We start from the raw sequence: 57671 nt of genomic DNA, 5'->3' as shown, positions 1-57671 counted from the left end.
TGTCCTCGTTATTCGGCGGTAAAAATAATGGTACTGATCTAGATTTAGGCTGTTTATTTGAATTGAAGAACGGGGACAAGGGTTGTGTGCAGGCACTGGGGAATTCCTTTGGCAACTATCAAAACTGGCCTTACATCGAGCTGGATGGGGATGATCGTACAGGGTCAATCAGCAACGGGGAAAACCTTCGTATCAATGGTGATTTTCTTAAGGAAATTAAACGTATCGTTATTTTCACCTTTATCTACCAAGGAGTCACAAACTGGGCCCAGGCGGATGGTGTTGTAACTCTTTCCTATGAAGGCGGTCAGGATATTATCGTACGACTTGATGAGCACCGTTCCGACCGGAGAATGTGTGCCATTGCGCTGATTGAAAATGTAAATGATGAGACATTTAAGGTAGAACGGCTTGTTGAGTATTTCAATGGACATGAGAATCTGGACCGGGCATATGGCTGGGGAATGAACTGGACACCGGGAAGGAAATAACGAAGAAAAAAGTTCGAGCAGTTAGTCGCTCGAACCTTTTACTTAGAATATAAATGGATGGAAGCCGCTGCAGAGGTAAAGTTCCTGCATGTATAGGCGGCTTTTCTTTTAGAATAAAATATGAGCAATCACGGCAACGATTGGAATAGAGATGATCGTGCGGACAAGGAAAATAATAAATAGATCCCAAAGCTTGATTGGAAGCTTTGTCCCTAAAATTAAACCGCCGACTTCTGACATATAGATTAATTGCGTCACTGAGACAGTAGCGATAAAGAAACGAGTTAAGTCTGACTCGATGCCAGACCCTAAAATAGAAGGCAGAAGCATATCGGCAAATCCGACAATCATTGTTTGAGCTGCTTCTCCAGCCTCTGGGATTTGCAGAAGCGCTAAAATCGGCTCGAATGGCATGCCTAAAATTTCGAAGAAGCTTGTGAATTCAGCAAGCACTAATGCAATCGTACCGAACGCCATAATAACAGGTGTTACAGCAAACCACATTTCCAATACGTTTTTAAAACCACCGCTAATGATTTTTGCCAGATTTTTATTGGATTCCGCTTTTGATAAAGCGTTATGCAAACCAAAAGTGAAGCTATTGAAATGATCTGGTACATCCTCAAAGTTTTCCGGAAGTTTTGATCCGTCAATCAGCGTATCAGCCTTTCCTCGTAATGGGAAAATACGAGGCATGATGAATGCCAAAAGAAGGCCTACTAAAATAACCGAACCGTAAAATTCCAAGAAATAATCATTTAAATTAACTGTTTCTAATACAACAAGACAGAAGGTAATAGATACGACCGAGAAGGTAGTGGCAATGACTGCTGCTTCACGTCCTGTATAGTTTTTGTCTTCGTATTGCTTAGCTGTTAATAATACACCAATTGTTCCGTCTCCTACCCAAGATGCTAAACAGTCAATTGCTGCACGGCCAGGGATTTTAAAGATCGGGCGCATAATTTTTACCATCATGGATCCGAAGAATTCAAGCAGACCGAAGTCCGTCAATAATGGCAGCAAGAGTCCGGCAAATAAGAAGAGCGTGAACATTAATGTGACTAAACCGCCGTCCGGTGCTATTAATACCCCGGCCGTATCGTCGGAAATAAAGCTTTCAGGTCCCACCTGAAATAAATACATCCCTGCAAAAATAACGGCCAAAACACGCATACTTGTCCAAAACCAATGAACGCGGAATAGAGCATCTAGCAATGTACGGGGGCCTTTCTGTGGAATCATATGCATCACAATCGAACCAAGTGCTGCGATAATGAATACGCCAAAGGCAAACCAATGAATAACAGGGGTAACTTTTCCTCCAAGCCAGTTTGCTAATATAGCAATCGGCACTTTTAATCCATTATCCGTTGTAATCGGCGTAATGAATAGGAATATGCCAATCACTGATAACACAAGAAAAAGAAACCACGTATAAGCGGAGAATTTCTTCATGTATAGTAACCTCTTTATCTTTAAAGTTGAATATTTATACACTATATATTCTTTATATACAATTGTCTACTGTTTTTCGCAAAGACGAACTATTCAGATAATAATAATGAATACGATTTGTATACACTGTTAGAAAATACTGGATAGACATAGGGAAGATACTAATGAGAAAGCAATAATAAGCCTGTTCATATCATCTAAAGAGTAGATCTGAAAAGTGAATAAAATGTATAAAAAAACGTATAATCGTATAGAGAAAAAGCGGACATATAAATGCCCGCTCATAAAAACAATTATAAAGATGCACTATTAATGGATTGGTCTATTTCATCTTCGTGCTGTATAAGATAGAACTTTTCAACATTCAGCCAGCTTTCGCTCATTGGTTGTCCTTCTTCTACACGTTTTGTCGTCTCTGCCATCATCCAGGCAGTCTGCGATGCGTGAGCCTGCAGTGCTTTTAGCTTATCCAGCTTCACGGTGCTGACATCGACATTAATAGTTGCTTCACCCATTTTCTCCACTGTGTCGTTTGCAAAAGCTACTCCCCAGATTTTCGGGCGTTGCTCTTTTGGCATGCGGCGAACAGCTTCCACTACTGCCCGCGCTGTAGCTTCATGGTCAGGGTGTACAGCGAAGCCCGGGAAAAACGTGAAAATTAGTGATGGGTTTAGCTCCTCGATCAAATCACTTACCATCTTTACCATCTTTTCATCATCTTCGAATTCAACCGTCTTGTCGCGTAGCCCCATCATACGCAAGTCTTTTATGCCCATTGCTTCTACAGCAGCCTTCAGCTCCGCACGTCGGATTTCAGGCAGGGATTCTCGTGTTGCAAACGGAGGGTTCCCTAGATTACGGCCCATTTCACCGAGTGTAAGGCAAGCGTATGTAACGGGCACGCCCATATTTGCATATAAGCGAACTGATCCTGCACATGAGAATGCTTCATCATCCGGATGAGGGAATACGAGTAAAATTTGACGTTCTTGTTCTAATATCATCATCCTTCACTCCTTTTAATATGAAAACGGCGTTTCACTAATTTCCAGTGCAATTGCCAGCTTTCCTGTATAGTCTAATCCGGCCATCAGCAGCCGGCCACGCTCATCAAGCTCAAAATGCGTGATCCCCTGGGCATATACCCAGCCGTGTTCCATTTTCAGGCCTACTCGGTGAGGGGCATCCCCTACAACTTTCCCTAGCTCATATCGTATACGTGCGTTGCGTATAAAGGCGCCCGCGTTAAATACATTTTCATTAAAATGAGTGGCATAGGCGCCATTTGTTGTTTCCAGATGAATATATACATCCTTGTTCGCAAAAGAATTAAGCAACTCCTGGAGTTCTTTTACCTCTACTTCCTTCACTCTTAACTCTCCTTTCGAATCTGTTTAACTATAAGTATAGTCAAAAGCCTTGAAAGGTGGGTAGTGAAAAGGCGTGAGAGATGTAAAATTTCTACTGAATGGCCGGTTTTGCAGGTGGAAGTTGGGGGAATAGACTTCTTTTAGAGTCTTCAAAAAATAGGCACAGAAAAGGCTATCCGATAAATTTGTGCTTTATCAGATAGCCTTGAGTCTTCCTTATATTAAACGTTCGTTACTGTTACTTTAGGAGCGCCAAAGCGTGGTTTCGCACCGTGCATAACAGGTCCTACATATTCGTTTAATGCCCAGCCGTGCTGGATAGCAGCGGCAACGAATTCCTTCGCTTCGATTACTGCTTCCTCCACCGATAGACCATTGGCAAGGTTTGCGCAAACGCTTGCAGCAAATGTACAGCCGGCTCCATGGTTATACGTAGAAGCTATTTTTTCAGTTTCAAGCAGCTTGAATTCTGATCCATTATAGAAAAGGTCAACCGCTTTTTCTGTCGGAAGCGCTTTTCCTCCTTTAATGACTACATTTTTTGCCCCTAATTCATGAATTTTTGCAGCTGCAGCTTTCATTTCGTCAATTGTTTTCGGTGTACCTGTTCCAGCCAGCTGTCCCGCCTCAAAAAGATTTGGTGTAACGACTGTTGCATATGGAAGCAAATATTCAATCATAGCAGTTGTATTGCCGGGATTTAATACTTCATCTTCCCCTTTACAAACCATTACAGGATCAATTACGACTTTATCTGTACCGGATTGTTGGATAGCGTCACTTGCAATTTTAATAATCTCTTCAGATGCAAGCATTCCTGTTTTTACTGCATCAACACCTGTAGATAATGCTGTTTTGATCTGCTGCTGCAGTACCTCTGTTGGTAATGCATATACACCATGGCTCCATGAATTGTCCGGATCCATTGTGACAACGACTGTCAATGCAGTCATTCCATATGTTCCATGCTCCTGAAATGCCTTCAAATCAGCTTGGATTCCTGCGCCGCCGGAAGTATCAGAGCCTGCAATTGTTAATGTTTTTTTTAATGTCATAGCTGATTCTCTCCTTGTGTAAAATTCCATGATATATTGACTATGAGTATACACATATCCTGACTTTCGCGAAATGGTCAGAAATCGAAAATTTTATATGGTCAGTTGTGCGATTTGCTTGCTTAAAGTCAGTCTACCCACTACGTTTAAGAAAGAGGTGATGTAGGATGAAAAAAGTTTTTGATAATGAATGGCAGCATATTCTGGAAGATGAATTTGAAAAACCGTATTTTCAAAATTTGAGGTCATTTGTAGCAGAGGAATACAGCAAAGCAACGGTCTACCCGCCAAAAGAAGATGTCATGAACGCCATGCAGGCAACCGATTTTCCCGATGTAAAAGTGGTGATCTTGGGACAGGATCCGTACCACGGCCCGAATCAGGCACACGGAATGAGCTTTTCAGTCAAGCCAGGCGTTAAGCAGCCGCCGAGTTTGCGCAATATGCTTAAGGAACTTCAGGATGATATGGGATGCACTATTCCAAAGGACGGCTATTTAATGAAGTGGGCCAAGCAGGGGGTCTTGCTGTTAAATACAGTGCTGACTGTCCGTGCTGGCGAAGCGAATTCCCATAAAGGAAAAGGGTGGGAGCAGTTTACGGACACGATTATCACAAAGCTGGCGGAGAGGGAGGATCCAATTATTTTTGTACTGTGGGGCAAGCCGGCCCAGGCAAAAAAAGCGATAATTGCCCGGCATCCTCAGCATGCTATATTAGAAGCACCACATCCAAGTCCATTAAGTGCCCACAGAGGATTTTTTGGTAGCAAGCCCTATTCAAAAATCAATGCACAGCTTACAGCTTGGGGCAAGGAGCCAATCGACTGGCAGCTGTAAGGAAAGGTCCTTTTCTCTCGCTTTAAAACATGGTAAAGTGGTGATGAAAGCGAGGGAACATGATGAGAGTTAATTGTTTTAAATGTGCGTATTTTAAAGTGACATGGGACCCGGCAAACCCGCGCGGATGCCAAGCATACGGATTTAAAACAAAACAGCTTCCTTCTATCGTCGTAAAGCAATCATCCGGCATGGATTGTATGAAGTTTGTATCAAAGGAGGGACAGCTATGATTTCTTACGATGCGGTGCTTGCCCAAATGGAGCAGCTTGTTCGACATGCTAAAAATACACATAATGAGCAGCATATGCGCGAACAGCTGACAGCGGTCAAGGCATTATGCGAAGTCGTTCTTGGACAGGCTGGCAGCATGCCGCAGCATGTGGTAACAGCCGCACAGGCGGTCCCGCTGCAGAAAAACCAGCATACGCTCATACAACAAACAGCTTCTTCTGACAGGCTGGATGAGCCGGATGCGAATGGTGATTCGATCTTTGATTTTTAAAATAGTAGTACTGAGCTGGTAAATTGCTTATTGATTAGGGTATTTTGAAACCCTAAAAAAGGTCTCTAAAGGGCAACATGCTGAGCTTAACAGAGAGCTTATTTACATGAAAGCGATAGGCTGGCAGTGACTGAATGAAAGAGGTTTCATTATGAAAGGATCAATTATTTCTGGTGCAGTTCACGGATTTTTGGCTGTAGCGCTCGGTGCATTTGGTGCACATGCGCTTAAAAACGTGCTGGATGATTACAGCCAAGGTATTTGGGATACAGCGGTTCAGTATCAAATGTTTCATGCCGCAGGGCTGTTGCTGATCGGCATTTTGATGAGCGCGAAGTTATTCGGGGAAACAAAACAGTTAAAAATAGCAATGATTTGCTTCAATTTAGGAATCATTTTCTTCTCCGGTAGTCTTTATACGCTGGCTTTAACGGATATCGGTATATTCGGGGCCATTACACCAATTGGCGGCGTGCTCTTCCTGATCAGCTGGGTATTAGTTATTGTTTCAACCGTAAAAGCCGCAAAATAATATATGACCCTTGTTTTCTTTTACTAGAAGGAAAGCAAGGGTCATTTTATATGCACTTGCTGATAATGCCATAAAGACGATGATATAATCACTTAGAGGGAGATGATTAACATGGAACGATTATTTTTATTGTTGGAAAAAAACTATGAAGAAATGGTTGCAATCCGCCGATATTTACATGAAAGACCGGAGCTGTCTTTTGAGGAAGTACATACACCGGCGTACATTGCCAATTTCTATCGTGAATTGGGATTGGAAGTACGAGAAGGTGTAGGTAAGCGGGGAGTAGTGGCAACGCTGCGCGGTGGAAAGCCTGGTAAGACAGTGGGCTTACGCGCTGATTTTGACGCTCTTGCCATTCAAGAATTAAATGACATTCCTTATAAATCAAAAAATGATGGAGTGATGCATGCTTGCGGCCATGATGGTCATACAGCAACTTTATTGATTTTGGCACGATGCCTTACAGAAATGCGCGAAGAACTGGCAGGCAATATAGTCTTTATCCATCAGCATGCAGAAGAACTAGCGCCTGGCGGGGCAAAGGCAATGATTGAAGATGGCTGTTTAGAAGGGGTAGATGTGATTTTTGGTACCCATCTTTGGGCACCTACTCCGCTCGGTACTGTGTTAGTAAGGGAAGGCGCCATTATGGCGGCAGCTGACCGGTTTGAAATTGTAATTCAAGGAAAAGGCGGTCACGGGGCAGAGCCGCATCATGCGATTGATGCCGTAGTGACAGGTGCGCAGTTTGTGACACAGCTACAGACACTTATATCACGCCGCGTTAACCCATTAAATCCGGCGGTAATTTCCGTAGGGCATTTTGAAGCAATCAACCCCTTTAATGTAATTGCCGATACAGTAAAGCTGGCAGGAACGGTTCGTACATTTGAGGAAGAGGTGCGTGAACAAATTATAGAGGAACTGGAGCTTCTCTTGAAATCTGTCTGTTTAGGTGCAGGCGCAACCTATACTTATAATTATTACCGTGGATATCCGCCAGTTGTGAATCATCCGCAGGAGACAGCATTTGTAGCTGAAATTGCGCGGGATATCCCGGAAGTCGATCATGTGAAGACTTGTGAGCCCTTTATGATTGGAGAGGATTTTGCTTATTATATGGAGCACGTACCAGGTACATTTTTCTTCACCGGAGCAAAAGACCCTTGTTGGGAAACAGCCTATCCGCATCACCATGCAAGATTTAATTTTGATGAACGGGCAATGCTGATTGCTGCCAAAACATTAGGAAACGCGACTTTGCAATTTTTACAAAAAAATCGATAGAAATTTGATAAAGTGTCTATCAGCAAAGTGAAATATATGTCGAAGAATGACAGAAAATACTCTTTTACGTGAATCTCCTCGAAAGGAAATCCGATATAAAATAAAATACGCCCTGATATGGAAAAAATTTGAGGAGGAAATACTATGAAGGTCGGAGCAAAATTAAATGTAGCGTTCTGGTCAATTGTCGCGCTCCTATGCATTTCGGTGGGAATTAGTTTTTACAGTTTAGCCCATATCGAGGATAAAACAGAGAATGCATTGGATAATAGAGTGGTGCAGCTGCGCATCATTGATGAAATACGGTTTGATGTTGGAATGCAGGGGTTATATGCCCGCGCCTTAATGATTGATACAACAGCTAAAAACCGTGAAAATCTGCTATCTTATGCGGAAATGTTAAATAAAAATATTTCGGCGATAAAGGATCTTGCCTCGTCTGATACAATGAAAGGCTATTTGCAGGAGACTGAAGGCTATACAAAGGAATTTGATCAGGCTGCACAGGAAGTCGTGGCAGCTGTAGATGAGAACGATATAGCAAAAGCTACTACAATAGTAAATACAAAGCTGCAGGATGCCAATATCGGCATTTTAGACGTAGCAACGAAAATGAGCGAGTATCAAGGACAGCAGTTGGAGCTTATAAAAGCAGAGACTAAAAAATCCATTAGTACGTCTCGTACATCATCTATTGTTATGCTTATTTTAAGTGTTTTAATCAGCATCGTCCTTATTGGCTATGTGCGACGAATAATTACGAAACCATTGAATACGGTCATGAGTGCAGCACAAAAGATTGCAGACGGCGACCTTTCACAGGAAGATATTGTACATCATTCTAAAGACGAAATCGGCCAATTGGCAAAGGTCTTTAATGATATGAAGGCAAGCTTGCGTTCGCTGATCAAACATGTACAAACCAATACGGAGCAGTTAAGCGCAGCTGCAGAAGAGCTATCGGCAAGTACAGAGGAAGTCTCTGCTACTACCGAAGATGCAGCTCACCAAGTAGCCATGACAGCGGATGCGGCCCAGGGGTCCTCGCTTGCAGCAAATGAAAGTGCTTTGGCAATGGAAGAAACGGCTCAAGGTGTACAGCGTATTGCAGAAGCATCACAAACTCTTCATACATCCTCTCTTGATGCGAGCCGTACAGCAACACATGGTACGGAAATTATTGAACAGGCGAAAAATCAGATGGATGTCATCAATGGTTCGACAGCCGTTGTAAATGATCTTGTGCAAAAACTGGCGAAGCAAACAGAAGAAATTGAAAATATTACGAGAGTCATTACGGACATTACCGATCAGACAAACCTTCTGGCATTAAATGCAGCGATTGAGGCGGCACGGGCAGGAGAACATGGAAAAGGGTTTGCTGTAGTGGCTGATGAGGTGCGCAAGCTGGCTGAGGAATCAAAAGAATCGGCAAACTCTATCGCAGCCTTAACCATGGAAATTAAAATAGATACAGAAAATGTAGAGCGTGCTGTAGGCAATTCCCTTGTGTCTGTAAAGGACGGGGTTGGCATAATAAGTGAGGCTGGAGAATCATTCCATGCTATTGTTTCTGCAGTGGATGTGATGACAGCGCAAATTCAGGAAATTTCAGCAACATCCGAACAGCTATCTGCGAGTGCGGAAGAAGTATCGGCTTCGGTGAATGAAATCTCGATGGGCGCCCAATCTGCGGCAGGCAATATTGATACAATTGCAGCAGCTATGGAAGAGCAAACAGCAACGATGCAGGAAGTCAATAGTGTAGCCCTCTCCTTAAACGAAAGCGCACAGCATCTACAAAATGAAATTCAACGTTTTAAAGTTTAAAATAAAAATAAGCCGGCCCATCCTAAATGGGCCGGCTTATTCTTTATGGTCGCGGTTGAGGTTGTTGATTGAAATAGGCTAACTCTTCATCAAATTCCGCATAATCAAAGTAAATCATAGGGAACAGGAAGCGATGATTTGTTCTTAATTCACGTAATATGACATGGTCCCGTCCCGCCGCTTCAACCACGCCCCTTACGCCTTTTGTGTTACTTCCATCGACCGGCTGATCAAAAGAGAAATAAAAGGTACCCGGTTTTCCCCGGTTCAGACGGAAAATGTTTTCAATGTAAGATTCCTCACGAAACTGTGCTACAGTCTGTGGCTGCATCTGTTGACCAGGCATTTGCTGACCTGGAAACTGCTGGCCAGGGAACTGCTGAGGAACATTTTGTGGTGTCCAATAATAAGTCAAACCATCATCCTTTCAAATTAAATCCTTCATTAGTCCGTCTCACCTAAATTAGCAGAGCGGCTGATAGCAATTGCTTTCCCCAGTGCCATACTGACGAGGAGGCATTGCTGAACTTCCCGTGACTCCGTATAAGAGGGGCAAATATTCCTCCCTGAATGAATCAGTAAATAAATTAGTTTTTAAGGCTTGCTGCATTGATAAAATGATCTTTCATACTTTCGAATAGATTGAGCTGCTGTATTATTTATTTCAAGGGGGAGGCTCCTTGAAATCGAAGCAGTCTGCCTGAATTCGATTGCTGCAATTTGCAATTGCCGGTATGCCTAGCCGACTTTTCCATTTATCCTCAGCAAGCGACAATCGAGTAAGTAATGGAGTAAGTACATCATCTACTTGAATAATAGCGATGGGCGTACCTCCTTGTTTTTAATGTATGTAGGAAAATAAAAAAGGGCACTGAATAAAATAGAAAAAAGTCCATATAATAAAAAAATAAATACGGGTAGAGGAATAGCACTTCAGGATAGGACATAATATGCTCGGAGTTGGGTAAATATTTTATATAAATGAAAAAATAAGTAATAGACTAGCGAATTACAAAGGAGGGGTTGGTATGCGGATTGACGTGTGGATAGCAGTCTTGCTCGGTGCCATTTTATCTTTTGTCATCGGCAACCTGTACGGTCAGCCACTTCATTGGTATTTATTTATCCTCATCGTGTTTGTAGGGTTTTTCATCAACACAATTATTTTAATTCTTAAAATGAATGACGAGAATATATAAAAAATGAGTAATCAAAAGGATTACTCATTTTTTATAATCTAGAGCCGCTAGGACCCGCCGGTTAGAAGGCTTTGCGTCAAGGTCTTACAAAAACATTGGCGCCAGCAGCCGCGTGTCCATTATTTATTTACAGATAGGAATTCCACTAACTTTTCATTGTCCAACAGATTGCCTACGAAGAACTCCCCGAATTCGCCGTAACGTGCTGATACTTCGTCAAAGCGCATTTCGTATACTAACTTTTTGAATTGTAATACATCGTCTGCAAATAATGTAACGCCCCATTCATGATCATCAAAGCCAACTGAACCCGTAATAATCTGTTTGACTTTACCTGCATAGCCGCGGCCGATCATGCCGTGTGAACGCATAAGGCTCTTACGCTCATCCATTGAAAGCATATACCAGTTGTCATTTCCTTCACGACGTTTGTCCATTGGATAGAAGCAAACGTATTTTGAACGTGGCAGTTCTGGGTACAGACGGGCACGTACATGAGGGTTTTGATAAGGATCTTCATTAGATTCCCCAGCCAAGTAGTTAGATAACTCTACTACAGAAACGTAAGAATACGCTGGAATTGTAAAATCTGCGATTGCTAATTTATTAAACTCTGCTTCAAGCTCCTGCAGCTCATCCATTGTTTCGCGAAGCGTCATGATCATGAAATCGGCCTTTTGACCAACGATTGCATAGAATGCATGGGCACCTGTTTTGGCCGTATCTGCCTCGTTTAGTTTTTCTAAATACTGGATAAATTCTTCTACTGCTGCCTGGCGCTCATCTTGAGAAACCAACTTCCAAGAAGCCCAGTCGATTGAGCGGAAATCATGTAAAGCATACCAGCCGTCTAATGTAATAGCTGCTTCATTCATAGTGTAAGACACTCCTTCTACTTGATAATCAGTCACAATTAGTTTAACACAATTACTATACATTTCATTATTTAGTGCATTAAAAACGCGTCATGTCACGAATTTGACATGAGTTGAAAATACAGTATGCTAAGTGTAGTCAATCAATAGGGAGAACTATACAATGAATGATTTTTTTCGACATACAAATTGGCGTTTCATCGATCAATCGTTGAGCATGATGACACGCTCACCTCTTGAGTCGTTCGCCATGGACGATACACTTTGCCATTTAACGGGCCATGGTCAAAGCTTGCCTGTCATTCGTACATGGGTACATAATGAAGCAGTTGTACTCGGTATCCAGGATCACCGGCTTCCGTATATTGAAGATGGGATGAATCTGCTTCGACAGGCAGGATATGATCCGATTGTGCGTAATTCAGGCGGGCTTGCCGTTGTGCTTGATCCAGGCGTTTTAAATATTTCCATTGTCTTTGGCGAGACAGAGCCAACAAGCATTGATCAGGCATTTAGCTATATGGTGGGACTGGTGAGGGGGATTTTCCCGGAAGTCGCAAACGAGATCGAAGTCTATGAGATTGTCGGCTCTTATTGCCCTGGCACATATGATTTAAGTATCGGCGGCCGGAAGTTTGCGGGTATTTCCCAGCGGCGGATGCAAAACGGCATTGCTGTGCAGATTTATTTATGTATAGAGGGAAGCGGCAGCGCCCGGGCTGCGTTGATTCGCGATTTTTATTCAGAGAGCTTACAGGGAGAGAAAACGAAATTCCATTATCCTGTAGTCGTGCCCGAGGTGATGGCCTCCATGCAGGAGCTGGTGAATGCAGATTTGACAGTCGCCGAAGTAAATATGCGTATTCAGCGATTGTTGCTGGAATGGAATTCGGCTATACAGCTCCTTCCACTTCAGGAAGAAGAGCTTTCCTATTATACTCACTATTTAGAGCGGGTTTTCAAACGGAATGCTTCTTTATTGAAGAAGGAAGAAAACTAGCGGGAATCTAATGATGTATTAGGAAGATTATAAAGCATGAAAAAGGGAGCGCTGCTATTGCAGCTGCTCCCCGTTTTCTGGTTGTGGCGAGGAAGCTACTAAGTTACCGTTTCGCTCCATTTTGAAAACAGGTGCGATGCGTTCTTCCTCCGTATCAAGTGTGACAAGGCGACGTGCGCGGTTCATAATGTTCACAAACTGCTCATAGTCGTCTTTAATTTCCTTATTTTCACGTTCTAATCTTGCCACTTCCTGCTCTAATTCTTTCATTTTTTCAGTCGTGACATTTGCCATATGACGCCATTTTGTTACTTCCGTTTCTGCTGAACTATGATGCTGCAAGCGTGCCAAATAGGCAATAACAATATCAAGTGATAGCGCCGATAATGGGATAGTACGTCCTTCTTCCTCTGTTGCTGAAGGGAGTAAATAGATTTGCTGAGCACGGCGTTTTCCAATTGTTCCAAGAACACGTAAGCGTTCTTTCCGCTCTTTTTTCGCTTCTGCCAGTTCTTTTTCATAGAATCTGCGAACAACGGCATTCCATCGAAAACCGCATGCGGCCGCTGTACGATTCAGCGCATCTCCTGCTTCCTCAAAAGCATTTAATTGAGTACTTCCTTCTTTTACATGTCTTAATACTGCCTCTGCTAAAAGTTCATCATTTTCTTTTAACCAAGCGTCCTGTCTGATTTTTACCATGGTAAAATCCCCCTAACTTATGATTTCAATACTAATATGTCCACATTTACGAGAGTTTATTCTTTATTTTTTTTCGTGTAAAAAATAGCTTCAGACCTTTGACCGAACTATATCTTTTCCTCTTGAACAGACAAGTATTTTTAGGCTACAATAGGAAAGGTTAAAATATAAAAAGTCTGCTTAAAAAAGCGTAAAATAGTATAGAAGGGGTGTTGACACTATGGCAAACATTTTCCACGTTTGCGATGAATGTCAGGCCGTTAATTTAAAAACGTTAATTCCAAAGTTACAAGAGATAGATCCAGAAGCAACGATTGAAATTGGCTGTCATTCATATTGCGGGCCAGGCCGCAAAAAGACCTTTACATTTGTAAATAATCGCCCAGTAGCTGCACTGACAGAGGATGAGCTGATGGAGAAGGTAATTGCAAAGCTAAAAAAGTAGCATAAAAGAGATAGTTCGAAATAGCGGACTGTCTCTTTTTTATTGTAAATCTTGCTTGTTAGCTATAAAAGGGCTGCGAAGGACTTGTATAGAGGGGCGGACAGGTCATCTGTCTGTTCTCCAGCAGCCAAATGGGTGGAAATGCGCCTTTCTAGATGATAAAGAGCCGGTTCTTTCATATAATAAAGATAGAAGTATTGAAGGGGAGGTAGTGAAAATGGATTACGCGGCGTCGAAACTAGCAGAAGAAAAAGTATTTAAAGACCCGGTACATCGTTATGTACATGTACGAGACCAAGTAATCTGGGATTTAATCGGCACGCGAGAGTTTCAGCGTTTGCGGAGAATCCGTCAGCTGGGTACCACCTACCTAGTATTTCACGGAGCAGAACACAGCCGCTTTAGCCATTCGCTTGGTGTATATGAAATTGTGCGCCGGATCATAGATGATAGTTTTAGTGGGAGACCTGAATGGGATAATAATGAGCGACTGCTGGCACTTTGTGCAGCCCTCCTCCACGACTTAGGCCATGGACCGTTTTCTCATGCTTTTGAGGAAGTGTTTGGAACAGACCATGAAGCCTATACCCGAGCCATTTTGCTTGGTAATACAGAGGTGAATGCAATATTAAGGAAGGTAGACATTGGCTTTCCGGAGTTAGTAGCACAAGTGATTGACAACAATTATACAAATCAGCAGGTAGTCAGCTTAATTTCAAGTCAAATAGACGCGGACCGTATGGATTATTTACAGCGAGATGCCTATTTTACGGGGGTAAGCTACGGGCATTTTGATATGGAACGTATACTTCGCGTCATGCGCCCGCGCAAGGACATGGTCGTTATTAAAGCAAGCGGCATGCATGCAATAGAGGATTACATTATGTCCCGCTACCAAATGTATCTCCAAATTTACTTCCATCCGGTATCCCGCAGCGCAGAAGCGGTATTGAATCATATTTTAAAGCGGGCGAAAAGGTTGAGCGAGGAAGACTATCAGTTCAAGTTCGAACCTGTTCATTTCCGACCATTCTTTAATAAAGAAATATCGTTGGAACAATATTTGGCTCTTGATGAGAGTATTATGATGACATACTTCCAGTTCTGGATGGATGAAGAGGATGCTATATTAAGCGATCTATGCCGCCGTTTCATTAACCGGGATTTATTTGAGCATATGGATCTGAACCCGGAGGAAGAGCCGGAGCGCTATGCGTGGCTGATTGAACAGGTAAAAGCAATCGGACTGGACCCTGACTATTATGTAAAACCGGATTCTACATCAGATCTTCCGTATGATTTCTACCGTCCGGGTGTTTTGCCGACGAAGCGTCCAATTTATCTGGAAATGCCAAGCGGGGAAATCCGGGAGCTTGCCGAGCAGTCGCATATTGTTTCTGCAATGGCGAACAACATTAAAACGGATTATAAAGTCTATTATCCAAAGGAAATTTATTTTTCCGATTAAAAAAGACGGTTCTTCATCAATTGATGAGGAATCGCCTTTTTTGCTTATAAGCTGCTCAACGGGTGAGCCGAAGCCAGCTCAGGTGCCGGCAGTAAAAGCCTTATTCTTATTTATCGCTTGCCAGGACTCCACCTGTTGCATAGTGGGATTTTGGCATATCTTCAATAATGATTGTGACGTTAGCTGCCGGAGCACCTGTTGTTTCGGATACAGCTTCCGTTACTTTTTCTACTAATGCACGCTTTTGCTCCGGAGTCCGGCCTTCCAGCATTTTTACAGTTACGATTGGCATGATAGAACCTCCTATTGTGTGATGTATTGATACAAGTTATGATAACGTATATGTACAAGGAAGAACAGTTTATTATAGGAATTTTCTATCGTTTTCCAATATGCTCCATTCGCTTTTCTTCTTTATTTAGGAAGGAATGATAATTGGCCTTCATTTTGCTAAATTGGCTTCACATTTCTTTTGCGGGTCTCTGCATATATGATAGTATTATGAATAACTGGTTAGACGGAGGGATTTACAATGGCGAATGAAGAAAAACCAAAACAAAAGATGGGCTTTACCATTATTAAAAATGACCCGACAGACGGGCATAAAGGGTTTGGCATCGGCTCGCTGACATTGGAAAATGTATCGCCGGTTATCATTGATGTACAGGAAAAGACAGCGATGGTAGATGTCGGTGCCATGCACGCGAAAAGTGAAGTGGAACGCGGTATTAAGTTTACAACAAACCGTGAAGACTCAGAAGGCGGAAAACCTTATTGGCTTGTATGGGTGACAATCGATTATAAAGAGGAAGGGCCCTACTTTGCTGGTGTAACAGCTTGTGAAATGGTTGTAAACCGGGAGAAAAGACGCGGCTATAAATTGCTTCCTGAGCATGTAAACAAAATGGATAAATCAATGAAGCGCCATATTATGGTGGATTTTATGGACGACTCCTCCAAGCAGGTGCTGACGGAGTTCTTTAAAACACATAATAAGGACATGTGGGAGCGCAGTGAGAAGAAGCTACATGACGATTTGACTGTATCATCATAAATCTTTTGCAAAAAGGATGCGATCAGTTCGGCATACGTCAATATTTTTATAAAGAATTAAGTCGGAATGCGTGAACAAACTGTGACATTTTTATTTCCTGTTCAATCCATAGTTGAAAGTAATAGTGAAAAAAAGTAAACTTGAAGCAGAGCTTACAGTAGTAGGCTAGGACACTTGGCAAAACGAAAAGCGATGAGAGCTATGCGGCATTTGAACATTCCCAAGCCGAATGCCCCATGATTCTCATGCTTTCGCTTGCCATAAATCTGAAGTCCTGCTTTATTCCCTTAGACGTCCTACTCCTTATCAGGGTTCCTGAAAGCCTCAAAAGGAAGCCAATTAAGAAGACTATCCCATGAATCTTCCCAAGATTCGGCATTAAACCAATCTGAATTGAACCAATATGTGGAGCATTGTTCGGTTGGGACATCCTCCGCCTTCATATAGACTAACCGCTGTTCATTTGGACATCCATCATTTGCGATTTTCCCTGAAGCGACATCTACGACTACACCTTCTACATCAGAAGGAGCAGCAAATTCCTCGTTCGGCAATCCGTTGTGTACACTTTCCATAAAATCAATCCATACTTGTTTTGTAGCACCCGTATCTGCCTGTCCGGATAATGTTTTTCCTTGGTCATATCCATTCCATACTCCGACTGTTACATTTGGAGAATAGCCGACCATCCATTGGTCGCTGTTTGTCGATCCTGATTTTGCGGCATACGTATGTGTCATACGTGAGCGAATTGATACACCAGTAGCCGGCGAGTAATCACTAAGTACCGGATCAAAAATGCCGGTCATCATCTGTGTCATGATATATGCATCTTCCTCAGCTAATAGCTGCTCTTCTTTAGGCGGCTCGTATTCGTAAACCACTTCACCTTTAGCGTTTTCAATAGAGATAATCATCGTTGCCTCGCGCGATTCACCGCCTGCTGCTAAAATATTATATGCATTTGTCAGGCTATAGAGAGATGTTTCAATTGTTCCAAGAGCGATAGAAGGTGATTCTTCCTTCGTTGTATTCAGCTTGAAACGTTCCAGCATATTGCGGAATTTACCGTAGCCTATATCCTCTAATGTCTTTACTGCATAAATATTATCAGAAATAGCGAGTGCCTGAGCTAGGGACATTTGTTCACTGGCAAATTGCCCGTTTACATTTTTAGGAGCGTACGTTTTCCGCCCATTATCGTACGTGAATACAGTTTGTGAAACATCCTTAAATGTCATCGGCGTATAGCCATTTTCTAAAGCAGCTGAATAGAGGAACGGTTTAATCGCAGAGCCTGGTTGGCGTTCTGCAAGAGTTACACGGTTAAATGAACTTGTTTGGTAATCGCGTCCGCCAACAAGGGCCGTCACAAATCCTGTTTTGGGATCCATGCTCACTAAACCGATCTGCAGCTCGCTGTCCGGCATATGTTCGGCTACTGCCTGCTCGGCTGCCTGCTGATGGGCTTGGTTCAATGTCGTTTTAATCGTCCATCCACCCTCACGAATATTCAGATTTTTACTTTCTAAAATATCACCGGCTTCCTCCCAGACGGCATCTAAAAAGTAAGGTGCGATATTTTTAGAGGCAACCCAGTCATCGCTTTTAAAGACGAGCTGTTCCTGTGTGGCACGGTCTTTTTCTGCAGCTGTGATTTTCCCCTGATTCTCCATTAGGCCCAAAATTACCTGTTGGCGGTTGGTTGCTTTTTTTTCATCTACAAGCGGCGAGTAGTAAGTCGGTCCTTTAGGGATTCCTGCAAGCAGCGCCGCTTCTGCCAATGTTAAATCACTGGCCGGCTTTCCAAAATAATAGTGGCTTGCTGCCTCTGCTCCATACATACCATGACCGTAATAAACTGTGTTTAAATAGCCTTCAAGAATTTCATCTTTTCCATAAAAAACTTCGAGACGGTAAGCATAAAGCGCCTCATTTATTTTACGTGTCCATGTTTTTTCATGTGTTAAGTAAAGGTTCCGCGCGTATTGCTGTGTAAGTGTGCTTGCGCCTTGAACTTTGTTTCCAGCTTTGATGTCCGCCAGCACAGCACCGGCAATACGGGAATAATCAAAGCCGCTGTGCTGATAAAAATCCTTATCCTCTACGGCAATAGTCGCATCCGTTAAATAAGGAGATATTTCATCCAATGAAACCCAATAACGGCGTTCCCCTGTATAGTAGTCGCCGATCTGGTTATTCTGACTATCCAGGAAGATGGACGCCTTCGGGACAGAAAGTGTGGGTGCACCAGCGATTTGTGCATAAATACGCAGGGAAATAAAGGCTACAGCCACTGCACTGACAGCTCCTATGATTACTAATAGAACACTTTTCATCCACTTCTTACGTGATTTGCTTCGGAAATATTCACGTCGGTTCACATGATTTCACCTCGATCTATACTCGTATTGGTAGTATGTGCTTTTCGTGTGAATTAATAACGAAAACTATTGCACTTTGCAGAAAAACATCTATACTGTTTTTTTGAAGTACACTACATAATACGAATACTTTTGTAGAAAAGTTTCATTTTTGTTACAGATGTATTTCATTTGTGTTAAAAATTACTACTTTTACAAATTTATGCTTGCATTCTACCCGATTGAAGAAAGAAACATTCCTATCATTCTAGGAAATTTTATAAATATGAAGATAGGGCAGCAAAAATACAATGAAAAAGGTGAACGATATGCGTTTTGACGAAACTTACTCAGGTAATGTCTTTATTAAAAGCCATCCAAATTATGAAGAAAGTAAAGCAGTATTATACGGAATGCCGATGGACTGGACAGTAAGCTACCGTCCGGGATCGCGATTCGGTCCTGCTCGTATCCGCGAAGTATCCATTGGGCTGGAGGAATACAGCTTATACTTGGATCGTGAATTGGACGAGGTAAAGTACTTTGATGCTGGAGACATTCCACTGCCTTTTGGCAATCCGGAAAAATCATTGAAAGAAATCAAGGACTGGGTACGCAAGCTGCTGGCTGATGGGAAAATTCCAATCGGCATGGGCGGAGAGCATTTAGTCTCTTTGCCTGTTATGGAAGCAGTAGCAGAAAAATATGATGATATCGCTATCATCCATTTTGACGCGCATACAGATTTGCGTACAGACTATGAAGGGGAGCCGTATTCCCATGCGACACCAATCCGCAAAATTGCAGATCAAATCGGGCCGCACAATGTATATTCTTTCGGTATCCGTTCAGGATTGAAGGAAGAGTTCCAATGGGCAAAGGAAAACGGAATGTTTATTGCGCCGTTTGAAGTATTGGAACCGTTGAAAAAGGTACTGCCAACACTTGCCGGCCGCAATGTATACGTAACAATTGATATCGATGTATTAGACCCTGCACATGCACCGGGAACAGGAACGGTAGACTGCGGAGGCATTACATCGAAAGAGCTGCTTGCTTCAATCCACGAAATTGCACGCTCAGAAGTCAATGTTGTCGGCTTCGACCTGGTGGAAGTAGCCCCTGTTTATGATTCCTCTGAAATGACAGTGAACACTGCTAGTAAGCTTATCCGCGAAATGATTTTAGGGTGGGTAAAATAAGTTTTAACACAAGGAAGCGACCTAACCAGGGCCGCTTCTTTTTCTATTCCATCAATTGATGGGAGCCCGAAATGTTTAAAGGCAATCTTGCTGTCATAAAATCAATATGGATTCGTTTGCGCCTTGATTAAATGAAGAAGATTATCCTATAATAAGAAGGTTATATAATTGAAGTAAAGGGGCTGTCCGAGCGGTGGGCGATGTAGGAACTGATGTGAAAATTAAACTCGTTTCCTCGATTACTCCAACAGAGGGCGAGCAGGAAACATATGAAATGTGGCTCCAAGGAACCTTTATAGAGAAGTCGGGCACACACTATCTGCGATATGAAGAGGTACAGGACGATCAAACGATTCGGACGACGGTCAAGCTGACAAATGAGCAGGCGTTTATTATGCGTAATGGGGGTATCAATATGCGGCTGCCGTTGAATACAAGTCAACAAGAGCGCGGCCGGTATGAAAGCAAATTTGGCTTAATTCCCCTTATGACGGAAACAAATCAATTATCGTATGAACGACTGGAAACAGGCGGTCAATTCAGAACCGAGTATGAGTTAATCATCGATGGTTCTTCAGTCGGGAATTATACGTTAGAAATAAATTATACGGAGGTATAGCAATGAATGCTGTAGAGCAATTACAACAACAAATGAGAGAAGCGCTTGCTGCTGCCGCTGTCAAGGCAGGGCTAGTGGAAGCTGAGGCGGAGCTGACAATTCACCTAGAAACACCAAAGGATAAGTCAAATGGTGATTTCGCGACAAACCTGGCGATGCAATTAACAAAAGTAGCTAAAAAACCACCTCGTGCTATTGCAGAGGCAATCGTTGAAAACCTGGATACAGCAGGCACAGATATTGAGAAAGTCGAAATCGCCGGACCTGGGTTCATCAACATTACGGTACGCAAAGATTTTCTTGCTGGCGTAGTAAAGGCTACATTTGAGCAAGGAGAGAATTACGGCCGTTCAAACGCAGGAAACGGTGAAAAAGTACAGGTGGAATTCGTATCGGCAAACCCGACAGGTGATTTGCATTTAGGGCATGCTCGCGGGGCTTCAGTAGGCGATTCTTTATGTAATGTAATGGACTTTGCAGGGTATGATGTATCTCGTGAATATTATATTAATGATGCAGGTAATCAGATCAATAACTTAGCTTACTCGTTAGAAGCACGCTATAAACAGGCATTAGGCATGGATGCAGAAATGCCGGAAGACGGTTACCATGGTGCAGATATTATCGAAATTGCGGCAGCGCTTGTAAAAGAATATGGCGCCGGCATTCTGGAAAAATCAGATGAGGAACGTTTTGCGTTTTTCCGCGAGCATGGTTTACGTTTGGAGCTTGCGAAGCTTCAAAAAGACCTGCAGAATTTCCGTGTGGAATTCGATGTTTGGTATTCTGAAACATCGTTATATAAAAACGGGAAAATTGACGTTGCATTGGATAAATTACGCGCAAACGGCCATGTGTTTGAAGAAGAAGGTGCTACATGGTTCCGTTCTACGACATTTGGCGATGATAAAGACCGTGTGTTAATTAAAAATGATGGTTCATTTACGTATTTGACACCGGATATTGCTTATCATGAGGACAAGCTGCGCCGCGGCTTTGATAAACTGATCAATATTTGGGGCGCAGACCATCACGGCTATATTCCTCGTATGAAAGCAGCAATCGAGGCGCTTGGCTATGATCGGGATACACTAGAAGTAGAAGTTATCCAAATGGTTCAACTGTACAAAAATGGCGAGAAGTTTAAAATGTCAAAACGTACAGGTAATGCTGTGACAATGCGTGAACTTGTAGAAGAAGTAGGTCTTGATGCTGTACGTTACTTCTTTGTCAAAACAGCGGGCGATTCACATATGGACTTCGATCTTGATTTGGCCGTGTCCCAATCAAACGAAAACCCAGTGTATTATGCACAATATGCACATGCTCGTATTAATTCCATCCTACGTTCTGCAAGCGAGCAGGGCCTTGAAGCTTCTTTAGAAAATCTTGAGCTATTGACAGCTGAAAAAGAAGAGGATGTACTGAAAAAAGTGGGTGCATTCCCACAAATAGTAGCAGAAGCAGCGAAACACCGTACACCACACCGCATTGCCAACTACATCCAAGATCTGGCAGCCGCATTCCACAGCTTCTACAATGCGGAAAAAGTAATCAATGCGGATAATAAAGAGCTGACACAAGCCCGTCTTGCACTTATTACTGCTGTGAAAACAACGCTTGCTAATGCACTGAAATTAATCGGTGTAAGTGCACCGGAGAAAATGTAAACAATAAATAGTATTGTTCTGACATAACAGCAAAGCTTCGTCCTTATAAGAGGCGAAGCTTTGTGCATTTTGAAGTTAAAAGGCTGTCCTATTAGGGGGCAGCCTTTTTTCTTGTAGAATTTTCCGTTTCACGCGACAATAAAAGAAAGTCCTTGATTGTAGATGAAAGGAAATGTCGGCATAATGAAATCATTATTTTGCAAAAAAGAACTACATGTAAAGTGGGATGAAAAATTAGAAGCACAACGTCCACAATTCGAAAAATATGCCCAGCAAATCGCAGATGAAGGGCATTTTCCTTATGAAAATTTGCGGCTACTTCGTGAGATCGGCTATACAAAGCTAACTCTTCCAAGAACTTTTGGGGGAGAGGGATATCGTGTATACGATGCACTGCTTGCCCATGAAAAGCTTGGAAGCCTAGACGGAAGCACGGCACTCATTGTCGCATGGACGCTTATGACGGTCGGAGAGCTATATGAGCACCAGTATTGGCAGAAGGAACAGCTGGAAGCCTTTGCAAATGACGTAAAAAGCGGGGCTATCATTAACCGTGCCGTCAGTGAATTTGCTATGGGCAGTCCGGCGAGAGGGGGAAAACCTGCCTCACAGGCGGTTAAGAATGGGACAGAGTGGATTGTGAATGGACGGAAAAATTATACGACCGGTTCATACGGACTTGACTATTTTTTGACTGCTGTGTGGATTGAGGAATATGAGCAAATGGGCTATTTTCTCATCCATAAAGATACACCGGGCGTTTCGATAGAGGAAAACTGGGATGTTCTATCGATGCGGGGAACAGGCAGCCATGACTTAGTGCTTGAAAATGTCCATCTACCACAGGAAGCGCTGGTTGAACTTGCCTCTGATCGCGCTCATTTAGTAAACAACGGTTGGCTTCTGCTTGTTCCTGCAACTTATTTAGGAATTGCTCAGGCAGCTAGAGACTATGCTGTAGAGTTTGCTAAAACGCATTCACCAAATAGTATTAACGGAACGATTGCCGAGCTGCCGAATGTCCAGACATTGATTGGCGAGATGGATCTTGAACTGACAAAGGCACGATTTGCCTTATACGGAGCAGCAGAGGCATATGATGATAAAGAACGCAGAGAAAAACTGACGAATGAATTAGGTGTGGCAAAATTGATTGTGACAAATACTGCTCTTGTTATTGTAGATAAAGCAATGAGGCTTGCAGGAGCAAGGAGTCTGCAGCAGACATGTCCACTGCAACGCTATTACCGTGATGTGCGTGCAGGGCTTCATAATCCGCCGATGGATGATACGACGATCCATAAGCTGGCAGAGAATGCATTGAAATGAGTTTTCAGAAAACTACTCTTTTCAAACGGTCTTTTTGAGCTATAATTATACATGTTGAATAATTTGAATAACGAGTAAAGGTTCCTTGCATACCTGCAAGGATAAAAGGGAAGCCGGTGTAAATCCGGCGCGGTCCCGCCACTGTAAATGCTAGCTTGTCTGCAAAAAACCACTGAGCGATCGGGAAGGGGTAGATAGGTGCTGATGCATAAGCCAGGAGACCTGCCTTTACGATAACCCCACACACCCTACGAGGATAGGAAGCTGGCTTTTTACAAGTGTATTTGTACATGTAGTTTTTAGCCTTTTTCCAAGTCTCCCGGGTTAGTCGGGAGACTTTTTTCTGTAGGGAAAATATACAGAGTATAAGCATTCGTATAAGAGAAGAGCATTTCGCCTAATTTAGTTGAGATGTATGTTCTAATGGGTAGTAATGATCCGTTTGGGGCCGGTTCGATTAGCAGAAATGAAGCTCTTGTGCAGCTGAAGGAGGAAAAGAAAATGAAGAAATTTTGGCAGCTTGCCGCAACAAGTATTTTGGCAATCAGTGTTCTGATGGCCTGCGGTAGTGAAGCAGAACCGACAGAAAAAAAAGAAACAGCACAGAATGAAGAGAGTGCCGCCGGTGCATTCCCTGTTACAGTAGAAGACGCACTCGGAAAAGAAGTGACATTAGAAGAAGCACCGGACCGTATTGTATCTTTAACACCGTCCAATACAGAGATTTTATTTGGGTTAGGTTTGGATAAAGAAGTTGTTGGTGTCAATGACAATGATAATTATCCGGAGCAGGTAAAGGAAAGAACGAAGGTAGGGGGCACCGAGTATAACATAGAAACGATTATTTCGCTTCAGCCTGACGTGGTGTTTGCCCATGAATCAAGTATGTATACACTTGAGGGGGCTATCGATCAATTAGAGAGCGCAGGCATTAAAGTATTTGTAGTAGAGGACGCTGTCAATTTTAACGAAACATATGAAACAATCGAAGATGTGGCGGCATTAACGGGCAAGGAAGCAGAAGCGGAGGACATCATTGCCTCCATTAAAACAAAGCTCTCAGAAATTCAGAAGAAGCTGGAAGGTGTTGAGCCGAAGACTGCCTTTATGGTAGTAGGCGGTGCGCCGGATATTTATGTAGTAGGACAAAATACCTTCATGAATGAAATGCTGAAAGCAATTAATGTTAAAAATGCAGTACAGCAGGATGGATGGCCAAAGTATAGTGCGGAAGAATTTGTTGCTGCTAATCCTGATTCTCTTTTATTCACATATAAGGGAGACGACGAAATTATTAAAAATAACCCGGCCTTCGCTGTGATGAAAGCTGTTCAAAATAATGCTATGGCAGTAGTAGACGGAGACACGACGAGCCGTCAAGGTCCGCGTATTGCGGAAGGCGTGGAATCAATAGCGAAAGCAGTTTACCCAGAGGTATTTAATGACTAAAAAATATATAGCGGCTTATGTTATTTCAGCCGTTATATTGCTTGTCAGCATATGGTGCGGGGTATCGATCGGCTCGGTCTCTGTCCCATTTTCCACGCTGTGGGATGCAGAGGCAAACCCCACAGCCTATAGCATATTGTGGAAGATCCGTATGCCCCGGGTTGTATTGGCCGCCCTGGTCGGAGCATCACTTGCCATTGCAGGTGCTGCTTTTCAAGGGTTGCTGAAAAATCCCCTTGCTGACCCTTATACATTGGGGATATCCTCCGGTGCCTCTGTTGGTGCAGTATTTACATTATTTTTTGGAGTCTCTATTCCAGGGCTAGGCTTATTTACGCTGCCCGTTTTTAGTATGGTGGGAGCATTTATTACAATGATGGCTGTCATGTTTTTTTCAAAAATGGTAGACCGTACGATGAAGATGGAAACGCTGATTTTGACGGGAATTATTTTCAGTTCATTTCTAGGGTCCTGTATTTCATTGATGATTTCCTTAACAGGAGAAGAACTGAGATCGATTATGGGCTGGCTACTTGGCAGTGTATCGATGAGGGGATGGCCGTATGTAAAAATGATTGTTCCGTTTGTAATCATTGGTACATGTATTTTATGGCTGTACCGCCGGGAACTGAATGCGATGATCTACGGGGAAGAACGTGCAAAATATCTTGGTGTTGATGTGAAGCGCAGCAAGTATTTTATCCTGATCGGAGGCTCTATGCTCACGGGTGCTGCTGTTGCAGTATCAGGAACAATAGGATTCGTTGGGCTTGTCGTACCGCATATGGTACGCATGGTTTTGGGAACGGATCATCGCCATTTGCTGCCAATTTCCTTGTTAAACGGAGCCAGTCTGCTAGTCATCTGTGACCTTGTATCCCGGACCATTATTGCACCGACCGAGCTGCCGATCGGTGTCATTACCTCCTTTATCGGGGCTCCGGTGTTCGCCTATATTTTTTTCAGACAGCGAAAGGGGCGTATGGCATAAATGCTAAAAGTTGAACACATTTCAGGCGGCTATAGCCATATACCTGTTGTGCAGGACGTATCTTTCCATGTAGGGAAAGGAATGGTGCTTGGTATTCTGGGGCCGAACGGGAGCGGGAAATCTACTCTCCTGAAGCTGATTAGCGGTGTCATTGAACCGACTGCCGGAGCTGTTTTGATAGATGAGCGACCGATGAAGAGCTTTAGTTCCAAGGAGTTGGCGAAGAAAATGGCCGTATTGCCGCAGCTTCATGCCAATGCCTTTTCAAATTCAGTCTATGATACTGTTTCGCTCGGCCGCTATCCGCATCAGAAGGGATTTTTCTCTACGTGGTCGAAAGAAGATGAGCAGGCAGTAGAAAGGGCAATGGAGCAAACAGGCGTTTTGCAATACCGGAATACAATGATGGAATTTCTATCAGGCGGGGAGCAGCAGCGTGTGTTTATTGCACAGGCACTTGCGCAATGCTCACAAGTATTACTGCTGGATGAACCTACGAATCATCTGGATATTTCGCATCAAAAGCAACTATTGGACATGATTAGAAAAGAAGCAACAGAAAATGGCCTGACGGTTGTGTCTGTTTTCCATGATATTAATTTGGCTTCTCTTTATTGTGATGGCCTTCTGTTAATGGAAAATGGGCAGGTGAAGGCTCACGGTGCGCCGCATGAAGTGGTCCTCCAACAACAGATTACGGAGGTATACGGAGCCCAAGTATCGACATATGCACATCCGGAAATACCAAAGCCGCAGATTACAATGATGCCCGAACAGGCAGACGAGCGGCAGACACTTGTTTCTCCAGAACAGTTTGATATTACAAAGGAGTATATCCGACTTGATACCCGTCGGCCGTTAAAAGTGATCTCATCAGCTGTTCATAATGCAGGAATGGGCTGGTACAATACATTATTAAATAGATCCATTCCAGAGGACTATAACATCGATAACGTGCAAGAAGAAACGCTTCAATTTTTGAAAGGAAATGGGATCTCACCTACGAATACAGTCGTAATGTTGACAGCTGTAGCTTCAAAGCTGGCAGCGGTCCGCTCTTTTAAGGGTAATCAATGCAGTATTACCGTAGCGGTGACGGCCGGTGTCGGGAATGCAGTAGATGTGACACGTACACATGAACGCAACGATCTGCCACATATCGGCACGATCAATACGTGGGTCATCGTCAATGGCAAACTGTCGGATGAAGCCTTTTTTCAGGCAATGATCACAGCAACCGAAGCAAAAACAAAAGCCCTTGCCGAAGAAGATATTCGCGATTCTCATACATGTACAATTGCAACAGGGACAGCAACGGACAGTCTTTTGATTGCAGCTACACAGCAGGGGAAGGAAATACCTTATGCCGGTCCCATTACGGAAGTGGGTAAGCTGATCGGGCAGGGTGTGTTTGACACAACCGTTCAGGCAATCAGGCAGTATAAGCAGGCAAAAATTAAAGGAAACGGGTGATGAAAATGAAACTTTATACAAAAACAGGCGATACGGGGAAAACGAGCATTATTGGTGGACGAGTGGATAAGGACCATGCGCGTGTGGAAGCGTATGGAACAATCGATGAGCTTAATTCCATTATCGGCAAGGCAATGACAGAGCTAGATAAGAAATTATTTGAAGATATTCTGCAAGATTTAGAAGCAATCCAGCATGAACTGTTTGACGGCGGGGGAGACTTGGCGAATGTCATGAAGGAGCGCCACTACAAGCTGACGGAAGCGCCGATTGGAGTATTGGAAGAGCGAATCGATAAGCTTTCGGAAGAAGCACCGCCACTGAAAAGATTTATTTTACCTGGAGGCTCACCAGCAGGGGCAACATTGCATATTGCAAGAACAGTAGCGCGTCGTGCCGAGCGCCAGACCGTCACATTAATGCGTGAAATTGAAGATGTATCACCTGTTGTCCAAAAGTATTTGAACCGTTTATCAGATTATTTATTTGCTGCAGCCCGTGTAGTGAATTTCCGTCTTGGACTAAAAGATATTGAATATATACGAGGCAGTGACGTATTCAAATAGTATTAGTAGAATAGTAAAAAGAGCGCCAACGATGGTTAGATCGATTGGCGCATTTTTTGTGATGAATGCTAGTTTGTCGGCTCTTCCTGTATCTGGATTGTGATTGGTTCCATCTTTTCAGTTTTCATAAAGTTAACTGAGTTTTTTCCATAATGGATGACCGGCGTAAACGTTAGGGATGTAATGTCCTCTGACAGTGTATATATCGAAATCTTCCAATCATAGCCGTGGCCATCTTTCGACGTTACACCGCCACTATCATGTACAAGATGGGAACGGCCGAAATTGTCTGTTACTTCCGTGATTCTAATGGTAGAACGCGGCCATTCCTCAAGAATAGCAGGGGCAATTTGAAACTCGTAATCCACTACCGCCGCTAAATCTGAATAAGTAATAGAAGAAATAGTTAATTTGCCGTGTGTGTATTCAGAGCTTTCTGCCAGGTTCTTCGTTGTCGTCTTTAGCATCGGTACCTTGAATTCAAATGACCAATCTCCCTTGTAAGGCAGGCCAATTTCCCTGTTTTTCACAGACTGTGGATTCCACTGTACGGTCACTTCCTGAGGGGCCTCCTTATCAAAATGAGGAGCTATTTCTTCAACCCCTACATATGTGTTCTTATCGATCTTTTTAAGACTTGACGAACTGCTCATCCAACTGGCCTGCCCTTTTTTTAGGAGCGGCGGATTCCCTAAAATAGGTTGTTCCCCAAGGTCACGTTCTGTATTGAGGACAAACATGAAGATAACGTTCGTCCCGTCATAAACAGCACTTTCAATCATCATATCGATCCCATTGCTTGTCTGAATATCTCCAATCTCAGCGGCTAACTCCTCGTAGTTTTGTGGGAGAACCTCCTGATTAACAAATGGCGCCATATTTTTAATAAACGGCAGTTGGCTTGCAATGGATGGCAGGGTGAAATAGCTTGTTGTTATGATTGTGAAACCTGCTGCAGCTACAGTCATCCATGTTTTCATTCTTCGTTTCTTCCTTTTCGGAACCCCCAACACAGCCTGTTTGATTTTCTTTGTTTGTATATCAGTTAGCGGCTTTTCTTCTATCAGTTCAATATCAAGATCCAACCATTTTTGTAGGTCATCCTTCATACAAGTCGCTCCTTCAACTGTTGATTTTGCGCAAGCTTCTTCCGCCCCCGGTAAAGCCGGTTGTCGATTGCTGTAATTGTCATGCCTAGTCTATCGGCGATCTCCTGGCTCGACAGTTCAAGGAAGTATTTCATCATAAAAATATCCCGATCGGTTTCAGGCAGCTCACTTACCGCCAGCAGCAGAGCATTCTTCTGTTCCTTTTCAAGCAGAAGAGTCTGAATGTCTAATGTTGCAGGCTGTTCTTCAAGCTGTTCATCTGCCTGCTCCCGTGTCTTCTTTTTTTCCAGACTACGGTATCTATCGATAGCCTTAAACTTGGCAATTGTGCCAGCCCATTTTTTGAAATCCTCAGCCTCGCCTGAAAACTGGACGGCATTTTGCCAAATACTTAAAAAAACATCGTTTACGCATTCGTCCACAGCATACTGGCCAAAAGATGATAGAATACGATAACTAATCGCATGAACAAGCCCTCCGTAGCGTGCGATGATAAAATCCAGCGCCTCTTCATTTCCCTTTTTTAGACAGCCTATAAAATTGTGTTCATTACATTTCATACCTGATCTCCTTATTGATAGTGAGACAACGTTAAAGAATATTGTGATTTTGATGGGCCGTACAAACATAAACACTTCTTTTTCAATCAACAACAAAGTTTAACATAGCCAAAATGAAAAAGCTTTTTCGCTTATTACAACGAACCACCTTATAGAAATCTCTTAACAAAGAAAAAAATTATAAGAAAGTTTTTACATGGTAAGTATCCTTGCGCTATCATACGTAGTCGTAAAGAAAGACGGAAGGAGCGTTTGTGGAGCAGCTATTTTCCGGAAAAATATGCTTGTAAAATTTTAAATGAAAAGGTATTCTCGAAAAAACGCCTAATTTCTCTAAATACAAGAAATTTTATCGTAAATTTATGCGAAATTTTCTGACGTTTAATAGGAAAACTGTTGACTGAATGCTCATTCATTATTACAATAAGACTAACAGTTTTAATATGGAAATATAATTTTACGTTGTAGGTGATCAGACTTGCGGCAGAGAAAGATGGGGAGCTGCTGAAATGTCTTGCTTACAAAAAGGGGGAGCATGGAGTGGATACACTATTAATTGTTAACTGGGTAGCCACGATCGCCGTTATTTTATATGCATTAGGTTTGTTTGCATATCTATTAAAAACGCGCTATCAATTTATTCAGTTAGGGAGAAAAGAAGACTTTGATGCGAGGATAGGGGAACGTGTCAGTGATTTAGTAGAAAAGGTATTTGGACAGTCGAAACTATTAAAAGATAAAAAGATGGGGTTGATCCACGTCTTCTTCTTCTATGGTTTCTTAATGGTCCAGTTCGGTGCAATTGATTTAATTTGGAAGGGGCTGGCACCAGGATCACATCTGCCGCTTGGTGGGGCGTACGGCTTCTTTACTTTCTTCCAGGAGATTGTGGCTGTTGTTATTTTAGTAGCGGTTATCGGTGCATTCTACCGCCGCTATGTAGAAAAGCTTGCACGATTAAAGCGCGGTTGGAAAAACGGTCTCGTTCTGATCTTTATCGGCGGATTAATGATATCTACGTTGATTGGCAATGGGATGGGCTTAATCTGGCATGGGCATAGCTTCAATGGCTATGAGCCGGTTGCTTCCAGCATTGCCGCTGTTTTCGGCTTCCTGCCTCCAGTAGCAGCTGCTGCCATTTTCTATATTATGTGGTGGGTACATTTACTGCTGTTATTAACATTCCTTGTCTATATCCCGCAAGGAAAGCATTTCCACTTGATTACAAGTATCGTCAATGTCGGGGTAAACCGTCTGGATCGCCGCGGCACATTAAAGCCGGTTGACTTTGCAGCGCTTGAAGAGGCAGAGGATGAAGATGATATGCCGGCACTTGGAGTAGGCAAAATCCAGGACTTTACGCAAAAGCAGCTGCTTGATCTGTATGCATGCGTAGAGTGTGGCCGCTGTACAAATATGTGTCCTGCAACAGGTACGGGGAAAATGCTTTCACCAATGGATTTGCTTGTGAAAATGCGCGACCACCTCACATTTACTGGTGCTGTTGTCACAAAGCAAAAGCCTTGGGTGCCGTTCCAATTCTTTAACAATACGAAGGGGAACCAGCTGGCGATGGCTGCTGGTGCTGAAGGGGCAGTGATTGAGGATATTTACAGCCCATCTTTAATCGGCGATGTTATCACAGAAGAAGAAATCTGGGCATGTACAACTTGCCGAAACTGTGAAGATCAATGTCCTGTTATGAATGAGCACGTAGATAAAATCATCGACCTGCGCCGCTATTTAACAATGACAGAAGGGAAAGTAAACCCGGATGCACAGCGCGCAATGACAAACATTGAGCGTCAAGGAAATCCATGGGGACTTAACCGTAAAGAGAAGGAAAACTGGCGTGATCTTGACCCATCTATCAATATTCCAACGGTGAAAGAAGCGAAGAAATCCGGGGAAGGTTTTGAGTACTTATTCTGGGTTGGTTCGATGGGATCATTTGATAACCGCTCGCAAAAAATTGCGCTTTCGTTTGCTCGTCTATTGAACGAAGCAGGTGTTAAATTTGCGATTTTAGGTAACAAAGAGAAAAATTCCGGCGATACACCTCGCCGTTTAGGAAATGAATTCTTGTTCCAAGAGTTGGCGACAGCTAATATTGATGAATTCGAGAAAAATGAAGTAACGAAAATCGTGACAATCGATCCACATGCTTATAACATTTTCAAAAATGAATATGGCGATTTCGGCTGGCATGGAGAAGTGTATCACCATACAGAGCTGCTCTACGATTTAATCCAGCAAGGGCGCCTAACGATGAACCACCGTGTCGATGAAACAATCGTGTTCCATGATTCATGCTACCTTGGCCGTTACAATGATGTATACGATCCACCGCGTGAAATCCTAAAAGGCATTCCAGGTGTAAACCTTGTCGAGATGGAGCGAAACCGCCAGGATGCAATGTGCTGTGGAGCCGGCGGAGGTCTGATGTGGATGGAAGAGCATGTCGGAAACCGTATTAACGTAGCCCGTACAGAGCAAGCATTAAAAACAGAGGCATCTGTCATTTCATCGGGTTGTCCGTATTGCTTAACGATGCTCCAAGACGGTACGAAGGCAAAAGAGGTAGAAGATAAAATCGGTACGTATGATATTGCTGAGTTGTTAGAGCGCGCTGTGTTCGGCAGTGGGGCACCTGTTGATGAAGAGCCTGCGGAGGAAGCTGCAGAAGAAACGCAAGAGGATACTGCACCAATCCCAGTAGTGGAAGAAACGACAGTTGAAACAGCACAAGCGGCACCACCTTCGTCTTCTCCTGAGGAAGTGCAAGCTGCAGAAGAGGCAGTGGCCACAACTGAAGGAATTGAATCAACCGAGCTGATCCAAGCTGATGTAGAAGTAACCGAAATTTCTTCAACAGACGAACCAAAAGCATAAAAAAGAGACTGGAACATACTATGTCCCACCTCTTGTCAAAGGGTGAGTTGTCAGAGACAACTCACCCTTTCTTGTTAATTCACTTCTACATTCAGAAGTCGAATTATGGGAGTCACGTTAAAATACTTTCACATAAGGCTCTTCTTTCGTTTGAAGTTTAGTAGTAGGAGACTGAAGTTTTAATAAAGGACGCTCTATTGGTTATTAGTAAACTTTCAGTAGAGATAGATGGAAGTTGTTCGTAGTGGAGGCTGCGACTTCTGCGGGAATAGCACGATGAGCGGAAGATCTATTTTTTTGTGCCCATGCGAAAAAATTAGCTGGAGCCGTGCCCGCGAAAAGCGTCGGTTGGAACGGAGGATACCATCTTCAAAGAGAACAAAAGGCAATCGTGATGTAAAAAATCATGATTGCCTTTTATTATGCAGCTAGCGTTTTGTCCCAGCTTACTTTTATCTGATTTTAAACTTTTTTGTCTGGCCGCTTATCATAGAACGTCCATTAGCAGCTTTAATATTGTTTGTCATAACAAGCGTATAAAGTTCTCCCGTTACATAACCTTTTGCCGGTGCATGAACTGTAATCTTTTTCTGATCGACGGTAAATGTTATCCCATCCACCTGCTCCCCGGCTGCATTTAATACATATACGGTATGGTCATTGATGGAACGCGGGTCCACTGCCTGACTGAAAGAAATAGTCCATGATTTGTTTTTGGCATAGGTCCTTACTGGAGCAGGCTGAATCATCGTGAGCGTATAGGAATATTTCTCAAAGTTTGGAGTATGGGCTAAAATACTGCCTGTTTCCTGGACATCCAAAAAGTGACTTGCTTGTTTCAACTCTCCTGCCTGTTCTCCTGTTAAAGGGGAGTAGGCAAGTGAAGGAATCGCTGGATCAAGACTGTGCAGGATGACATAGTTTTTTAAGACCGTCAGCAAATCCTGCTTTTTCTCAGTACGGGAGAATTTCTGTCCTAGACCATATCCTTCTTGAAATAAATAAAATGATGTGTCCGTCATTAGGTAAGAAGGATATTCATAGCTTGATGAGTAGGCTGCCGTACTATCAAGCTGTGTGCTATTCATCTCCATTGTATCCAGATTCAAAAGCATATACTGCTGATTGTGGATGAAGGCAAAACGATCACCCGTGGAGAAAAAGTCATACTCCAGTTCATTTGGGGCGAACTCGATTTCTTTTATGATTTTCCCGTCAGCATTAAATTCAATAAACCGGTGGGTCATCTGTGATTCATCTGTTTGGTGGACAGAGTTAATATACATCATATAGCGATCCGGTTTCGTAAAATCAATTTTCTCATAAGATGCAGGATCAAGATAACGTTCCCAGTCATATACAAATACAGACACAAAATTAACAATATGATTTACTGGAAAGTTTGGCGTCAATGTCACGGTTTTATCAATCCCGCGTTTGCTATCCTGAATGTGGACATCGACTGTGGCAGTTTCTGGACAAAATCCTTCTCCGCCACATGGTGTAAGTAATGGTCTTGCATGCTTTACAGGAGGAAAGGTAAGCATTTCGCCGTTTTTCGTAAAGCCTAAAACCGGCTCTAGGCTCTGGTTATTATAAAAAAGAAGCTGGTCACCTTTAACTTCCCAATATGCAATTTCCTCCAAATAGGAAGGGAACGATTTTTGTTCAAGAGACCAAACAACCGTTAAGTTCTCATCATATAATATTAGGTTTTTCGTATCTGCTTCGTAAAACAGAAGGTAAGCTTGCCCATCCTCGGCCTTAAAGGGAAAGATATTGCCGCTTTTCAGCAAAATTTTTCTAATGATTTTCCCATTTTTTTTGTTTAGTTTATAAAAATCAAATAACAGCTGCTCTTCATCGGCAGTAAAACTGATTGCTAATATATCCCCAGTCGAGGTGGGCAACGCTGTATATAAGCTGTAGTCAAATGTACGCTGCCATTGCTCATTAAAGCCAATTTCCGCTTTTGCGCTGGCTGGTATAGTAAAGCTGCATAAAAAGAAGCAGCAAATTAAAATTGAAACGCTGCGTTTCATTTCCATCCCCCTAAAGTTGTCATACAATCAATATAGCAAAAATATCCAAGTTTTAATCATCTTATATTATGAAATTTAAAAAATACATAAATCAATTGAAAATCTTCTAACAATTTAGTATATTTTTTATATAACAATGATTTTGTTATTTTTTTAAAATAATACTGAGCGAGCGTTCAGTCGGTAAAAACTTTGAGAAGATCAATCGAAACAAAGGGGTGTTGTTGATTGAATAGAACAGTTATTTTAGAAGGTGCCCGTACACCTTTCGGTAAGTTTGGTGGCGCCTTATCAAGTCTGCAAGCAAGCGATTTGGGCGGGCATGCGATTAAGGGAGCATTGGAAAAGTCAGGTGTTCGGCCTGAAGAGGTACAGGAAGTTATTTTTGGGACTGTTCTGCAGGCAGGACAGGGACAGATTCCTTCCAGACAGGCAGCGAACAAGGCAGGTATCCCATGGAATGTAAAAACAGAAACAATTAATAAAGTATGTGCATCAGGTATGCGTAGTATAACGCTCGGTGATCAACTGATTCGATTAGGGGACGAAGAGGTCATTGTTGCCGGAGGAATGGAATCCATGTCTAATGCACCGTACTATTTGCCAAAAGGCCGCTTTGGTTTGCGAATGGGAGACGCAAGCATTGTGGACGGCATGGTGTATGACGGACTTTCTTGCTCGTTTGACCCGAAGCATGTGCATATGGGTACTTACGGAAATGCGACAGCAGATGAGTTTCACATTTCACGTGAACAGCAGGATGCTTGGGCAGAACGCAGCCATCGTTTGGCAGTGCAGGCGGCAGAAAAATTTGCCGAGGAAATCGTTTCAGTGGAAATTCCTCAACGAAAAGGTGATCCAATCGTTGTCGATTCAGATGAAGCGGTTCGAGCGGACACAAAAGTGGAAACGCTTGCAAACCTTCGTCCTGCTTTTGGCAAGGAAGGCACGATTACCGCAGGAAATGCTCCAGGTGTTAATGACGGTGCATGTGCTGTCGTTCTGATGAATGAAGAACGGGCAAAAAAGGAAGGACGCACTCCGCTTGCGACTATTTTGGCGCATACGGAAGTTGCAGTGGAGCCGAAGAATTTCCCGCAGACACCAGGGCTTGTTATTAAGGAACTGTTAGAGAAAACAGGAAAGTCGATTGAGGAAGTCGATTTGATTGAAATCAATGAGGCTTTTGCGGCTGTTGCACTTGTCAGCAATCAGATTGCCGGACTTGATGAAAGCAAGGTAAATGTAAATGGCGGAGCTGTGGCGCTCGGTCATCCGATTGGTGCAAGCGGTGCCCGTATTGTATTGACACTTGCCTATGAACTGAAGCGCCGCGGCGGTGGGATTGGCATTGCGGCAATCTGCTCCGGCGGTGGTCAAGGGGATGCAATCATGATTGAAGTAGCAAAACAGGGGGATGGACAATGACAATTCAAAAAGTAATGGTAATTGGTGCAGGTCAGATGGGGTCTGGCATTGCTCAAGTATGTGCACAAGCTGGATTCGATGTGAAGCTGAATGATATTAAACAGGAATTTTTTGAACGCGGACTTGGCGTTATGACAAAAAACTTATCTCGCGATGTAGAAAAAGGGCGTAAGACGGAAGAAGAAAAGCAGGCAATTCTAGGGCGCATTACAATGTCACTTGATCTGCGGGATGCTGCAGATGTAGACATTGTAATCGAAGCAGCAGTTGAAAATATGGAAATCAAGCAATCAATTTTTAAGCAGCTTGATGCGATTGCCCCAAAGCATGCAATTTTAGCGACAAACACGTCCAGTCTTCCGATTACGGAAATTGCGGCAGTAACGGAACGTCCTGAACAAGTTATCGGCATGCACTTTATGAATCCAGTACCGGTTATGAAGCTGGTGGAAATTATCCGCGGGCTGGCCACTGCCGATGAAGTATATCAAAAGGTAGAGGAAATGACGCGCAAGCTTGATAAGACACCAGTTGAGGTGAACGACTTCCCGGGCTTCGTATCCAACCGTATTTTACTTCCGATGATTAATGAAGCAATCTATGCATTATACGAAGGGGTAGCGTCGAAGGAAGCAATCGATGACGTTATGAAGATGGGGATGAATCATCCAATGGGTCCGTTAACATTAGCTGATTTTATCGGTCTTGATACATGCCTTTCAATCATGGAAATTCTTCATGAAGGACTTGGAGATTCGAAATACCGTCCATGTCCATTATTACGCAAATATGTGGCAGCAGGCTGGTTAGGGAAAAAATCCGGACGTGGCTTCTACATTTACGAATAGGAGGCCGCCTTTATGGAACTACGCTTTACACAAGAGCAAGAGATGATGCAGCAAATGGTACGGGATTTTGCCAAAACAGAAATCGAGCCATTCGTTGAAAGAATGGAAAGAGGGGAATTTCCCCGGGAGATTTTAAAGAAAATGGGCGAACTCGGCCTGATGGGAACAACAGCTCCTGAAAGCCTAGGCGGGTCAGAGATGGACTTTACTTCCTATATTATTGCAATTAACGAGCTTTCAAAAGTTAGCGCAGTCGTAGGAGTCATTCTATCTGTACATACATCAGTAGGAACGAACCCTATCCTTTACTTCGGTAACGACGCGCAAAAAAATAAGTATGTGCCAAAATTGGCAGGCGGTGAATATCTAGGAGCCTTCTGTTTGACGGAGCCGTCTGCGGGAAGCGACGCGGGATCACTGAAATCGCGTGCTGTAAAGGATGGGAACAACTATATACTCAACGGTGCGAAGGTGTTTATTACAAACGGGGGCGAGGCGGATGTGTACATTGTATTTGCTTCCACAAACCCGGAACTCGGGTCTCGTGGCATTTCAGCATTCATCGTTGAAAAGGGAACACCAGGGCTGATCATCGGAAAAGATGAACACAAAATGGGACTTCACGGTTCCCGCACAGTACAGCTAACATTTGAAAATATGGTCGTTCCGGCCGAGAATCTGCTAGGTGCGGAAGGGGAAGGCTTCAAGATTGCAATGAGTAATCTCGATGTCGGCCGCATTGGTATTGCAGCCCAGGCACTTGGGATTGCGGAAGCAGCATTGGAAGCAGCGACAAACTATGCAAAAGAACGTATACAATTTGGCAAGCCGATTGTGGCAAACCAAGGGGTGGCATTCAAACTGGCAGATATGGGAACAGCCGTAGAGGCAGCAAGACTGCTTGTATACCGCGCGGCAAACCTGCGGACGCAAGGTCTTCCATGCGGGAAAGAGGCATCGATGGCAAAGCTGTTTGCTTCGAAAACAGCTGTTGACGTAGCGATCGAGGCCGTCCAGATTTTTGGAGGGTACGGCTATACGGAGGATTACCCGGTCGAGCGCTATTTCCGGGATGCCAAAGTAACTGAAATTTATGAAGGTACATCTGAAATTCAGCGCCTTGTTATTAGCAAGCAGCTATTTAGTTAAACAAAGGGATTAATCGTATATAAATACAGTGGGGAAAAGGGGATTTGTACAATGAATTTTCAACTGACAGAAGAACATGAGCAATTACGGGAAATGATCCGTGATTTTGCTATTAATGAAGTAGCTCCTACAGCAGCAGAGCGGGATGAGAACGAAGAATTTGACCGCAGTATTTTTGACAAAATGGCAGAACTGGGGCTAACAGGCATTCCGTGGCCGGAAGAATACGGCGGGGCAGGCTTTGACTATTTAGCATATTGCATAGCGGTAGAAGAGTTATCACGTGTATGTGCTTCTACAGGGGTAACGCTATCAGCACACACATCTCTAGCAGGTTGGCCGATTTACAAATTCGGTAACGAAGACCAAAAGCAGAAATACCTTCGTCCAATGGCAGAAGGTAAAAAAATCGGTGCCTACGGATTAACAGAGCCGGGTTCAGGCTCAGATGCGGGCGGTATGAAAACCTACGCTGTAAAAGACGGAGATGACTATATTTTAAACGGGTCGAAAATCTTCATTACAAACGGCGGAGTAGCAGATATTTATGTAGTATTTGCCGTAACAGATCCAGAATCAAAGCATAAAGGAACATCAGCCTTTATTGTTGAGGCCGATTTCCCGGGCTTCTCTGTAGGGAAGAAGGAAAAGAAACTAGGTATTCGTTCCTCTCCAACAACAGAAATTATTTTTGAAAACTGTCGTGTACCAAAAGAGAACCTTCTAGGCCAAGAGGGTGAAGGCTTCATCATCGCGATGAAAACATTAGACGGCGGCCGAAACGGAATTGCTGCCCAGGCAGTAGGGATTGCACAGGGAGCACTTGATGCAGCAGTGGATTATGCAAAAGAGCGTGTACAATTCGGTAAACCAATTGCGGCTAATCAAGGTGTGTCATTTAAGTTAGCAGATATGGCGACAGCTGTAGAAGCTTCCCGCCTGCTTACTTATCAAGCTGCTTGGCTGGAATCAAATGATTTACCATACGGAAAGGCTTCTGCTATGGCGAAATTAATGGCTGGAGATACAGCAATGAGCGTGACGACGGAAGCTGTTCAAGTTTTCGGCGGATACGGATATACAAAAGACTATCCAGTGGAACGCTTCATGCGTGATGCGAAAATTACACAGATTTATGAAGGCACGCAAGAGATTCAGCGTCTGGTTATTTCGCGTATGCTGACAAAATAATGCATGGCAAATAAAAGAATCCGTGTTGAAACATCTGTTAAAGATGCAAGCCTAATCGAAATCCGCAGACAGCAAATTGTACGTGCAGGTATTAATCTGTTTCGGGAAAAGGGCTTTCATCGGGCAACGACAAGGGAAATCGCCAAAGCTGCTGGGTTTAGTATCGGTACATTATATGAATATATCCGGACGAAAGAAGATGTGCTTTATTTAGTATGTGACAGTATTTACAATGAAGTGACAAATCGTCTATCGCGCTTTCCGACGAATGCCGGGACAATTGAAGCATTTAAGGAGTCTATCAGTCAATATTTCCTGCTGATCGACGGGATGCTAGATGAATTCACGATTATGTATCAGGAAACAAAGTCCTTGCCGAAAGAGGCTATGCAGTATGTACTGAGCAAGGAGCTTGAAATGGTGTCGATTTTCGAGGAAATCCTAGCAGGCTGTGTAAAATCCGGGGTACTCGTACTTGATGAAAAAGAGGTGTTTTTAGCTGCTAATCATCTCGTCATTCAGGGGCAATCCTGGGCATTCCGTAAATGGGCCCTCAAAAATCGTTATACAATTGAAGAATACATTGAATTGCAGACGAATTTATTTTTAGACGGCGTTTTGCATTTTAAGAAATAAGAAGGGCACCGTTAATTGCATACGTTTTGTGGCAATTGGCGGTGCTGTTTGATTGGCGTCCGGTAAGGGGATCGGGCAGGAAGATATTTCATAACAAAGGGGAGTTCAATATGACAACAGAAGTAGAGACAAAAGTTGAGCAGCCAGTTGAAACGAAGGTAGAAGTATATAAACCGAAAAATCATGTCCGTTTCGTAACGGCATCAAGCTTATTTGATGGGCATGATGTATCGGTCAACATCATGCGTCGAATTTTGCAATCAAGCGGAGCAGAAGTCATCCATCTAGGACATAATCGCTCAGTAGAGGAAGTGGTAAATGCTGCTATCCAGGAGGACGCACAGGGCATTGCCGTTTCAAGCTATCAGGGCGGTCATATGGAATATTTCAAGTACATGTATGATTTGCTTCGTGAAAAAGGGGCTCCGCATATTAAAATCTACGGCGGAGGGGGCGGCGTTATTCTGCCGCGCGAAATTAAAGAGCTGCATGATTACGGTATTAACGGTATCTTCTCACCGGAAGATGGCCGGCGTCTTGGTTTGCAGGGGATGATTAATGAAAAAATGAAAGGGGCAGATTTCTCCACAATAAATGGCGATTATTTGGAAAAGCTGGAGAAGCTCACACCGGAAACACCGGAAATTTTAGCGAATCTGATTACCGCTGCTGAAACAGGCGGCGAAGGAGTAGAGGAGCTGCTGAACGCTGCAAGAGCAAATACGAAAAAAACGCCGGTGCTTGGTATTACAGGTACAGGGGGGGCAGGGAAATCATCGCTGACAGATGAGCTGATCCGGCGCTTCCTGCAGGAGTTCCCGGACAAACGGGTCGCGATTGTTTCAGTCGATCCGACGAAACAAAAAACAGGAGGAGCGCTTCTTGGAGACCGTATCCGCATGAATGCAATCTTTAATAATCGAGTGTATATGCGCAGCTTGGCCACACGCGGCTCCCGGACTGAGCTGTCGGCATCCATTGGTGATGTACTGGATGTTGTCAAAGCGGCCGGCTACGACCTTATCATTGTAGAAACGAGCGGCATCGGGCAAGGGGATGCGGAAATCACGAAATATACGGATCTTTCTATGTATGTGATGACAAGTGAGTTTGGTGCACCAACACAGCTTGAAAAAATTGATATGATCGACTATGCAGATTTAATTGCTATCAATAAATTCGAGCGTAAAGGTTCTGAGGACGCGCTTCGCCAAGTGCAAAAGCAAATGCAGCGTTCCCGTGAAATGTGGGAGACGAATTTAGACGATATGCCTGTATACGGAACAATTGCCTCTCAATTTAATGACAAAGGAACAAACTCATTGTTTGCAGCTATCGTGCGTCTTATTAATGAAAAGCTTGGATACAATTGGGAGACGTCCTATGAACAATCGATCAAGACACAAAAACAAGATGTGATTATTCCAAATGACCGCCGCTATTATTTACGCGAAATTACAGATGCGGTGCGCGGTTACCATAAGCGAGCAGCTCAGCAGGTAGAGCTGGCACGCAAGCTATACCAGCTGGAAGGAACATTAAAGCAGCTGCCGGCAGGGGAAGATGCACTGATTGCTTCAATCACTTCATTAATTGACGGAGTTCGTGGAGAGCTTTCTACAGAATCGAAGAAAATCCTCGACAACTGGAAAACGTTGAAGGAAGCATACAGCGGTGATGAATATGTAACGAAGGTTCGCGATAAGGAAATCCGCACCGTCCTGACAACAACATCATTATCCGGTACGAAGATTCCAAAAGTAGCGCTGCCGAAGTTTGAAGATTACGGGGAAATCCTGCGGTGGGTGTATGCGGAAAATGTACCCGGCTCATTCCCTTACACAGCTGGGGTGTTCCCATTCAAGCGCGAAGGGGAAGATCCAAAACGCCAATTTGCCGGAGAAGGCACACCGGAGCGTACGAATAAACGTTTCCACTATTTATCGAAGGACGATGATGCAAAGCGTCTGTCTACAGCATTTGACTCGGTAACATTATACGGGGAAGACCCGCATATCCGACCTGATATTTACGGCAAGGTAGGAGAATCAGGAGTAAGCATTTGTACACTCGATGATATGAAGAAACTTTATGACGGTTTTGATTTGTGTGCCCCAAGCACATCTGTTTCCATGACTATTAACGGGCCGGCGCCAATCATCCTGGCTATGTTTATGAATACGGCCATCGATCAGCAGGTACGCAAGCGCGAGGAGGAACTCGGACGTCCTTTAACGGTCGAGGAATTTACAGACACACGTGAAAAGACGCTTCAAGTTGTCCGCGGAACTGTACAGGCAGATATTTTAAAAGAGGATCAAGGGCAAAATACATGTATTTTCTCGACAGAGTTTGCGCTGCGTATGATGGGGGATATTCAACAGTATTTCATCGATCATAAAGTACGTAACTACTATTCTGTATCCATTTCGGGCTACCATATTGCCGAGGCCGGGGCGAATCCGATTTCCCAGCTGGCGTTTACACTGGCAAACGGCTTTACGTATGTAGAGTACTATTTAAGCCGCGGCATGCATATTGATGACTTTGCACCAAACTTGTCGTTCTTCTTCTCAAACGGCCTGGATCCGGAATATACGGTAATCGGCCGGGTAGCACGCCGCATCTGGTCCATTGTCATGCGGGATAAATATGGTGCAAATGAACGCTCGCAAAAACTGAAATACCATATTCAAACGTCAGGGCGCAGTCTGCATGCGCAGGAAATTGATTTTAATGATATTCGCACAACACTGCAAGCCTTAATGGCCCTGCATGATAACTGTAATTCTCTCCATACTAATGCATATGATGAAGCGATTACAACTCCGACGGAAGAATCTGTACGACGAGCGATGGCTATTCAGATGATCATTACAAAGGAACATGGACTGACGAAAAATGAAAACCCGCTTCAAGGGGCATTTATCATTGAAGAACTGACAGACCTTGTGGAGCAGGCAGTACTTGATGAGTTTGATCGCATCAACGACCGCGGTGGTGTACTCGGCGCAATGGAAACACAATACCAGCGTGGGAAAATTCAAGAGGAATCTATGTATTATGAGCACTTGAAACATTCAGGTGAGCTGCCGATTATCGGGGTGAACACATATTTAAACCCGAATCCGCCATCTGATGAAGACATTAACTCTATGCAAATCGCGCGTGCTTCTAAGGAAGAAAAAGATGCACAAATCAATAATCTCAAGACATTCCAGGAACGTCATAGTGACAAGAGTACGGAGGCGCTCAATCGCCTGAAGAAAGCTGCCGTAACTGGAGGGAATATTTTCGAAGAATTGATGGAGACGGTAAAGGTAGCGAGTCTTGGTCAAATTACGCATACGCTTTATGAGGTAGGCGGTCAATATCGTCGCAATATGTAAAAAGTATTACCGGCTAGATGGGAATAGCATATTTCCCGTCTAGCTTGCTATTTGCCTGTTATTCCGACATACTTTTCGCACGACGAGCCTGCTGTAATTTTGTATACTGAGTGTAAAGTCAACAAGGGAGGTGGCAGAAGTGGTATCACATGTAAAATATATTGTTATATTTTGTTGTCTAACGGCCACCTATTTCCTTTATAATGAACAATTAGCTTCGATTCCGCTATTGGTTTTGTCTGCTCTTTTCTTTTATATCGGCCTGAAAGAAATGTCGAAATTAAAAAACAATAAATGAAACTAGCATAGTACTATCATGTGTGTATATAATGGGTATTATGCTTAGAAAATGTAATAAATGAAGGGACGTGCACGATTTGAACTTTCGTGAAATGACAAAAGAACAATTAGCAGAAGAATCGTTAATTGATTTAGCATACGCTTTTTTAGAAGAACGTAAATCTGCAATCGCATTTGCCGATCTAGTAAAAGAGCTTCAAAGCTTAAATGGGTTTTCAGATGAGGAAATAAAATCTCGTCTTGTCCAATTTTATACAGATATGAACATAGATGGTCGCTTTTTACTAAACCATGAGAGCGGCTGGGGTCTTCGTGAATGGTATAAAGTGGAGACGATCGAAGAAGAAACAGCTCCAACTGTAAAGACACGTAAGAAAAAATCTAAAGCGGTTATCGACGATGAGGACGAAATCATCGAGCTTGATGAAGAAGATATCGTATTTGATGAAGATTTCGACGAGTTTACAGACGATGAAGAGGAAGAAGAAGACGAAATCGAGGAAGACGATGCTCTTGAATTTGTCGAGGAAGATATCGAGGATCTAGATGCGGATATTGATGAAGAATTAATTCCGGAAGAGGAAGAGGAATTCGTCATTGATGATGAGGAAGAAGAAGAAGATCTTGATGACCTGGAAGACTTCGACGAGGAAGAAGAAAAGTAATAGTAGAAGCATGGGCAAGCTGCCCATGCTTTTTTATGTTTTATCAAGAAGAGTACGGCAGTAACCTTCTAGGGACTGCTTCCACGGTGCAGGATTACTTTCTTTTCAGGTATGAAAACACAGATAGAAGTCTTCAAGGTAAAAGTGCTTGACTTCTTTTTCACTTCCGTATAATCTTTTACTTGGGCTCCTTTAAAAAGGAGAATGACCGTATAAGTTATACGCTCCCCCTGCTCGTGTGCAGGTGGGGCGTTTTTTATTTTTTATAGCAAAAGTTCGTAACGCAGTGTATGTACTGGCTGGCTTTGGCTGCCATGGGCTGAGTTTGAGGTGTTGAAATAGGGAGGAAATCCTTCCTACCCCTATTAAAAAAAGAGGCATTGTGAAGGCGTTTTTTGGCCGGCAGATGCCTTTCCAATTTTTAAGGAGGAATTTAGAATGACAAAGTATATTTTCGTAACGGGTGGGGTTGTTTCGTCGCTTGGGAAAGGAATCGTTGCTGCATCTTTAGGACGTTTACTAAAAAACCGGGGTCTGGAAGTAACTATTCAAAAGTTTGACCCATATTTAAACATTGACCCGGGTACAATGAGCCCATACCAACATGGTGAAGTATTTGTAACGGATGATGGCGCGGAAGCCGACTTGGATTTAGGTCACTATGAACGCTTTATCGACATCAATTTAGGAAAGCACTCAACAGTTACATCAGGCCGTGTATATCAATCCGTTCTGCAAAAAGAGCGCCGTGGCGATTACAACGGTGGTACTGTTCAAGTAATTCCTCACATTACAAATGAAATCAAAGACCGGATCCAACGCGCCGGCCGTGAAACAAATGCCGATGTAGTGATTACAGAAGTAGGCGGTACAGTAGGGGATATCGAATCGCTGCCATTTTTAGAAGCCATCCGCCAAATGAAAACAAATCTTGGCCATAACAATGTTATGTATGTTCATTGTACATTAATCCCTTACATTAAAGCGGCAGGGGAAATGAAAACAAAACCGACACAGCACTCGGTAAAAGAGCTGCGTTCATTAGGTATCCAGCCAAATATTATCGTTGTACGTACGGAACAGGCAATTTCACAAGAAATGAAAGATAAATTAGCGTTATTCTGTGACGTACAGCCACATGAAATCATTGAATCACGTGATGCAGAGCATTTATATGAAGTGCCGTTAAACCTTCATGCACAGGACTTTGATGATATCGTGCTGGAACACTTTGGCATTCAAGCGCCGGAAGCAGATATGTCCGAGTGGAAAGAGCTTGTAGAAAAAGTGAAAAACCTAAAAAATAAAACACGTATTGCACTTGTAGGGAAATATGTGGAACTACAAGATGCTTATATTTCTGTAGCTGAGGCATTGAAGCATGCGGGCTATGCATACGATTCAGAAATCGAAATCGACTGGGTAAATGCAGAAGATGTGACAGCTGAAAATGTAGCACAGCTGCTTGGACAAGCAGATGGTATTCTAGTTCCTGGAGGCTTTGGAGACCGCGGAGTAGAAGGCAAAATCGAAGCGATCCGCTATGCGCGTGAGAACGATGTGCCATTCTTCGGTATTTGTCTAGGCATGCAATTAGCGACAGTGGAATTTGCGCGAAATGTATTAGGTTTACAAGGCGCACATTCAACGGAACTAGATAAAAACACACCATATCCAATCATTGATTTCCTTCCAGATCAATCAGAGGATACAGATCTTGGGGGTACATTACGTCTAGGCTTATATCCATGTAAATTAAAAGAAGGATCTCGTGCACGTGAATGCTACAATGGAGAAGAGCTTGTGTACGAGCGTCACCGTCACCGCTATGAATTCAATAATGAATTCCGTGAAGCAATGGAAGCAGCAGGGCTTGTGTTCTCAGGTGTATCTCCTGATAACAAACTTGTTGAAATTATTGAGTTACCTGAGAAGAAATTCTTTGTAGCTGGGCAATTCCACCCAGAGTTAGTATCTCGTCCACAACGTCCACAGCCGCTGTTCCGTGAATTTGTAGGTGCAGCATTTAACAACCGTAAATAATTAGTCGTTTCTGATGGAGACGAACGAATGTAGAACAGCGGGAAAAACATTACGTTTTTTCCGCTTTTTTATGAGGTCAGCATAGGCTTATTCAGGGATGTATGAGATCCTAACGAACTTCATATTAAAAAGCCCTCAACAATCCATATAAGGAAAGCCAAGGGCGGAAAAGTCTGCAGGGTTTTTATAAAACTTTATATTACTCCTCTTATTAATGTCTATATACGAACCTCGTACATTAGGTGTAACTGCCTAATGGGCTCTTCATCTGCCAGCAACTAGATATGAATAATACCTATTAATGTTGCAATGAATAATAACAAGATACTCAATCCCCACATCCAGAAGAAGGAGTACTTTAGGTGCTTGCCCATTTCTAGTCCAGATAATCCCAGAGCCAGCCAAACAGCCGGAGCTAGTGGTGATACGAATGTCCCGACGATATTGCCAATGATCATCGCATAAGCTGTGGATAAAGAATCGATATCGAAGGAAAGACCGATCTGCTCAACGACAGGAAATAGTGCGAAATAATAAGCATCTGTACTTAGTAATAAATCAAATGGTACTCCTAATATACCTACAATAATATGAAGGTAGGAAGACATGAAGGAAGGCATAATTTGTACTGCATCATTGGCAATAGCAGTCAGCATGCCTGTGCCATTCAAGATGCCTAAAAACAGGCCGGCAGCAATAATAATGGAGGCCATCGTCAAGGCATTAGGAGCATGTGCACGGATCCGCTCCATTTGATCCTTTGTAGAACGATAGTTGATGGGCAATGCAATAGCAACTCCGATCAAAAAGGCGAGCCCTGCAGGAATGATGCCAGCCACCAATGTTCCAATTACAAGAATAGAAACAAGTGCATTGATCCAGAGCAGCTTTGGACGTTGAAGATCCTTATCCAACTCTGATGAAACAACCCCCATAGAGGAAACTTCATCTTCATTAGAGGCAGCCAGTGAGCCAAACTGACTTACTATACGCTTCTTCTCTCGAATGCCAAAGAAAACAGCTAATACCAACATAAGGATAATTCCGATAATTTGTAAGGGAATTAGAGGGTACCAAAGTTCTGTCACATCTGTTTTCAATACAGATGCTACACGTCCCAACGGCCCGCCCCAAGGTACCATATTTACGATTGCGGCAGCACCGGCAACCAATAATAGCAGCAAATATGGATTCATCCGTAAACGGAGATAGAGCGGCAATAATGCTGGAATTGTAATTAGGAAGGTAGAAGCTCCCGATCCGTCAAGCTGTGCCACAACGGCAATCAAGACAGTGATGATAGCTACCACAACAACATTCCCTTTTGAAAGCGCAATCATTTTGTTGATGAGTGGCTCGAACAATCCTGCATCTTGCATGATGCCGAAGAAGATAATAGCAAAAATAAACATCACCGCAACATTGATAACCGAGCTTATACCGGAATCAAAGAATTCCCCTATATCTGCCAGACTAAAGCCCGCAATTAAGGCACCGATAATTGGAGGGATAACCATAGCTACCAAGGGAGACACGCGGCCACTGATTAGAAGGGTTATAATTACTAAAATAGTTAAAAATCCTATAATACTTAAACTCATTTTATTTTCTCCCCTTTATTTTCATTGTTTTTTGAGTTTTTCTAAAAATAACACAATTATGATAAGGGGAGAATAATATGGTGATATTTTATATAAAGTTAATAATTTTAATTTTGTTCATAAGTTTCACGATAAGTATATTTCCGTTCTGGACGACCGACTGAACCGTAGATCAACTTTGTTTCGAGAAATTGCTCAGCTACTAAATATTCTAGGTAACGCCGGGCAGTCGAACGGCTTGTCCCGATTTCTTCACTAAGCCTGGAGGCAGTCATCTCCTCAACGGCATTATCCTCAAACAGCGATTTTACAGATTGTAAGGTATGAAAATCGATTCCCTTTGCGGCAGGCTCATGCTGTCCCTCTTTGAAGGTTGAAGAGAATAATTCATCTATCTCTTTTTGAGACAGATGCTCTTTGGCTAAGAACAGTTTTTCAACGTACCGATAACGGTCTATGGATTGGGATAATCGCTGGACCTCGAAGGGCTTGATAATATAATCGAAGACACCGAGGTTCATAATATCTTGCACATGCTCTGCTTCAGAGGCTGCAGAAATAATGATGATTTTGATAGCAGAGTAGAGAGAGCGAATATCTTTTATAAGTGAGTATCCCTCTACATCTGGAATATAAAGATCAAGCAGTATAATATCCGGCAAATTAGCTGCCTCTTCTAGTTTTTTTAACGTTTCCTTACCACTACGCAAATTTTCCAGCACAGTACAGGACCCAATATCATTTACGTAATCGGCATGGATTTGAGCGACACGGAAGTCATCCTCCACAATCCATACGCCTACTGTTTTTGTCATGATTCTTCCTCCTATCTAGGTAAAATAATTAAGAAACAAGCACCGGGAAGATCTCCCTCATCGAGCAGGATTTCTCCACCAACTGACTGCAATGCTTGTTTGCTGATGGCCAATCCATGTCCGCGATCCATTCCTTCTTTTGTGGACACGCCACGTGCAAATAAGGTAGCATACAGTTCTTCACTGACACCGTGTCCGCTGTCTTGAATTTCAAAAAGGATACGATCCTTATATTCATCAATCGATATCTGGATTAACTTAAGGGAGGAGTGCTTTATACCCCGAACCGCTTCAATAGCATTTTGCAGCACATTCCCAAGAGCTGTCAGAAGGGCTTCTTCCTGCTTGGCATTTAATGTACTAGATAAATGGCATTCCTTAAGCTCCATGCTGATACCTAATTCCGCTGCCTCGGTAATTTTCCCCTGAATTAAAGCAAAGAGAAGGGGACTCTTCGAATTGCTGTTCAACATCTTTTTAACCTGTCCCTGGATGTTTTTCTCTCTTTTAATATATTGAATAGCCTCTTCGTATTTCTTATGAACGAGTAACCCTAAAATGATATGTAGTTTGTTTGCATATTCATGAGTCTGAGCACGCTGCATATTGGCGCGTTGCTTTGCCTGTTTCAATTCATCTGCAATCCTTTGGATGTCTGTCTTGTTACGCATTGTATATAAAGAGCCGATTTGTTTATTCTTTTCGAGCAGCGGTGCCTTGTTGAGGATGATAATCGAACCATCCAAGGAAATCTCCAGGTTCCTAATAGTATCCCGAAGAGCAATCTCACGGGTGAAAATATGCTGGATATCCGTACCCATCCATTTGGAGAGGGGGGCCTTTTTATTTGGATCGATCATTTCATAGGCACTGTGGTTGATGGTCGTAATATTTCTATCGGGGCCGACAGCTAGAATCCCTTCCATAGTTGTTTCCAGAATTATTTTATGCTGCTCGTATAATTTCGCAATCTGTACAGGTTCCATATTAAAAAGCAGCCTTTTTATATAAAAGGAAATGAGAAATGCGCCTGCAATGCCAAAACTGAACAAAAGGGCGGCGTACATTAACCACCTTTTAAAAGAATCCTGAATCATATGGTCAATATTTTTTGCTAGAAATCCAACTGATACAACACCAATGATTTCATTGTTTTTTATAAGGGGTACCTTTCCACGAATGGATAGTCCAAGGGAACCTCTAGTTTTTGAAACATAGGACTTCCCATTCACTAAGACATCTTCATTGTCTCCACCGATCATTTGTCCGCCAATCTTTCCGGGAATGGGGTGTGAATAACGTGTACCTTCTTTATTGCCGATGACAATAAAGGCAGCACCGATTTCCTGTTGGATTTTCGTCGTAATGGGCTGGATCACTTCGCTCGGATTCTCGGAATCGAAAGCTTCAATTATTTCCGACATGGAAGCGATAGTCGAGGCAATATTAAGCGCCTGTGTTGCCATCTGATTTTCTGTCATATTCCGAATATGGTCTTGTAGCAAATATAAAAATGTTCCACAAATAAAGATAATCAATACACTAATTAAGGAAATCATTTTAAAGGTGATAGTATGAAACCAGTTCTTCATTTCTTAACCTCCATTCAACTGCCTATTCTATAGTAAATGAACATACAAAAATTTATAGGATTTAAAAAAGTATTTGGACCAGGTCCAAATACTTTAAGAAGGAGGGGGAGAGTCTGCTTCCTCCTCCAATTTGTCTTCTACTTATACTATATGGCAGAAATGCCAGATTATCTTTCTATGCAAACGGAGAAACAGGCGGTTCCTCATCCTCTTCATCATCCGCTACCATTTCATCGTATTCCATTTTAATTGCTTCATAAATAAATAGGGCGGCCATTAAATGCGGAAAGACAACCCGTTCCCCTAGTTTGGAAGGGTGTGGAAGGATACCGCCTCGGATTTTCATGCTAATATAAGTATAGGCAAGCTCGCTTAATTCATTATCACTGTCCGCCGGCTCGCTGGCAATAGCCGCAAATGGAATGAATAGGTCGTATAGTTTTTGAGCTAAAGCTACAGCCTCTTCATTTTGGCAGCTGCGGGTAAAAATAATGACACGGTCTGCTTCAGTAAGCTGAGCCTCAGGAGACCAAGGGACCGCTTTTATGAATGGAGCTGCTCCTTCTAGCGCATTTATTTCTACTCCCTTCAGCTCCCCAAAGCAGGCAAAGTATACATTGCCTTGTCCAATCCCAGCCTGGGCGAGCAAACGGGCAGTATCCTCAATCGCTTCTTCTTCGCTTGTTTGGATGCGCTGCAGCAGCCCAGTCATCTGTGTAGTTAAAATTTTTGACATAATTCCACCTCCTCTTCATTATAGGTTTTGAAAATTTAAATTGCAAAACGAGAAAATTATCCTGATATTAGAAGGAATTAGAGAATAAGGAAAGAATATAGTACGGTAAAATAAGCCGAGGAGAAATACAAACGTGAAAAAAATCTTAATTGTCGATGATCAACCAGGCATTAGACTTTTATTAAATGAATTGTTTAAAAAAGAGAAGTATATGCCGCATTTAGCAGCGAATGGTATGGAAGCTTTAAAAATCTTCGATGAAGAACCAATTGACTGCGTATTGCTGGATATGAAAATTCCCGGCATGAATGGCATCGAAATTTTGGAGCAGCTAAAGGCGAAAAATGAACGCATTCCCGTCATTATGATGACAGCGTACGGTGAGCAGGAGTTAATAGACGAGGCAATGCAGCTTGGAGCCTCCCGTTATTTTACAAAGCCATTCAATATTTTCGAGGTGCTAAATGAGGTAAATAGTATTTTGAAGGTTTAAAGACACAGTAAAATTGTGAAAAGTATGGATATGCCCCGTGCAGGCAGTGGCGAATGCTGCCTGTTTTTGTTATGATGGGGTTGAATGTTTTCTTATAAAATATTTAGCATCCTTAAGGAGGACTTTCATCATGGCGTTAGTTTCAATGAAAGAAATGTTAATTAAAGCAAAAGCTGAAAAATATGCGGTAGGTCAATTTAATATCAATAACTTGGAATTTACACAAGCTATTCTACAAGCAGCTCAGGAAGAAAACTCACCTGTTATTTTAGGTGTTTCTGAAGGTGCTGGTAAATATATGGGCGGCTTCGTGGCAGTCGTACATATGGTGAAAGGCTTAATTGAAAGCTACAATATTACAGTTCCGGTAGCAATCCACCTGGACCACGGTTCCTCATTTGAGAAATGTAAAGAAGCAATTGACGCAGGCTTTACATCCGTAATGATCGATGCATCTCATCACCCATTCGAAGAAAACGTAAAAATCACACAACAAGTAGTGGAATATGCACATGCAAAAGGTGTTTCAGTTGAAGCAGAGCTTGGGACAGTCGGCGGCGAAGAAGATGGCGTAATCGGCGGTATCAATTATGCAGACCCGCAGGAATGCAAAAACCTTGTAGAGCAAACAGAAATTGACTGTTTAGCACCAGCACTGGGCTCTGTACACGGTCCTTACAAAGGTGAACCTAACCTAGGTTTCAAGGAAATGGAGGAAATTTCACAACTTGCAGACCTTCCATTAGTTTTACACGGAGGTACTGGTATCCCAACACATGATATTCAACGTGCCATTTCCCTTGGTACAGCGAAAATCAATGTTAATACGGAAAATCAAATCGCTGCTACAAAAGCAATTCGTGAAATTTTGAATAACGATCAAAAAGTATATGATCCACGTAAATATTTAGCACCTGCTCGCGAAGCTATCAAAACTACGGTAATTGGTAAAATGCGCGAATTCGGTAGCTCTCAAAAAGCGTAATAAATCGACGGTTGATAGCAGGAGAAGAGTCTGGAATTCAGGCCTTCTCCTGATTTAGGATAAAGAAATATCTGTGCGAACAGGCACCAGGAGGAAGAAGTATGAAATTTTTTATTGATACAGCCAATTTTGATGAAATCAAAGAAGCCCACGCTTGGGGAATTCTATCAGGGGTTACGACAAACCCATCATTAGTAGCGAAAGAAGCGAATATTTCTTTCCACGACCGCCTGCGTGAAATTGCAGAGTTAGTAGACGGTTCTGTCAGCGGAGAAGTAATCTCTCTAGACGCGGAAGGTATGATTAAGGAAGGCTTGGAGCTTGCAGCAATTCACCCGAATATTACAGTGAAATTACCAATGACACCAGAAGGGTTAAAAGCTTGTAAATTCTTCTCCGAAAAAGGGATCAAAACGAATGTTACTTTAATCTTTTCGGCTAACCAGGCATTGATGGCAGCTCGTTCAGGCGCAACATATGTTTCGCCGTTTTTAGGTCGCCTTGATGATATCGGTCATAATGGTGTGGAGCTGATTTCAACAATTGCTGATATCTTTACAATTCACGATATCAAAACAGAAATTATCGCAGCATCCATCCGCCATCCTCAACATATTACAGAAGCGGCATTAGCTGGTGCTCATATTTCAACAACACCATTCAAGGTATTAAAACAATTATTTAACCATCCATTAACTGACAAGGGTATTGAAGGATTTTTAGCGGATTGGTCAAAGCGTGAAGGACAATAATAAAAGAAATACGCTTTCTAAATTGATGAGGAGATAACGCTTCATGGATGTTTACAAAATAAACGGAGGGCACCGCTTACAAGGTACGATTAAAGTGAGCGGGGCAAAGAATAGTGCTGTTGCTTTAATTCCTGCATCCATATTGGCGAATTCCCCTGTTACAATCGGAGGAATTCCGGGAATTTCAGATGCTTGGACATTAAAAGCATTACTTGAAGAACTTGGCGGTGAAGTGTCGTTTGAGAACGGCACGATGACGATTGATCCATCGAATATGATTGCCATGCCTCTGCCGAATGGCAATGTAAAGAAACTGCGTGCCTCCTATTATTTAATGGGGGCAATGCTCGGACGCTTCAAAAAAGCTGTGATTGGCCTGCCCGGTGGCTGCTTTTTAGGCCCGAGACCAATTGACCAGCATATTAAAGGATTTGAGGCGCTCGGTGCAAAAGTGACAAATGAGCATGGGGCTATTTATCTTCGGGCAGACGAGCTGCGCGGTGCTAAAATTTACTTGGACGTGGCAAGTGTGGGCGCGACAATTAACATTATGCTTGCTGCCGTGTTGGCAAAAGGACGCACGATTATTGAAAATGCCGCAAAAGAGCCGGAAATCATCGATGTGGCCACACTCCTTTCAAACATGGGAGCAAAAATTAAAGGAGCGGGTACAAGTGTTATTCGGATTGATGGGGTAGAGGAATTACACGGTACAAAGCATACGATTATCCCGGACCGTATTGAAGCGGCAACATTCATGATCATGGCTGCTGCCATTGGTGATGGTGTGACAATCGATAATGTAATTCCGCTGCATCTGGACTCCGTTACGGCAAAACTTCGGGAAATGGGCGTCGTTGTGGAAGAGGATGAGGAAAGCATCTTTATCCCAAAACAGGGAACGCTGCATGCGGTTGACGTTAAAACACTTGTGTATCCTGGTTTTCCGACAGATGTACAGCAGCCATTATCCGTACTCATGTCACAGGCGGTAGGTGCTTCAAAGGTGACAGATACGATTTACTCAGCACGTTTTAAGCATATCGATGAGCTGCGCCGGATGAATGCAAAAGCGCGGGTAGAAGGCAATACCGCCATCATTGAAGGTCCTGCACAGCTTGAAGGTTCAGTGGTGACTGCAACAGACCTGCGTGCTGGAGCGGCGCTTGTTTTAGCGGGCATCCTCGCAAAAGGGGAAACAGAGATCCATGATATTTATCATATTGAGCGCGGCTACAGTTCGCTGATTGAAAAGCTTTGTGCGCTCGGGGCCGACATACGGCGGGAAACGATTTTAACAACTGATAAAACTGTCTAGATTGACCGGACGATGAATATGTTACAATGTAGTAAGCAGTGAAATTTAAGTTAAGGTTTTGGTTTAGGCAAGTATATAGCTGCCTAGACATTTGCGCTGCCCTATCCGGCCGGGAAAGACCGGGGGCAGCTGTAAATGTGCTTTTCTAAGCTGGCCGAAAACAGGAGGCAAATTAACAATGGAACGTAGTTTATCAATGGAAGTCGTGCGCGTTACAGAAACTGCAGCAATCGCTTCAGCAAAGTGGATGGGACGCGGACTGAAAAACGAAGCAGATGACGCAGCAACAACAGCAATGCGCCACATGTTTGATACAATTCCGATGCATGCAACAGTAGTCATCGGGGAAGGCGAAATGGATGAAGCACCAATGCTTTACATTGGTGAAGAGCTTGGTTTGCGTAATGGCGGCCCGGAAGTAGATATCGCTGTAGATCCACTGGAAGGCACAAATATTGTGGCAAAAGGGACAAACGGAGCGATGACAGTGCTTGCTATTGCAGACCGTGGCAATCTACTGAACGCACCTGATATGTATATGGAAAAAATCGCTGTTGGACCTGAAGCGGCAGGAAAAGTAGATATTAATGCTTCTGTCACGTATAATTTACTTCAAGTAGCGAAGGCGAAAAACAAAGACGTATCCGATGTAGTGGCAACATTACTGGACCGTCCGCGTCATCAGGCGATCGTAGATGAAATCCGTGAAGCAGGTGCCCGTATCAAATTTATACAAGATGGCGATGTAGGTGCTGCGATCAATACAGCATTCGATGAGACGGGTATTGATATTATGTTCGGTACTGGTGGTGCTCCTGAAGGTGTAATTGCTGCTGTAGCCTTGAAATGCCTAGGTGGAGACTTCCAGGCGAAACTTGTACCAGAAGATGAAGAACAGCTTGCACGATGCAAAAAAATGGGCATTGATGTAGACAAAGTGCTTTATATGGAAGACCTCGTAAAAGGGGATGACGCTATTTTTGCGGCAACAGCTGTAACAGATAGCGAGCTTTTAAGAGGAGTTCAATATAAAGGCGGCTACGCCCTGACACATTCTGTTGTTATGCGCGCGAAAACAGGTACGGTACGCTTTATTGAAGGACGTCATAGCATCAAGAAAAAACCATCAATTATTAAATAACTTCACAATTTACTTGCCCGGCATACTCCGCCGGGCTCTTCTAGCAATGAAAGTTCTCCAACTTCAAGATATTCCGAGATAAGAAAAGAGTATTCGCGTACCGATAGCCGCGACAGCTGCTTGCAGAAGGCTCACAGTGTGCTTGCACGTGAAGAAACTTTCGAAGCGACCCCGAGCGGCTGGTACGAATGCCTAGACACTGATAAAAATAAATAGATAGGAGAAATGTTAATGACAGCTCTTACCATTGCGCAGCTGGAAAATATGACATTAAAAGAGTTATACTCACAAGCGCGTGAATTTAAAATTTCTTATTATAGTAAGCTCAACAAAAAAGAGTTGATTTACGCTATATTAAAGGCTCAATCAGAGCTTGAAGGCTACTTCTTTATGGAAGGCGTGCTTGAGATTGTATCACAGGAAGGCTTTGGCTTCCTTCGCCCCATCAACTATTCACCTTCAAAAGAGGATATTTATATTTCTGCATCCCAAATCCGCCGCTTTGACCTGCGAAACGGGGACAAGGTAACGGGTAAAGTACGCCCTCCAAAAGAGAATGAGCGTTATTATGGACTTCTTCAAGTACAGGCAGTTAACGGAGAGGATCCGGAAGTTGCGAAGGAACGTGTTCACTTTCCAGCATTAACCCCGCTATATCCAGACCGTCAAATCAAGCTTGAAACAGAGCCGAATAAACTATCGACACGCATTATGGATTTAGTAGCCCCTGTAGGTTTTGGTCAGCGTGGCTTGATTGTTGCACCGCCAAAGGCAGGGAAAACATCCCTGTTAAAGGAGATTGCCAATGCCATTACAACAAATTATCCGGAAGCAGAACTTATTGTACTGTTAATCGATGAGCGCCCGGAGGAAGTAACGGACATCGAACGTTCAGTAAACGCGGATGTTGTGTCTTCCACATTTGATGAAGTGCCTGAAAACCATGTGAAGGTGGCTGAAATTGTGCTGGAACGGGCTCGCCGTCTTGTCGAGCATAAGCGTGATGTAATCATTTTAATGGACTCCATTACACGTCTTGCCCGTGCGTACAACCTTGTTATCCCGCCAAGCGGACGTACATTATCGGGTGGTATTGATCCAGCTGCTTTCCACCGTCCGAAGCGCTTCTTCGGTTCAGCACGTAATATTGAAGAAGGAGGCAGCTTGACGATTTTAGCAACTGCCCTTGTCGATACAGGATCTCGTATGGATGAAGTCATCTATGAGGAATTCAAAGGGACAGGCAATCTCGAGCTGCATTTAGACCGCCATCTCGCAGAACGCCGTATTTTCCCGGCGCTTGATATCCGCCGTTCTGGTACGAGGAAAGAAGAACTGCTGTTAGAGCCGGAGCAGCTTGAAAAATTATGGGCAATCCGCAAAACATTCAGCGATTCTCCGGACTTTGCAGAAAAGTTCCTGCGTAAGCTTCGTACGACAAAAACAAACGAGGAATTCTTTGAAAAGCTGAATGAAGATATGAAAAAGGCAACAAAAGGCAAAGGTCTTCTATAAAAGCTAGGCGGGCATTATCCCTTGGGTCAGGAATCGCCGGTAAATCACGGGAAACCGCTGATAAACCTGGCAAAACCGCTGATAAATGGTGTGAAATCGCCGATAAACCGAGAGTAACCGCTGTTAAATTGTATAAAAACAACGATAAACTGGGGAAACATGCCAATATGCGGCAGGAGACTGATCATATTCTATTAAAGAAAGTACGGTTAATAATTTCATTTCTCGGCCTGAATTTTCATGCTTGCATTTCATAGGCGGAGTATGGTATTCTCTTAAAGTATGTAACGTGCACATATGTAGCTGGCTTTACCGCTTTCATTACCGGTACCTGTAATGATCATATTCGGGCTATGTAAGGTGCAGTTCGAATAATACTCTGTTCCGGATGGTTCAGGGCGAGAGGAGAAAACGAATATGAAACAAGGAATTCACCCAGATTACAAAACTGCAACAGTAACTTGCTCTTGCGGTAACTCATTCCAAACTGGTTCAGTAAAAGAAAACATCGTTGTCGAGTTCTGCAACGAATGTCACCCATTCTATACTGGCCGTCAAAAATTCGCGTCTGCTGACGGACGTGTTGATCGTTTCAACAAAAAATACGGTCTTAACAAATAATTGTTCCGTACACAACACCTCACGCCGAGCTGCGTGAGGTGTTATTTTTATAAAACGCCTGCTGATAATTGTGTG

At 43.1% G+C, this 57671-nt stretch carries 53 protein-coding genes and 1 riboswitch (1 of these 54 running past the window's edge); of the genes, 36 read left to right on the top strand and 17 right to left on the bottom strand.

The window, feature by feature from the left end; genetic code table 11:
• On the top strand, nt 1-491 hold the 3' portion of the coding sequence (locus BOD01S_RS13795; protein WP_036153166.1) for a TerD family protein. It extends 136 nt beyond the left edge of the window; the window shows 491 of its 627 coding nt (coding positions 137-627); its start codon lies beyond the left edge, outside the window; the stop codon is at nt 489-491.
• Nucleotides 492-599: 108 nt separating this feature from the next.
• Here the strand turns inward: BOD01S_RS13795 and BOD01S_RS13790 are convergent, their stop codons facing one another.
• From BOD01S_RS13790 to thiD, 4 genes are all read right to left on the bottom strand, one after another.
• Complete coding sequence (locus BOD01S_RS13790; protein WP_036153164.1) at nt 600-1949, bottom strand: YjiH family protein; 1350 nt, start codon at nt 1947-1949, stop codon at nt 600-602.
• A gap of 293 nt (nt 1950-2242) precedes the next feature.
• Entirely contained in the window at nt 2243-2953 is a 711-nt protein-coding gene (bshB2, locus tag BOD01S_RS13785) for a bacillithiol biosynthesis deacetylase BshB2 (protein ID WP_036153162.1), read from the bottom strand.
• Between the two features lie 15 nt (nt 2954-2968).
• A complete protein-coding gene (locus BOD01S_RS13780; RefSeq protein WP_036153160.1) occupies nt 2969-3319 on the bottom strand; it encodes a YojF family protein in 351 nt (116 codons plus the stop codon).
• A 221-nt stretch (nt 3320-3540) separates the two neighbouring features.
• Complete coding sequence (thiD, locus tag BOD01S_RS13775) at nt 3541-4374, bottom strand: bifunctional hydroxymethylpyrimidine kinase/phosphomethylpyrimidine kinase (RefSeq protein ID WP_036153158.1); 834 nt, start codon at nt 4372-4374, stop codon at nt 3541-3543.
• Nucleotides 4375-4541: 167 nt separating this feature from the next.
• Between thiD and BOD01S_RS13770 the strand changes: the two genes are divergently transcribed.
• The 6 genes from BOD01S_RS13770 (at nt 4542) to BOD01S_RS13745 (ending at nt 9370) form a co-directional block, all read left to right on the top strand.
• Nucleotides 4542-5213 (top strand): uracil-DNA glycosylase, encoded by a 672-nt coding sequence (locus tag BOD01S_RS13770; protein WP_036153156.1) that lies wholly within the window; start codon nt 4542-4544, stop codon nt 5211-5213.
• A 62-nt stretch (nt 5214-5275) separates the two neighbouring features.
• Nucleotides 5276-5446: a hypothetical protein gene (locus BOD01S_RS13765; protein ID WP_036153154.1), complete on the top strand. Its 171-nt coding sequence runs from the start codon at nt 5276-5278 to the stop codon at nt 5444-5446.
• A complete protein-coding gene (locus tag BOD01S_RS13760; RefSeq protein ID WP_036153152.1) occupies nt 5443-5718 on the top strand; it encodes a YwdI family protein in 276 nt (91 codons plus the stop codon). Before BOD01S_RS13765 ends, BOD01S_RS13760 begins: the two co-directional genes overlap by 4 nt.
• A 151-nt stretch (nt 5719-5869) precedes the next feature.
• A complete protein-coding gene (locus BOD01S_RS13755; protein ID WP_036153150.1) occupies nt 5870-6250 on the top strand; it encodes a DUF423 domain-containing protein in 381 nt (126 codons plus the stop codon).
• Between the two features lie 111 nt (nt 6251-6361).
• The gene (locus BOD01S_RS13750; protein WP_036153148.1) at nt 6362-7540 is read left to right on the top strand and encodes a M20 family metallopeptidase; all 1179 of its coding nucleotides are present in this window, start codon (nt 6362-6364) and stop codon (nt 7538-7540) included.
• A 144-nt stretch (nt 7541-7684) separates the two neighbouring features.
• Nucleotides 7685-9370, top strand: a complete 1686-nt coding sequence (locus BOD01S_RS13745; RefSeq protein ID WP_036153146.1) for a methyl-accepting chemotaxis protein — start codon at nt 7685-7687, stop codon at nt 9368-9370.
• A gap of 43 nt (nt 9371-9413) precedes the next feature.
• On the opposite strand, the gene gerQ is transcribed toward BOD01S_RS13745, so the two are convergent.
• Nucleotides 9414-9716 (bottom strand): spore coat protein GerQ, encoded by a 303-nt coding sequence (gerQ, locus tag BOD01S_RS13740; protein WP_052124788.1) that lies wholly within the window; start codon nt 9714-9716, stop codon nt 9414-9416.
• A gap of 682 nt (nt 9717-10398) precedes the next feature.
• Here gerQ and BOD01S_RS23380 point away from each other — a divergent pair.
• Nucleotides 10399-10569 (top strand): hypothetical protein, encoded by a 171-nt coding sequence (locus BOD01S_RS23380; RefSeq protein ID WP_036153142.1) that lies wholly within the window; start codon nt 10399-10401, stop codon nt 10567-10569.
• Between the two features lie 119 nt (nt 10570-10688).
• On the opposite strand, the gene hemQ is transcribed toward BOD01S_RS23380, so the two are convergent.
• Nucleotides 10689-11444 (bottom strand): hydrogen peroxide-dependent heme synthase, encoded by a 756-nt coding sequence (gene hemQ / locus BOD01S_RS13735; RefSeq protein ID WP_036153140.1) that lies wholly within the window; start codon nt 11442-11444, stop codon nt 10689-10691.
• A 163-nt stretch (nt 11445-11607) separates the two neighbouring features.
• On the opposite strand from hemQ, the gene BOD01S_RS13730 reads away from it, so the two are divergent.
• Complete coding sequence (locus BOD01S_RS13730; RefSeq protein ID WP_036153138.1) at nt 11608-12444, top strand: lipoate--protein ligase family protein; 837 nt, start codon at nt 11608-11610, stop codon at nt 12442-12444.
• A 54-nt stretch (nt 12445-12498) separates the two neighbouring features.
• Here BOD01S_RS13730 and BOD01S_RS13725 read toward each other — a convergent pair whose 3' ends face one another.
• On the bottom strand, nt 12499-13146 hold the full coding sequence (locus BOD01S_RS13725) for an RsfA family transcriptional regulator (RefSeq protein WP_036153136.1): 648 nt from the start codon (nt 13144-13146) through the stop codon (nt 12499-12501).
• A gap of 220 nt (nt 13147-13366) precedes the next feature.
• On the opposite strand from BOD01S_RS13725, the gene BOD01S_RS13720 reads away from it, so the two are divergent.
• Both BOD01S_RS13720 and BOD01S_RS13715 read left to right on the top strand, forming a co-directional pair.
• Nucleotides 13367-13591, top strand: coding sequence for a DUF1450 domain-containing protein (locus BOD01S_RS13720; protein ID WP_036153133.1), 225 nt, complete (start codon nt 13367-13369; stop codon nt 13589-13591).
• Between the two features lie 217 nt (nt 13592-13808).
• Nucleotides 13809-15059, top strand: a complete 1251-nt coding sequence (locus BOD01S_RS13715; protein WP_081977907.1) for an HD domain-containing protein — start codon at nt 13809-13811, stop codon at nt 15057-15059.
• 106 nt (nt 15060-15165) lie between these two features.
• Here BOD01S_RS13715 and BOD01S_RS13710 read toward each other — a convergent pair whose 3' ends face one another.
• Complete coding sequence (locus BOD01S_RS13710; RefSeq protein ID WP_036153132.1) at nt 15166-15351, bottom strand: 2-hydroxymuconate tautomerase; 186 nt, start codon at nt 15349-15351, stop codon at nt 15166-15168.
• Nucleotides 15352-15591: 240 nt separating this feature from the next.
• On the opposite strand from BOD01S_RS13710, the gene BOD01S_RS13705 reads away from it, so the two are divergent.
• Nucleotides 15592-16113 (top strand): YwhD family protein, encoded by a 522-nt coding sequence (locus BOD01S_RS13705; protein WP_036153127.1) that lies wholly within the window; start codon nt 15592-15594, stop codon nt 16111-16113.
• A gap of 296 nt (nt 16114-16409) precedes the next feature.
• Here the strand turns inward: BOD01S_RS13705 and BOD01S_RS13700 are convergent, their stop codons facing one another.
• A complete protein-coding gene (locus BOD01S_RS13700) occupies nt 16410-18497 on the bottom strand; it encodes a transglycosylase domain-containing protein (protein ID WP_036153124.1) in 2088 nt (695 codons plus the stop codon).
• Nucleotides 18498-18805: 308 nt separating this feature from the next.
• Here BOD01S_RS13700 and speB point away from each other — a divergent pair, with 308 nt between their 5' ends.
• From speB to BOD01S_RS13660, 8 genes are all read left to right on the top strand, one after another.
• Nucleotides 18806-19678 carry an agmatinase gene (speB, locus tag BOD01S_RS13695; RefSeq protein WP_036153121.1) on the top strand — a complete coding sequence of 291 codons (873 nt, stop codon included), beginning with the start codon at nt 18806-18808 and terminating at the stop codon, nt 19676-19678.
• A 214-nt stretch (nt 19679-19892) separates the two neighbouring features.
• On the top strand, nt 19893-20297 hold the full coding sequence (locus BOD01S_RS13690) for a DUF1934 domain-containing protein (protein WP_244887319.1): 405 nt from the start codon (nt 19893-19895) through the stop codon (nt 20295-20297).
• Nucleotides 20298-20299: 2 nt separating this feature from the next.
• Complete coding sequence (gene argS, locus BOD01S_RS13685; RefSeq protein WP_036153115.1) at nt 20300-21967, top strand: arginine--tRNA ligase; 1668 nt, start codon at nt 20300-20302, stop codon at nt 21965-21967.
• Between the two features lie 183 nt (nt 21968-22150).
• A complete protein-coding gene (locus BOD01S_RS13680; RefSeq protein WP_088321758.1) occupies nt 22151-23296 on the top strand; it encodes an acyl-CoA dehydrogenase family protein in 1146 nt (381 codons plus the stop codon).
• A 61-nt stretch (nt 23297-23357) separates the two neighbouring features.
• Nucleotides 23358-23540, top strand: a riboswitch (cobalamin riboswitch).
• 257 nt (nt 23541-23797) lie between these two features.
• Nucleotides 23798-24745 (top strand): helical backbone metal receptor, encoded by a 948-nt coding sequence (locus BOD01S_RS13675; protein ID WP_036153495.1) that lies wholly within the window; start codon nt 23798-23800, stop codon nt 24743-24745.
• Nucleotides 24738-25736: a FecCD family ABC transporter permease gene (locus tag BOD01S_RS13670; RefSeq protein ID WP_036153112.1), complete on the top strand. Its 999-nt coding sequence runs from the start codon at nt 24738-24740 to the stop codon at nt 25734-25736. The genes BOD01S_RS13675 and BOD01S_RS13670 overlap by 8 nt, the downstream gene beginning before the upstream one ends.
• Complete coding sequence (locus BOD01S_RS13665) at nt 25737-27209, top strand: adenosylcobinamide amidohydrolase (protein ID WP_036153110.1); 1473 nt, start codon at nt 25737-25739, stop codon at nt 27207-27209.
• Between the two features lie 5 nt (nt 27210-27214).
• On the top strand, nt 27215-27775 hold the full coding sequence (locus tag BOD01S_RS13660) for a cob(I)yrinic acid a,c-diamide adenosyltransferase (RefSeq protein WP_036153493.1): 561 nt from the start codon (nt 27215-27217) through the stop codon (nt 27773-27775).
• A 68-nt stretch (nt 27776-27843) separates the two neighbouring features.
• Here the strand turns inward: BOD01S_RS13660 and BOD01S_RS13655 are convergent, their stop codons facing one another.
• Nucleotides 27844-28884, bottom strand: coding sequence for a DUF4179 domain-containing protein (locus BOD01S_RS13655; protein ID WP_036153107.1), 1041 nt, complete (start codon nt 28882-28884; stop codon nt 27844-27846).
• Nucleotides 28881-29444, bottom strand: a complete 564-nt coding sequence (locus BOD01S_RS13650; RefSeq protein WP_036153104.1) for a sigma-70 family RNA polymerase sigma factor — start codon at nt 29442-29444, stop codon at nt 28881-28883. The genes BOD01S_RS13655 and BOD01S_RS13650 overlap by 4 nt, the downstream gene beginning before the upstream one ends.
• 540 nt (nt 29445-29984) lie before the next feature.
• On the opposite strand from BOD01S_RS13650, the gene BOD01S_RS13645 reads away from it, so the two are divergent.
• On the top strand, nt 29985-32336 hold the full coding sequence (locus BOD01S_RS13645) for a (Fe-S)-binding protein (protein WP_081977906.1): 2352 nt from the start codon (nt 29985-29987) through the stop codon (nt 32334-32336).
• A gap of 452 nt (nt 32337-32788) precedes the next feature.
• Here BOD01S_RS13645 and BOD01S_RS13640 read toward each other — a convergent pair whose 3' ends face one another.
• Nucleotides 32789-34378, bottom strand: coding sequence for an Ig-like domain-containing protein (locus BOD01S_RS13640; protein ID WP_036153102.1), 1590 nt, complete (start codon nt 34376-34378; stop codon nt 32789-32791).
• Nucleotides 34379-34606: 228 nt separating this feature from the next.
• Between BOD01S_RS13640 and BOD01S_RS13635 the strand changes: the two genes are divergently transcribed.
• The 8 genes from BOD01S_RS13635 (at nt 34607) to BOD01S_RS13600 (ending at nt 46027) form a co-directional block, all read left to right on the top strand.
• A complete protein-coding gene (locus BOD01S_RS13635) occupies nt 34607-35806 on the top strand; it encodes an acetyl-CoA C-acetyltransferase (RefSeq protein ID WP_036153100.1) in 1200 nt (399 codons plus the stop codon).
• The gene (locus BOD01S_RS13630; RefSeq protein ID WP_036153097.1) at nt 35803-36654 is read left to right on the top strand and encodes a 3-hydroxybutyryl-CoA dehydrogenase; all 852 of its coding nucleotides are present in this window, start codon (nt 35803-35805) and stop codon (nt 36652-36654) included. Before BOD01S_RS13635 ends, BOD01S_RS13630 begins: the two co-directional genes overlap by 4 nt.
• A 12-nt stretch (nt 36655-36666) precedes the next feature.
• Nucleotides 36667-37803 (top strand): acyl-CoA dehydrogenase, encoded by a 1137-nt coding sequence (locus BOD01S_RS13625; RefSeq protein WP_036153094.1) that lies wholly within the window; start codon nt 36667-36669, stop codon nt 37801-37803.
• A gap of 51 nt (nt 37804-37854) precedes the next feature.
• The gene (locus tag BOD01S_RS13620; RefSeq protein ID WP_036153092.1) at nt 37855-38994 is read left to right on the top strand and encodes an acyl-CoA dehydrogenase; all 1140 of its coding nucleotides are present in this window, start codon (nt 37855-37857) and stop codon (nt 38992-38994) included.
• A 3-nt stretch (nt 38995-38997) separates the two neighbouring features.
• Complete coding sequence (locus BOD01S_RS13615) at nt 38998-39630, top strand: TetR/AcrR family transcriptional regulator (RefSeq protein ID WP_036153089.1); 633 nt, start codon at nt 38998-39000, stop codon at nt 39628-39630.
• Nucleotides 39631-39740: 110 nt separating this feature from the next.
• The gene (gene icmF, locus BOD01S_RS13610; RefSeq protein WP_052124777.1) at nt 39741-43019 is read left to right on the top strand and encodes a fused isobutyryl-CoA mutase/GTPase IcmF; all 3279 of its coding nucleotides are present in this window, start codon (nt 39741-39743) and stop codon (nt 43017-43019) included.
• 392 nt (nt 43020-43411) lie between these two features.
• Complete coding sequence (rpoE, locus tag BOD01S_RS13605; protein ID WP_174523093.1) at nt 43412-43984, top strand: DNA-directed RNA polymerase subunit delta; 573 nt, start codon at nt 43412-43414, stop codon at nt 43982-43984.
• Between the two features lie 438 nt (nt 43985-44422).
• The gene (locus BOD01S_RS13600; protein WP_036153084.1) at nt 44423-46027 is read left to right on the top strand and encodes a CTP synthase; all 1605 of its coding nucleotides are present in this window, start codon (nt 44423-44425) and stop codon (nt 46025-46027) included.
• A gap of 278 nt (nt 46028-46305) precedes the next feature.
• Here BOD01S_RS13600 and BOD01S_RS13595 read toward each other — a convergent pair whose 3' ends face one another.
• From BOD01S_RS13595 to BOD01S_RS13580, 4 genes are all read right to left on the bottom strand, one after another.
• Nucleotides 46306-47628 carry a CitMHS family transporter gene (locus BOD01S_RS13595; protein WP_036153082.1) on the bottom strand — a complete coding sequence of 441 codons (1323 nt, stop codon included), beginning with the start codon at nt 47626-47628 and terminating at the stop codon, nt 46306-46308.
• Nucleotides 47629-47735: 107 nt separating this feature from the next.
• A complete protein-coding gene (locus BOD01S_RS13590; RefSeq protein WP_036153080.1) occupies nt 47736-48443 on the bottom strand; it encodes a response regulator in 708 nt (235 codons plus the stop codon).
• Between the two features lie 11 nt (nt 48444-48454).
• Nucleotides 48455-50035, bottom strand: coding sequence for an ATP-binding protein (locus BOD01S_RS13585; protein WP_036153078.1), 1581 nt, complete (start codon nt 50033-50035; stop codon nt 48455-48457).
• A 175-nt stretch (nt 50036-50210) separates the two neighbouring features.
• Entirely contained in the window at nt 50211-50771 is a 561-nt protein-coding gene (locus tag BOD01S_RS13580; protein ID WP_036153075.1) for a DUF2529 family protein, read from the bottom strand.
• Between the two features lie 133 nt (nt 50772-50904).
• Between BOD01S_RS13580 and BOD01S_RS13575 the strand changes: the two genes are divergently transcribed.
• The 6 genes from BOD01S_RS13575 to rho all read left to right on the top strand — a co-directional run bounded on the left by BOD01S_RS13575 (nt 50905) and on the right by rho (nt 56975).
• Entirely contained in the window at nt 50905-51264 is a 360-nt protein-coding gene (locus BOD01S_RS13575; protein WP_036153072.1) for a response regulator, read from the top strand.
• Nucleotides 51265-51394: 130 nt separating this feature from the next.
• Nucleotides 51395-52249 (top strand): class II fructose-bisphosphate aldolase, encoded by an 855-nt coding sequence (locus BOD01S_RS13570; protein ID WP_036153070.1) that lies wholly within the window; start codon nt 51395-51397, stop codon nt 52247-52249.
• 101 nt (nt 52250-52350) lie between these two features.
• Entirely contained in the window at nt 52351-53001 is a 651-nt protein-coding gene (gene fsa, locus BOD01S_RS13565) for a fructose-6-phosphate aldolase (RefSeq protein WP_036153067.1), read from the top strand.
• Nucleotides 53002-53044: 43 nt separating this feature from the next.
• Nucleotides 53045-54319 carry a UDP-N-acetylglucosamine 1-carboxyvinyltransferase gene (locus tag BOD01S_RS13560; RefSeq protein ID WP_036153064.1) on the top strand — a complete coding sequence of 425 codons (1275 nt, stop codon included), beginning with the start codon at nt 53045-53047 and terminating at the stop codon, nt 54317-54319.
• A gap of 178 nt (nt 54320-54497) precedes the next feature.
• Nucleotides 54498-55460 (top strand): class II fructose-bisphosphatase, encoded by a 963-nt coding sequence (gene glpX, locus BOD01S_RS13555; protein WP_036153060.1) that lies wholly within the window; start codon nt 54498-54500, stop codon nt 55458-55460.
• Between the two features lie 231 nt (nt 55461-55691).
• Nucleotides 55692-56975 carry a transcription termination factor Rho gene (gene rho / locus BOD01S_RS13550; RefSeq protein WP_036153058.1) on the top strand — a complete coding sequence of 428 codons (1284 nt, stop codon included), beginning with the start codon at nt 55692-55694 and terminating at the stop codon, nt 56973-56975.
• A 44-nt stretch (nt 56976-57019) separates the two neighbouring features.
• Here rho and BOD01S_RS23555 read toward each other — a convergent pair whose 3' ends face one another.
• Nucleotides 57020-57163, bottom strand: coding sequence for a hypothetical protein (locus BOD01S_RS23555; RefSeq protein ID WP_156117012.1), 144 nt, complete (start codon nt 57161-57163; stop codon nt 57020-57022).
• Nucleotides 57164-57392: 229 nt separating this feature from the next.
• On the opposite strand from BOD01S_RS23555, the gene rpmE reads away from it, so the two are divergent.
• Entirely contained in the window at nt 57393-57596 is a 204-nt protein-coding gene (rpmE, locus tag BOD01S_RS13545) for a 50S ribosomal protein L31 (RefSeq protein WP_036153055.1), read from the top strand.
• Nucleotides 57597-57671: the final 75 nt, after the last annotated feature.

This window comes from Lysinibacillus odysseyi 34hs-1 = NBRC 100172, from assembly GCF_001591965.1.
Classification (GTDB): domain Bacteria; phylum Bacillota; class Bacilli; order Bacillales_A; family Planococcaceae; genus Lysinibacillus_B; species Lysinibacillus_B odysseyi.
Note: the sequence above shows the minus strand (reverse complement) of the source record. Positions and strands in the feature narration are given on the sequence as shown.

Excerpts from the sequence above, each read along its gene's own strand:
- BOD01S_RS13630 (WP_036153097.1), top strand. The coding sequence starts at position 35,803 with ATGACAATTCAAAAAGTAATGGTAATTGGTGCAGGTCAGATGGGGTCT.
- BOD01S_RS23380 (WP_036153142.1), top strand. The coding sequence starts at position 10,399 with ATGCGGATTGACGTGTGGATAGCAGTCTTGCTCGGTGCCATTTTATCT.
- thiD (WP_036153158.1), bottom strand. The coding sequence starts at position 4,374 with ATGACATTAAAAAAAACATTAACAATTGCAGGCTCTGATACTTCCGGC.
- BOD01S_RS13725 (WP_036153136.1), bottom strand. The coding sequence starts at position 13,146 with ATGGTAAAAATCAGACAGGACGCTTGGTTAAAAGAAAATGATGAACTT.
- BOD01S_RS13620 (WP_036153092.1), top strand. The coding sequence starts at position 37,855 with ATGAATTTTCAACTGACAGAAGAACATGAGCAATTACGGGAAATGATC.
- icmF (WP_052124777.1), top strand. The coding sequence starts at position 39,741 with ATGACAACAGAAGTAGAGACAAAAGTTGAGCAGCCAGTTGAAACGAAG.
- BOD01S_RS13680 (WP_088321758.1), top strand. The coding sequence starts at position 22,151 with ATGAAATCATTATTTTGCAAAAAAGAACTACATGTAAAGTGGGATGAA.
- argS (WP_036153115.1), top strand. The coding sequence starts at position 20,300 with ATGAATGCTGTAGAGCAATTACAACAACAAATGAGAGAAGCGCTTGCT.
- BOD01S_RS13765 (WP_036153154.1), top strand. The coding sequence starts at position 5,276 with ATGAGAGTTAATTGTTTTAAATGTGCGTATTTTAAAGTGACATGGGAC.
- rho (WP_036153058.1), top strand. The coding sequence starts at position 55,692 with ATGACAGCTCTTACCATTGCGCAGCTGGAAAATATGACATTAAAAGAG.
- BOD01S_RS13760 (WP_036153152.1), top strand. The coding sequence starts at position 5,443 with ATGATTTCTTACGATGCGGTGCTTGCCCAAATGGAGCAGCTTGTTCGA.
- BOD01S_RS13710 (WP_036153132.1), bottom strand. The coding sequence starts at position 15,351 with ATGCCAATCGTAACTGTAAAAATGCTGGAAGGCCGGACTCCGGAGCAA.
- BOD01S_RS13675 (WP_036153495.1), top strand. The coding sequence starts at position 23,798 with ATGAAGAAATTTTGGCAGCTTGCCGCAACAAGTATTTTGGCAATCAGT.
- glpX (WP_036153060.1), top strand. The coding sequence starts at position 54,498 with ATGGAACGTAGTTTATCAATGGAAGTCGTGCGCGTTACAGAAACTGCA.
- BOD01S_RS13730 (WP_036153138.1), top strand. The coding sequence starts at position 11,608 with ATGAATGATTTTTTTCGACATACAAATTGGCGTTTCATCGATCAATCG.
- BOD01S_RS13570 (WP_036153070.1), top strand. The coding sequence starts at position 51,395 with ATGGCGTTAGTTTCAATGAAAGAAATGTTAATTAAAGCAAAAGCTGAA.
- BOD01S_RS13625 (WP_036153094.1), top strand. The coding sequence starts at position 36,667 with ATGGAACTACGCTTTACACAAGAGCAAGAGATGATGCAGCAAATGGTA.
- BOD01S_RS13655 (WP_036153107.1), bottom strand. The coding sequence starts at position 28,884 with ATGAAGGATGACCTACAAAAATGGTTGGATCTTGATATTGAACTGATA.
- rpmE (WP_036153055.1), top strand. The coding sequence starts at position 57,393 with ATGAAACAAGGAATTCACCCAGATTACAAAACTGCAACAGTAACTTGC.
- bshB2 (WP_036153162.1), bottom strand. The coding sequence starts at position 2,953 with ATGATATTAGAACAAGAACGTCAAATTTTACTCGTATTCCCTCATCCG.
- BOD01S_RS13790 (WP_036153164.1), bottom strand. The coding sequence starts at position 1,949 with ATGAAGAAATTCTCCGCTTATACGTGGTTTCTTTTTCTTGTGTTATCA.
- BOD01S_RS13705 (WP_036153127.1), top strand. The coding sequence starts at position 15,592 with ATGGCGAATGAAGAAAAACCAAAACAAAAGATGGGCTTTACCATTATT.
- BOD01S_RS13755 (WP_036153150.1), top strand. The coding sequence starts at position 5,870 with ATGAAAGGATCAATTATTTCTGGTGCAGTTCACGGATTTTTGGCTGTA.
- BOD01S_RS13660 (WP_036153493.1), top strand. The coding sequence starts at position 27,215 with ATGAAACTTTATACAAAAACAGGCGATACGGGGAAAACGAGCATTATT.
- BOD01S_RS13580 (WP_036153075.1), bottom strand. The coding sequence starts at position 50,771 with ATGTCAAAAATTTTAACTACACAGATGACTGGGCTGCTGCAGCGCATC.
- BOD01S_RS13585 (WP_036153078.1), bottom strand. The coding sequence starts at position 50,035 with ATGAAGAACTGGTTTCATACTATCACCTTTAAAATGATTTCCTTAATT.
- BOD01S_RS23555 (WP_156117012.1), bottom strand. The coding sequence starts at position 57,163 with ATGATCAGTCTCCTGCCGCATATTGGCATGTTTCCCCAGTTTATCGTT.
- BOD01S_RS13665 (WP_036153110.1), top strand. The coding sequence starts at position 25,737 with ATGCTAAAAGTTGAACACATTTCAGGCGGCTATAGCCATATACCTGTT.
- BOD01S_RS13595 (WP_036153082.1), bottom strand. The coding sequence starts at position 47,628 with ATGAGTTTAAGTATTATAGGATTTTTAACTATTTTAGTAATTATAACC.
- BOD01S_RS13600 (WP_036153084.1), top strand. The coding sequence starts at position 44,423 with ATGACAAAGTATATTTTCGTAACGGGTGGGGTTGTTTCGTCGCTTGGG.
- BOD01S_RS13670 (WP_036153112.1), top strand. The coding sequence starts at position 24,738 with ATGACTAAAAAATATATAGCGGCTTATGTTATTTCAGCCGTTATATTG.
- hemQ (WP_036153140.1), bottom strand. The coding sequence starts at position 11,444 with ATGAATGAAGCAGCTATTACATTAGACGGCTGGTATGCTTTACATGAT.
- BOD01S_RS13640 (WP_036153102.1), bottom strand. The coding sequence starts at position 34,378 with ATGAAACGCAGCGTTTCAATTTTAATTTGCTGCTTCTTTTTATGCAGC.
- BOD01S_RS13770 (WP_036153156.1), top strand. The coding sequence starts at position 4,542 with ATGAAAAAAGTTTTTGATAATGAATGGCAGCATATTCTGGAAGATGAA.
- BOD01S_RS13590 (WP_036153080.1), bottom strand. The coding sequence starts at position 48,443 with ATGACAAAAACAGTAGGCGTATGGATTGTGGAGGATGACTTCCGTGTC.
- gerQ (WP_052124788.1), bottom strand. The coding sequence starts at position 9,716 with ATGCCTGGTCAACAGATGCAGCCACAGACTGTAGCACAGTTTCGTGAG.
- BOD01S_RS13745 (WP_036153146.1), top strand. The coding sequence starts at position 7,685 with ATGAAGGTCGGAGCAAAATTAAATGTAGCGTTCTGGTCAATTGTCGCG.
- rpoE (WP_174523093.1), top strand. The coding sequence starts at position 43,412 with ATGACAAAAGAACAATTAGCAGAAGAATCGTTAATTGATTTAGCATAC.
- speB (WP_036153121.1), top strand. The coding sequence starts at position 18,806 with ATGCGTTTTGACGAAACTTACTCAGGTAATGTCTTTATTAAAAGCCAT.
- BOD01S_RS13715 (WP_081977907.1), top strand. The coding sequence starts at position 13,809 with ATGGATTACGCGGCGTCGAAACTAGCAGAAGAAAAAGTATTTAAAGAC.
- BOD01S_RS13650 (WP_036153104.1), bottom strand. The coding sequence starts at position 29,444 with ATGAAATGTAATGAACACAATTTTATAGGCTGTCTAAAAAAGGGAAAT.
- BOD01S_RS13720 (WP_036153133.1), top strand. The coding sequence starts at position 13,367 with ATGGCAAACATTTTCCACGTTTGCGATGAATGTCAGGCCGTTAATTTA.
- BOD01S_RS13560 (WP_036153064.1), top strand. The coding sequence starts at position 53,045 with ATGGATGTTTACAAAATAAACGGAGGGCACCGCTTACAAGGTACGATT.
- BOD01S_RS13750 (WP_036153148.1), top strand. The coding sequence starts at position 6,362 with ATGGAACGATTATTTTTATTGTTGGAAAAAAACTATGAAGAAATGGTT.
- BOD01S_RS13615 (WP_036153089.1), top strand. The coding sequence starts at position 38,998 with ATGGCAAATAAAAGAATCCGTGTTGAAACATCTGTTAAAGATGCAAGC.
- fsa (WP_036153067.1), top strand. The coding sequence starts at position 52,351 with ATGAAATTTTTTATTGATACAGCCAATTTTGATGAAATCAAAGAAGCC.